This is a genomic window from Niallia sp. XMNu-256 (assembly GCF_036670015.1).
In the GTDB taxonomy this organism is placed as follows: domain Bacteria; phylum Bacillota; class Bacilli; order Bacillales; family Cytobacillaceae; genus Bacillus_BD.
The window spans coordinates 333,186-390,856 of sequence record NZ_CP137636.1; the positions used below are offsets into that span (position 1 = coordinate 333,186).

Below are 57,671 nucleotides of genomic sequence, written 5' to 3' on the forward strand. Positions count from 1 at the left end.
AGTATGGGCAAACCTTATAGCGTTAGGCGATATGGATAAGCCCCCAGATGAAACAGTTAAAGACATAGTGTTACAAAAGGTTTGAGGGATCGAATAAAACATAGATAGTGCTACCCGATATATATGACAAATTTATTAAAAGAGTTCTAAACGTTTTAGCAGATAAACTAGTAGCACATAAAATGGTTAACTAATAGATGGTGTTAAAGCTAAAAATAACAGCTTCCCGGGTCTAGCAAGATTATTATGTTATAAATGTTTTGTATCGCTTGGCGATATAACTTACGAATACATCAAAAACCTTTATTTTTTAATAGAAAGGGAGATTCAATATGAGGAACGATATACAATCAATTGAACGAGCTTTCTCTACCAAGGAAGTGGCAGAAGAAGTAGGGATTGCAACACCTACTGTCCGAAAGTATAGCCAAATCTTGGAGCGAAATGGATATGAATTTTTAAAAGATGGAGATAGGCGTATCTTTGTTCAATCCGATATCGAAGCACTTATAGCGTTACGCGATACGGACAAGCCCCTAAGCGATACAGCTATAGACTTAGTGTTTCAACAAAAGGAAAGATTAGAAGAAACAAATGAAACAAAGGTAGCTATACCCGATACATATGACCATTTACCCCACGATTCCAATCAGTTAAAAGAGTTCTTAAAGTTTTTAGCTAATGAGCTTGCAACTACACGTGAAATGAATATTCAACTAACAAGCGATATGTCACAGCTTAAAACAACGGTTTCCCGGCTTCAGCAAGATCATCATGTTATAAGTTCTAGTATTGGAAATTCAGCGCAAAAAACTCACAATAAAATTGAAAGTTTAACTGAACAACAAAAGAAACAATACGAATTATTGCTACAACAAGCAAAACAAAAAAATGAATTCTTACAAAAAGAAATTCAAAATTTGCGGGACGAACAGAAAGAAGAATGGCGTTCACAAAATGATTTTAATAAACGTTTAGAAGAAGCAGTACAAAAACCTAAAGTAAAATGGATGGGTATTTTCTCAATGTTTCGTAAATAACAGTTCCGTATTACATAGGACGATTTACCAAAGGAAAATAGGGGTCTTAATTTAAATTCATTTAAGATTTGTTCATGCGATATGTACCTAAACAAAACAAACAACTTTTAGTAAGCAAAAAGGCATGTTTGTTAAAATGAGAACTAGAGAATTATCCGGGCGAATAAGCATACTCTACAAGGAAGTGGAATAAGACGGCGATTACAAAGACCACTGTTCGAAGGTATGTTCAAAACTCAGAACGAATGAATAGTGTTATAACATTGAATTCGCAGTCACGGTTAAGTAAGTGTTCAACTGATAAAGGTATATGTCACTACTTAAAAAACGGTTTCTCGGCTCACGTAAGATCATTGTCCTTAGTAGTTCTTCAAGAAAGGGCTCGTTCTCGTTTGTGTCGTATCGCTAGGCGATATATCTTGCAGGCAAATCCCGAGAATCTTCTTTAATGGAAAAGGGGTCCAAAGCCCAACATGAAATACATTGAATGAACAAGCATTCTCTTACTAGGAAGCGGGGAAGCAACACCCATGACGAAACGATGGATAAAACTTTAGAGTAAAATTGATATTAGGTTTAAAAGATGCTTATACGCGTATTTATGTATAATCTGATACCAAACGCTTATAGCGTTACGCGATACGGACAGAACTCTAGAAGATAGAGCTAAAGATCTTCTGTAACCAATAATAGAAGGATTAGAAGGAACCAAAGAAGCAAAGATACGGTATCCGATATAGATGACTATTTAAACCTATGGGCAACAAATCTTCTTTTTTTTCGGCTATTCGAATACACCACTTTTTAAATTTTTACTAATTCCCGGGAAATATCTACAAATTCTGAGTGGGTATCGACAAAAAATGAGAAATCTAGAAAAAGATAAGGACAAGAGCTACTCAATCACATTAAAAATACTCAAAAATTTTCCCATAGTTTTTTTTATCTTCCGTTTTGAATTATTTTTGTAATAGATAAATGGGCGGCATGATGTAATAAAGCGCTCTACCCCTTAATACGTAAGGGTAGTAAGTAAGATGAGGGTGAAGTGTCCACGTTTCACACATTTCTTGAGGATATTAAAAGAGGCAACCTATAGGTTGCCTCTTTTAATATGTTGGATAATGTAAAGATAAATATTATTTCGATTTATCATTTAGTTTAAAAAGGCCCTGAAATTACGTTAGCTTCTGTTATTGAAACGACAGAAGCGTTCTACCTTTCTCGTGTCACTGAACGAAAGCAATAAAGTAGAATTCTAATATTATTGTGATATACTTTAAGTATTCGATTAATTCCGGAGTATTTACTATTTAAAAATACTTAATAGTAATAATATATTAAGATTGCACGCATTCGCTTCATTTTCCAATTTCCTTAAATTGACAGGGTTATTTTTTATAAATTGATACTTTTAATACGATAAATAACCCTTTATAATATTCAATAGATTGAAAAATTATTATAGCTAGTAAAAGTATATAAGGATATGGAAGAATGAAAAATAATAATTAAAACTATTCTAAAAATAGGTTGATTATCCTGTGGTAAGGAATTAACCAAATGATAAGGAAAAGGATTTATGAAAAGGGTTACGCATATCCAACAAATATTTCTAAGTTCTAATTAATAATGATGGCGCCATAGCCAAGTGGTAAGGCAAAGCTCTGCAAAAGCTTAATCCCTAGTTCGACTCTAGGTGGCGCCTCCATATCAGGTTAGCATCTGTAGTTCCCAAGTTTGCGTTTTAGGTACAGAGTTACAAATACATTTACGATAACGAAGGTTAAATCCGGTTATCGTAAAAACACCATTTATTAGAGATAAATAGGGAGGACATCGTAATGGAATTTCGTTATTTACCAATGACTGAAACCGATAAAAAAGAAATGTTAGATAAAATCGGTGTGTCATCCACAGAAGAACTATTTTCTGATATTCCGAAAGAAGTTAGACTGGACAGGGAATTAAACATTAAAAAACCAGTCAGTGAATATGAGTTGAAAAAAGAACTAACAGAAATGGCAAACAAAAATGCGAATTTAACAGAATATCGTTCATTTTTAGGCGCTGGTGTTTATGATCATTACATTCCATCAGTCGTTGATCATGTTATTTCTAGACAAGAATTCTATACCGCTTACACACCTTATCAGCCGGAACTTACACAAGGTGAACTACAAGCAATGTTTGAATTCCAGACAATGATTTCTGAATTAACTGCAATGCCTGTTGTTAACTCTTCCTTATATGATGGGGGAACAGCTGTAGTTGAAGCTGTAAACTTAAGTGTAGGTCAGACAAAACGCAAAAAAGTTCTTGTTTCAGCTGCTTTGCATCCTGAGTATCGCCAGTTAGTACAAACGGCTGCAAACGGGAAGAAACTTGAAATTGTAGAGATCAATCACAAGGATGGTTTAACTGATTTAGAACAATTAGAAAAAGAGCTTGATGAAAATACCGCTGCTGTTCTAGTTCAATACCCTAACTTCTTCGGTCAAATTGAGCCGTTAGAAAAAATTAATAAGCTGATCAAACAGCAAGAGAAAACAATGTTCGTTGTTTCCAGTAATCCACTTTCACTAGGTTATTTAACACCTCCAGGTGAATTTGGTGCGGATATTGTTGTCGGAGATACACAAGTATTTGGTATTCCGGCACAATTTGGTGGACCACATTGTGGTTACTTTGCAACAACTCAAAAATTAATGCGTAAAGTACCAGGACGTTTTGTTGGTGAAACGGTAGACCAAGATGGCAAGCGTGGTTTCGTGTTAGTATTACAAACGAGAGAGCAGCATATTAAGCGTGAGAAAGCAACATCAAACATCACATCAAACCAGGCATTGAACGCTTTGGCAAGTTCAGCTGCAATGAGTGCTCTTGGTAAGAACGGTGTTAAAGAAATGGCAAAATTAAATATGCAAAAGGCTAGATATACAAAGCAAAAGTTAGAAGAAGCTAACTTACCAGCTGTATTTAACGGGCCAATTTTCAATGAATTTGTAATTAAACTTTCTAAACCGGTGTCTGTTGTAAATGATCATTTATTTGAAAAAGGATTTGTTGGCGGGTTTGATCTTGGCAAGGTATATCCAGAATTAGAAAACCACATGCTGATTGCTACAACTGAAATCCGCTCAAAAGAAGAAATCGATGCTTTCGTAAAAGAAATGGGGGATATCAATGGCTAAAGAAAACTTTCAACTAATTTTTGAACGCAGTAAAGAAGGCAGACAGGCATATAATTTGCCGGCGCTTGATGTTCCAGAAGTTAATTTGGAAGAAGAACTTGAGAGTGCTTATGTTCGTAAGGTTGATGCAGAGCTTCCTCAAGTCGATGAATTGGAATTAATGCGTCATTATGTAGGGCTATCCAACCGGAACTTCGGTATACTTTCTGGTACTTATCCGCTAGGGTCTTGTACGATGAAATATAATCCAGTGATTAACGAAGATGTTGTTAGACATCCTGGATTTAGTCATATCCATCCATATCAAGATCCAAAAACTGTTCAAGGTGCCCTTGAATTAATGTATGATTTGCAAGTACATCTTCAAGAAATCACAGGAATGCATGAAATCACTTTACAGCCAGCTGCTGGTTCACAAGGTGAGTGGACTGCATTGATGATGATTAAAGCCTTCCACGAAGCAAACGGCGATCATCATCGTAATGAGGTAATTGTACCTGACTCATCACACGGTACAAACCCGGCTTCTGCAGCGGTTGCAGGATTTAAGGTTGTTGAAGTAAAGTCAAATAAAAAAGGATTAGTTGACGTTGAGGACTTAAAGCGTGTAGTAAATGAAAACACTGCAGCTCTTATGTTAACAAACCCGAACACTCTAGGTTTATTTGAGACTGAAATTCTTGAAATGTCAGAGATTATTCATAATGCGGGCGGAAAAATGTACTATGACGGTGCAAACTTAAACGCTATTATGGGTTATACTCGTCCAGGAGATATGGGATTTGATGCCGTTCACTTGAATTTGCATAAAACGTTTACTGGCCCACACGGTGGTGGCGGTCCAGGTTCAGGTCCAATTGGAGTTTCAGAAGATCTTGCTCCGTTCTTGCCTAAACCGGTTGTTCGTGAAAATGATGGTGTGTATGAACTTGACTACGATCTACCACAATCGATTGGTATGGTGAAAAACTTCTACGGAAACTTTGGAATTAACGTGCGTGCGTATACGTACATCCGCACATTGGGTCCAGAAGGATTGAAGAAGGTTAGTGAATATGCTGTCCTTAATGCAAACTACATGATGCGCAGTCTTGAAAAAGAATTTGATCTTCCGTTTACACAACACTGTAAACATGAGTTTGTCCTATCAGGTAATAGACAGAAGAAACAAGGTGTGACTACATCGAACATGGCCAAACGTCTAATGGACTTTGGAGTTCATCCGCCGACTGTTTACTTCCCATTAATTGTGGAAGAGGCAATTATGATTGAGCCTACTGAAACAGAATCAAAAGAAAGATTAGATCATTTCATCGATGCAATGCTGCAAATTGCTGATGAGGTGAAGAGCAATCCAGAAATCGTTAAAGAAGCTCCACATAACACAGTTGTAAGACATTTAGACGAAGCAACAGCATCTCGTAAGCCAGTTCTTCGCTATCAAAAACAATAATAATAAAGAAGACTTTTGCTGAAATTTAGCAAAGGTCTTCTTTTTTTTTTTTTTTGACCTTTTAAAGCTATCTTGGATCCGATAAAGAATTCCTTTTATAGGGTAATAATATATCATAGAAGGATTCTTACTCCTTTTAGTATGCAATTCTAATTAGTTAAACCCTAAATTAAGGAAACTAGGAGGTATAAATGTGTTGAAAAACAAATTAAAAAAATTAATCAGTGATCCAAAATTACAAAAAGCAGTAAAAGACAAGGTAATTCCATTTGTAAAAAAAGAAATCCAAAAGAGAAAAATAAATAAATCGTAAAAGGTCAATGCAACACAAGTTGATTGGAACCTTGACCTGAGGAGCTAATACGATCAGGGAATACGTAGATTGTAGAGGTTGTATATTAAGTTAACTTTCTACCCCTAATTTTAATTCCGCTTAGAACTTAAGTAATGATTAAAATCTAGAAAAGGAGGGAAATACAATAGGAATAAGTATTTTTAGTGGAGTGTTTAAATGTTTGGACGAATTAAGAAAGAAGAGGATGAGAATGGCGTAGTTTTAAAGATTGAGCATAAGAAATTTAACATTTTCATTTTACGATACTCCTATATTATCACGTTAATAGCTGATATAATTTTAGGTTGTTTCTTTATTACAGGAAGTATTCTCAATTTGTTAGGTTCGGATCCTTTTTACTCGAATATGTCTTATTTAATCGGAAGTTTAGCTATGACAGTTCGACCAATTATTAGAGTTTATAAGCATATTCAAGTAAAGAAAAAGGACGATGGAGAAGATAATAATAGAAACATTTCATAGGAATTTAGTTACGAGTAAATGTTTAATACCTTTTAGAAAAAGGTATATACTACAAAAATATATCTGAGGTGAATAATATGTGTAATAACAACAATAAGTCACCAATAGAGAAAAAAGAAAAAGCTACTGACAAAATTGAAGGTCAGGAGTTTGTTGATGAAATCCCGTTAGAAGATTTGAAAATAGAGATGGAAGATGAAAAGAATAAGTCTAAGACCAAGGATGATTCACAAAGTGAACGAAAGTATAAGGGTAATGTTGATGAATAATTAGAACAGTAAGATCGATATAAAGAATATGAGAGAGAGGTTTCTCAGAAGTTCATTGAACTTTAGAGAGACCTCTTTTTTTGCTTAGTTTCTAGAAAATCAAGTTTGTTAGTCCGCCGATAAGTCACTTATTCAAATTTAAGATATTGGGGTTCTGCGACATTTATCAAATAGGTGTCTGTATCTAATTCTAGATGCTATTGAAGGAATGTTTTAGTGTTATAGGTAATTCACTCTTACATTCTATATATTAGTAAAATTTTAAAAGCCAAACAATTTACATAGATAAAAGGATCTAAAGGAGAAAATTTAAAAATTCTCCATCGGCAAAAAAATCCTCGAAAGAACATGGATATCCATGTTCTTATTTCTTTTTAAAATAAGTAATGAAAATTTAATAATTGTATAAAAAGCTCTTTAAACCTTTGAGGTAATTACTATTTCAATATTATTAATTGTTAAGTGCTGTAATATTTCAAGAAATTTATATGACTGGAAAAAAATCCCTCGTTTAATGAGAAATTTGTGAGGCTATATACAAGTTGACCTATAAACAAAAATAGGCCAAGGAACCTCGCATGATACTAAAATCGGGAGGATATCAGTCATGGGCATACACAAAAGCATCGATAGTTCTAGTCTAGCAGAGGTGGTTGATAGAATTCTGGACAAAGGAATTGTTATTGACGTTTTTGTAAGAGCCTCACTTGCAGGGATAGAAATCCTTACTGTTGAGGCTCGGGGTAGTGATAGCGAGTGTGGATACGTGGCTACGATATGCAGAGGCAGTTGGATTATTAAGTGACAAAGGTCAGGAAGAAAGGAACTACCATTCTCAACTTCCACAATTAAGTTTCTAGAGCAAAAGTAAATGGAGGAAAGGGGTTAATAAACAATGGTTACTCAGGAGGCAAATGAAAATATTCCCGTAAACGAACATGAGAATAAGGAAGAAATAAAACAACAAGAAAATACGGATCAAGAAAATATAGATCAAGAAAATAAAAATCAAATAGAAAACAATCAGGAAACGGAAGAAAAGAAGACTGAAACCAATTATTCTATGAATCTAGTGTTACTAGGCGGCATAGTTGGAGCAGGAGTTGGCTATCTCACCAATCCTGAAATAGGCAGGAAGGTCTTAAAGCAGTTAGGTGAGTCTGAATTCGCTAAAGTTGCGGGCAATGAATTCAAGAGAACGGCTCAGGATCTCTTAGCTGACCAGGCACAAAATAGCCTTAAACAATTAACGGTTGGTTATCTCAATAAATTGGATGAAGGCTTGTTTTCTTCATCAAAAGAGAAAGGTGCAAACGAGGAGACGAGCCTTTCGGGTGAAGAAGACCAGACATCAAGGTATGAGGAAATTAAGGAGGAAAACAAAAATTTGAATGATCGTCTACAAAGAATTGAAAAAATGTTAAATGACCTGGTGGAATCGAAATAATGCCCAGCCCTTCTATAACTCTAAGGGGGTGATGGGGTGGATAAACATGTAAAAAAAGCAGCCGGTAAGGTGGCAAAAACTGTAATTAAACATACCCCAGAACCAATAAAAGAAAAAGTGAAGGATGCCGCAGCAGAAAAAATAAAGGAGAACGTAGAAGGCCATATCCAAAATAAAGGGAAAGAATTCACGGATAAGTTGGAGCAGGGCAGAAAGAATTTTGCCGATAAAGCCCATGAAAAAGCAGGGGAGGCAAAACAAATAGCCCAAGATGCTTTACTCTCGGCCCGGGAAAAGGTAGGGAAGGTTGTTGAGGCGGGAGAAAGCTTTCAAAGGAAGGTTTCTTCCGGGGATGAAGATAAGAGCGAACTGAAAGTAAAGGGTGTCAGAAATATTAAAGGCACCAGCAATATAAAAACATCCAGAGATATTAAAAGTGCAACTAAGATCAAGAGCGCAGAGAATATGAAATCCTCAACTGAAATTAAGACCATGGGTTCTTAAAGAAACGTATGAAAGGAGAATGCAAGAATGGCACTTCAAAAAAGCACCGATAGCTCCAGTTTGGCTGAGGTTATCGACCGAATTTTAGATAAAGGAATTGTTATAGACGCATTTGTAAGGGTCTCTGTTGTAGGAATTGAAATTTTGACAGTGGAGGCAAGAGTAGTTATTGCAAGTGTGGATACATGGTTACGTTATGCGGAGGCAGTTGGGTTGCTTCGGGATGATGTAGAAGAAAATGGGCTTCCCGAACAGCCGAATGAAAGAAATGCACACTTTAGTATCTAAGAGTGAAGATAGGCATAGCCGGGGTTAAGGAAACCCTGGCATGCCTATTTAGCAAGTGGGGGTCATAGTCTATGGAAATAAAAAAAATAATTGGTAATGTTACGGAGTTTTTCAGTGAATTTGTCGCACCTGTTCATAAAATTACGGCTGTAGAAGAAAGTGATAACAATGGCTGGAAGCTGACAGTAGAAGTTATTGAGGAAAAAGAATATATGAAAAAGTATGCAAAAGATGAGCTTCTAGGTATCTATGATGTCTATTTAAATGAGGAAAAGGAAGTTACTGCATATAACAGACGAAATATCCGTTACAGAAGTTCAATTAATCAACAAGCATAGGAAGTGGGAGTAGGAGGAAAAAGAGTGACAGTTTTAAGGCAAAAGGTGAATAAAACTGCAAGGGCTATTGTACAGGATGCAAAGACAGAAGACTTACTTTCCCGTTCATTACAATACTTGAAAGCAGGATATCCTGTTCATTTTACAGGTCCCTCCGGAGCAGGTAAAACCTCCTTGGCACTCGCTTTGGCAAAAAGAAGGAAAAAACCGGTCATGCTTATTCATGGGAATCATGAATTAAACAATAAAGATTTAATCGGAGACTTTACTGGATATACGAGTAAAAAAATTGTTGATAATTATGTTCGCTCAGTTTACAAGAGAGACGAAAGTGTGACAGAAACATGGAGAGACGGACGTTTGCTTGAGGCAGTAAAGAATGGTTATACACTCGTTTATGATGAATTTACTCGATCAAAGCCAACCACAAATAATATCTTTTTATCTATTTTAGAGGAGGGCATTCTTCCTTTATATGGGACAAAGTTAACGGAACCGTTTGTCCGTGTTCATCCCGACTTTGCTGTCATTTTTACGAGCAACCCTGATGAATACGCAGGTGTCTATCAAACCCAAGATGCATTGCTTGACCGGCTAATTACTATTTATATCGATTATAAAGACAGTGACCGTGAGGCAGCTATTCTTTCGGAAAAAATAAATATTGATCATAAAAAAGCTAAAGCCATTACAACACTGGTTGCAGAATTGCGAAAGTCATGTAAAGAGGATAGCGGGCCAAGTCTTCGTGCCTCATTAATGATTGCTAAATTGGCTACGCAGGAAGGAATTCCAATTGACGGATCCGATTTACATTTTCAACGTTTATGTATGGATATATTAGGTCACCAGGTAAGTCGGTGCATCGAATCGGGTGAACAAATAAACGCAGCAGAAAAGTTGATCATACAGGCATGTGAAAATATGAAGCAATAGAATAGAGGAGGTTTTTACAATGAGTGAAGAGACAATGGGAATTTATATCTTTTGCGGAATTCAAATAGAAGGAAATGAGGAGTTTGGGGAGGTTGAAGTCGAAGGGGAAAGAAGAGAGCTGTTTACTATCCGGTATAAAGATGCAGCGATGGTTGCAGCGGAGGCTCCCTTGAAAATCTATCATCCGAATCGGGATAATTTAATGATGCATCAAGGAGCGCTTTCTTTGGTAATGGAGAGGAATCAGACGGTTATACCAGTTAGCTTCGGAAATGTATTTCATTCAAAAGAGGATGTTGAAGTGCTTCTTGAAAATTTATACCCACAATTTGAAAAGCTGTTCCCTGCAATAAAAGGAAAGGTTGAAGTTGGTTTAAAAGTGATTGGAAAAAAAGAGTGGTTAGAATCACAGGTTAACAATAATTCACAAATAGAGAAGATGGCAAAAGCCGTTCAGGGAAAATCGGAATCGGCAAGCTACTACGAGAGAATTCAGCTTGGCGGGGCAGCTCAAAAAATCATCTCCTTTTTGCAAAGCGAAATGAAGGAGGAAGTGTTCAATCCGTTAGGAAACTTAGCTGAGGCTTCGAAAGCCAATGATCCCATTGCGGAAAAAATGCTCTTAAATGCATCCTTTCTTGTGGATAGGGAAAAAGAAGCCCAGTTTGACCAAATGGTTAATGAAATGTATGAAAAATGGAAGGATAAGGTCGATTTTAACTACAGCGGTCCTTGGCCTGCGTATAATTTTGTCAATATCCGATTAAAAGTAGAGGATGCTGAATGATTCATAAATTTGTCTCTGCACCGATTAACCTTATCATAAAAATCGGAGAAAAAGTGAAAGAAGAGGCAGACAAAGAGTTTTACGATCTACCTACCATTCAGCAAAAGTTGATTCAGCTTCAAATGATGTTTGAGCTTGGGGACATTCCTGAAGACGTTTATAAAGCGAAAGAAGGAGAGTTGATTATTCGTTATGAAACAGCAAAGCGCCTGGAAATGGAACAATGGGAGCAGCTGACAGAAAGGAAATGAGAGGAGAAAGAAAATGGGTAATCTGATTTATTTGTATGGATTAATTCCCACAAAGGAAGCGGAGGAGCGATCACTTCCAAATCTAAAGGGTTTTGATGCCACAAGAGACATTCACAAAATTCATTTAGGAAAGGTAACAGCGATTGTATGTACTGTAGATGAAGATGAATACTCTGAAGATACCCTGAAAGAGCGGATTAATAATGATATGGAGTGGCTTCAGGAAAAAGCATTTCATCATCATGAAACAGTATTGACGCTATCTAGAATGTTTACGATTGTCCCGCTGAAATTTTGCACGCTATATAAAAGCCCTGATCGTTTATCGGAAGTGGTCCATTCAAATGAAGATAAATTAATCAGTGCGTTTGCTTTAATCAAAGGGAATGAAGAGTGGAATTTGAAAATTTACTGTGATGACAAGTTGTTAAAGAAACAAGTGAGTCAAAGCAATCCAACAATCGAAGCAAAAAGATTGGAAATCAGCCAATTATCCAAGGGGAAACAATTTTTTGAAAAGAAAAAGCTGGATAAATTGATTGATTCAGAAATAGAAAAAGAAAAAAACAAAATAAGTGAAAGGATCCATTCCCATTTAAAAGGGTTAGCGCTTAAAGGAGATGTTAAAAAAACTTGGAGTAATGAAGCGACTGGTAAAAAGGAAGATATGACCTGGAATAGTGTCTATCTCATTTCCGAAACGAAAGTGGAACCTTTTCTAGAAGAAGTTCAGCGCTATGAGCGTGATATGCAGGAAAAAGGGTGGAAGTTTGAAGTGAGTGGTCCATGGCCTGCCTACCATTTTACTAGCTTTTCATAAGTGAGGACTTAGAATATGCCAACAATAAGAGAAACAATGGAAAACAAGGATATCGCATTAATTGATATTTTGGATGTCATTCTTGATAAGGGTGTGGCACTTAAGGCAGATTTAGTGATTTCAATAGCAGGTGTTGACCTAGTTTATTTGGATTTAAGAATATTAATTGCTTCAGTTGAATCCCTGGTTCAAACTCAAGCGAAAGGCCGTAAAACCATATCTTCAGAAGAATTTGATATAGAGAGGGAGGCATTGATTGATGCAACCGGCCAACCAAACAAATGGAAAAATTAATTTGGATCCCGATAATGCAGAACATGGATTAGCACAGTTAGTCCTCACTGTCATTGAACTTCTCAGGCAAATTGTTGAAAGACATGCCATTAGACGAGTTGAAGGCGGAAATCTAACAGATGAGCAAATAGAAAACTTAGGTGAAGCATTAATGAATCTGGAAGAAAAAATGGAAGAGTTAAAAGAAATTTTTGGCCTTGATGATGAAGATTTGAATATTGACCTCGGCCCTTTAGGAAGCTTAATGTAATCCAAACACAAGGAGGACTTGAAGATGGTCGAGCATTCAATGCAGTCAAGCACGATTGTAGACGTGCTTGAAAAAATACTGGATAAAGGCGTCGTTATTGCTGGAGATATCTCTGTAGGAATTGCGGATGTGGAATTGTTAACCATTAAAATACGTCTAATTGTCGCATCTATTGATAAGGCAAAGGAAATCGGAATGGATTGGTGGGAAACAGACCCTTATTTAACATCAAAAGCCACAGACCATACGGCAAAAGCGCTTGAAGAAGAAAACAGAAGGCTGCATGAAAGACTTGAAACTTTAGAGAAGAGTATTTCACAAAATGTTATACATTCTGGAGACTTTGAATAATAGGGGATAAGACCAATGGAAAAAGCAGAACAAACAAAGAATATAAAAAATAAAAATAGCATGGACAACAGTGCGGTTAAACGTTTAATAGGAGGGGCATTGATAGGCGCCTCAGTTGGATATATAGCTACTCCCGAGAATGGGAAAAAAATTGTGGAAAGTATCAATCGAGATAAATTATTAAGCACGAGGAATGGAATAAGTCAGGCCGTTAAAGAAAAATCAAAGAATGTTATGGACTCTATTAAAAAATCTGCTGGAAAGATATCTGATAAAAAAGAAGATGTGTCAATTGAAGGTTATTCAAATGAACAAGACTCGAAAGAAGAGACTGAAACAAGCATAAAATTTAATACTGTGAATGACATAGAAGAAGACAATAAAGGGATAACCAACAATGAAAATGGAACGTTAAATGATCGTTTCAATCGCTTAGAAGAGATGCTAAGTAAACTAATTGAAGATGAAGCAAATGAAAAAACAAACATGAATAATAAATAATGACCTTTATTATTGTTTCTTTCTGAAGGTAAAAAGACAGGTTGAGTAATAAAAAAAGAGAGAAACTTTATTAAAGGATAGTAGAAATAAATACTAATAAATTCAATCGTTAAATAAGTGGAGGTTTTTATGACAAATATACAATCTAGTGAAAATCAGACAGAGTTAATAAAAAATGAATCTAAATTAAATACTAGCCCACTTAGACGTTCATTAGCAGGTGGGTTGATTGGAGCTGCTGCGGGATATTTGGCTACTCCTGAGACTGGCAAAAAGCTAAAAGAAATTAGTGGCGATAAATTAAAAAGTACAGGATCAGGTATAGGAAAAGTCTCAAAGAAGGCAGTAGAATCAATTAAACAATTTAATAAAGGAAACAGTGATTCTCAAGAGAAAGGTTCTAATGAACAGGAAGTTCCAGCAGACAAGGAAACAAGCTTATCAACTGATATTGGGAACAACCCTAAAAATCAGGAAAATAACTCAAATGAGGAAAACAACAATTTTTATGACCGATTAGACCGATTGGAAGAGATGCTAGAAAAACTTATTCAAGCAAAATATGGTGAAAGCCAGGTGAATGTTAAAAATGAGAGGACTAACGAAGGTTCCGGTAAACCTGAAAAGCAAAACTCAACATTAGATGAGTTAAAGAATGAGCAGAAAGGTTTACTAAATCAGGAGGGAAGTAAAGAATCTCAATCAAAAACAAAAGGCCAGGATGACGGAGAGGAATTACAGTCCTATTTACAAGGGCCGTTGAATAGTGAAGTGGAATCCTCGAAAACAATAGATCAAGAGAAAAGGAGTGAAACGTCCGCGTCTCAATTGAAAGATCAAGGAGAAACTGAAGTGTCGCCATCTCAAACGAAAGATCATGAGGAAAGTGAAACGGGGCTATCTCAGCCGGAAGATCAAGAGGATAGTAAGATTAGCCAGTCTCAGCCAAAAGGTCAAGAGGACAGAAGGGAACAATTCCAAACAGAAGACCAGGAAAATGGAAATGAAAAACAATCAGAACCCGTTGAAAGATCAACAAATAAAGAATACAAATCCTTAAAAAAGGAAAATAAAGATTTACAGGATTGCTTAGGAAAAATTGAAGAACTGCTAATAAAAATGAGCCAAGAAAAGAATCAAAATCAAGATTTCGGTTCGAATTCTAATCAAAATGATGATGAGTCAGCGGATATAAATAACTCAGTGCAGACTCAAGCTCAACAGATGAATGACCAGACAAAAGAAGATGAAGTCAAAAACAATTTGGAGAAACAAAATTCAGGACAAGATCTTGAGATGAGCCTGGAAGAAAGGGACGGGGACGATACGAAAGAAGACAATAATATTGAAGTAAGAAATGAATCGCAAAATCAAGATAACAGCCAGGGGAATGAGGAAGAAACGGAAGACCAGGAAGAGGATCTAGAACGCGGTAATGATCCTGACACTGAGGAGATGGATAAAGGGAAAAATAAAGAGGCAGAAAACCAATCAAAAGATAAAGACCGTCGAATAGAGAACGACGGTACAAAAGAAAATAACGTGAAAAACAATCAGGAAAATAGTAATGAGACAAGAAATGAATCACAAAATCAAGATAACAGTCAGGAGAATAAGGAAGAAACAGAACAGGAAGAGGATATAGAAAGCACTAAGGATCCTGACACTGAGCAGAATAAAGGGAAAAATAAAAGGGCAGAAAACCAATCAAAGGATAAAGACCGCGGAAAAGAGAACGATGGTTCAAATGAAAAGAACGAGAAAAACAATGAAGAAAATAGTAAGAAGAATACAAATGAAAAACAAGGAAAAGCAAATAGTCGTACTCCTGATAGAAAAGAGAAGGAGGGAAGTTTCAAAGTTCTCTCCGAGGATGAAGACACCTATCTTCTTCTAGATGGATTAAGAAAGGAGAAATAAAATGAGCAGTAGTTCCGGCAAGATGAAAGACAATATTCTGGAGTTTTTTGTGCAAGCGGCGAATAAACATAATTTCTCCCTAGATATTACATTAAACGTAAAGGGTGCCGTCATTACTGGAACAATGGTATCTGCTAAGGAGTATTTCAATACAATAAGTAAAATATTAGAAGATGGGAATGAGATTGCACAAGCAGTAAGTGAACAGCTTGGAAAGGCTGGAGAAGAGGCTGAAGACAATATGGATTCTGAAGCTTATTTTATCCATATGAAAAACACCAAGGTTTATTGCGGAGACAGTAAACCTACTCCTTCAAAAGGAGAAATTCTCTGGAGAGGCAAATTAACGGAAGTGGATGGTTTCTTTCTAGGAAAAATATTTGAGAGCAGCGATAAAGAAACATAGATTGCTAGTTTTAGAAAAGGGGGCAATTGTCAGTGTAGTCTAGGTGATTGCCCCCTTTATGTACACAGGTTAGAATTTATAGAAGTAAAGGCCTTCCATCAGTTCGTGAACTGATGGAAGGCCTTTACTTTTAGAGATATTAGTGTTTACTTATAAATAGAATTGGACTCGTAAATTATTTTAATAAATAATTTATAGAACTATAATTAAATGCCTGAGCCTTTTCTAAACCGTTCAAGAATATAATCAACGGGAGTTTTTGGTTAACTATCCAAAGACAAGATAAAATCCACTAGCACTTCCTGATACTCTCTGACCGAATCGATAGAAACCATCTCATTCTCCCCATGCCAGTCGCTGCCAACAGGGCCAAATTCTACGGCTGAACCTCCGTACTTGGTGAAAAATTGTCCATCGCTGGAACCATGCTGACCGAATATGGTTGCTTCTTCGAGCTGAGTAATTCGTTTAATTGATTTGGCCAATGTTTCTACATAAGGATTGTCTGCCCTTGTTTTGACCGGATTATTGCAAATATGGGTGGTTACCGTACTGTCTGTGAGTGCCTGAATTTGATGAACGATATCCTTTGGAGACTGGTCTGGCAGATATCTGATATCCAGGGATATTTCACATAAATCGGGTACCTTATTATAGATGGTTCCCCCTTGGATCTTCGCGAGATTAATAGAAGGACGAGTAAACATAGGGGAGCCTTCTTTTGCAAAAGGCAGCTCTAGAATTTCTTCATAGAGATGAATCGCTTTTGTTATTGCATTTGTGCCTTCCCATGGACGACTTCCATGGGCAGGTTTCCCCTGGACAGTAATATCAAGCTGAAGCACGCCCTTAGATTGAATGGCGATCCCCATATTTGTAGGTTCACCACAAATAATAAAATCTCCTAAATAGCCTTTTTCTGTTAAATATTTGGTCCCATTAATGCCGCCGGTCTCCTCGTCTGGAACGATCTGTATCATAACCCTAGATGTTAATTCCTTGTCTTTTAATTGTGCCGCTGCCATCATGAAGGCAGCCACCCCTGCTTTCATATCTGCTGACCCTCGGCCATACAGTTTTCCATCTTGGATATGGGGTTGGAATTGTTTTTTCTCAGCTTCAATGACATCGATATGTCCGTTTAAGACAATCGTATGATCCCCTTGACCTATTTCACAAACGAGCATGTGAAACCCGTTATTTTCTAATTTTTTTACGGGGAGACCTTGGTCTATTAACCATTGTTCACAAAAGGCAATCGCTTCATTTGCACCTTCTTTTGTAGAGCTGTCGATTTTTATTAATGCTTCTAATAGGGGGATTAGATGATTGTTCATATTTTATCCCTCCTCTAATATTAAAAAAATTAAATAAACATTTTTACCTTCAATGTTGCTCTTAAAATGCTTGCATTACCTGCTGATTGTTTATCGGAACAACCGTGTCATGTCTAGCTAGCTCGATATCTGGTTTTTGACGAAGCCATTCCTCTTGTACTTGTTTACCTGCAGTTAGGGCAATAATGGCCGCTGGAATATTCGCTCCTGCTGCATGGGTAAAGGCATAACCGCCGCCAAAGCGGGGATTAATGTCAATAACATAATAATCGGTACCATTGAAATAGACATCAGCGTTCATATAACCTGCATGACCAAAGCTGTTACCTAATTGCCGCCCGATTTCTGTTAATTCCGGACTATTTACAGTAATACACCGATCGATATCTCCGCCTCTCATACCTAATTGTTTCCTAGCAAAAGAAGTAAGAAAGCGGCCGTTTAAATCATTAAACATATCCACACTAAATTTATCCCCTTCAACGACTTCCTGAATAATGACATTCTCTTCCGGTTCTCTAGATGTGGCGCCATCCAATGGACTTTCTTTAATCTTTCGAATGGCTTGCTCATAGGCAAATTCCATATCCTCTAAGTTATCGATAATTTCAACAGCTATAGAGGCTGAACCATTACGGGGCTTCACGATTAATGGAAAGGATACTTCTTGTTTTTCCAATGCCTTCTTCGCATCTTCAACATTAAGGTAGGATAGTGGTGTCTTAATGCCAAGCGGGTCAAGTAGCTCTCGGTATTTTGCCTTGTCCCGTACCTTATTGACAATAGTTGAATCTGGCGCAAATACAGATACGCCTAATTTTTCCAGTTCTTCTTTATGTGCGGAGATACTGGGCACTTCCCAATCATTTAATGGGACTAGACAGTTCACATGATGTTTCTTGCAAATTTCCAATATTGATTCCATATAATTTGAATCCGTTTGATGGGGAATGACATAGTTTTCATCCCCAGCCTGAAGCGAGGGGGCATTATGTTCAGGATCAGTAGCAATTACCTTCCCGTCAATACCAGCATTTTTCAAAGCATCCTGAAAAAATCCTACAAAGTCTATTCTTCTTGCGGTTGATGTTAATAAGATGTTCAATAGATTCATCTCCTCGTTGTTTAAATCAGTAAAGATAATAGTAATTACCCTCCATTTTTAAACGATAAACTTTTGCAAGAGGCAAACCTGTTAGTAGATTATCTGCTTTATCTACTTAACGGGGTCCCCCACGTCAAGATTCTAAGTAATAGAAAAGAAGATAGGGAGATAACCTGTCCGCAAACCCTGGAAAGTTGAATGTTGACTAAATACGTTTACTGCCACGTCTGCATGACTAGCATGTGGTGGACTAAAGCTTTTCATTGGTGGGGAATGAAATAAACCCCCATTGATGAATGGTTCACTTTAAAGTGCTGGGTTTCTTAGCAGTATTTATGAAAACATTTTTTGTGTATGGGAGGGAGTACGCCGTTTCGTTAATAGAAAAAGTACATACAAACATCAGGAAAAACTAAGCGGCTTTAACCCTATGGAATATAGAGCTAAAGCCACTTAAGTTATTTAATATTTAAATTTGAGGAGACAGTTTCAATTACAACAGCATTCGTGGTTTTTATTGTTTACTATTTTACTGAGTAGGCCCTTTTAGCCAACGGCTTCTTGGGTAAATGATTAAGGGCGAGAGTTTGACATCTCAGTTGGTAAAGTGTTGTGCAATTTTGGTGGAGCAGGGTTTAACTTAGGTTTAGCACCTTCTACAGTTGGTGTTGATTCATATTTATAATCACCTTGACCATCTAGTGCTTCACCATTAGCCCACCTTCCCTTGCTGCTCTCTTCTCCTTCAGAAAAGTTATAAAGAGTATAAGCGATATCTAGACGCTCCTTTTCACGAGGGAAGGTACTAGGTACAAGAAGGCCTTCTTTTTCTTCCAATTCAGCAATAGCTGCAGCCCATTGATTTTGATGATAGGAGTCACGGGCAATCAGTACCGATAGCAAATCTTTGACGCCTCTGTCATCAGCCATTTCATAAATACGAACAGCTTGTAGGCGACCTTGGGATTCAGCATTTAAGTTCGCACGAAAATCAGCTAATAAATTTCCGCTGGATACGATATAACTTCCCATCCAAGGGTTCCCTACGCTGTCAGATGGACGTGCACCAAGTCCAGAAACAAGGGCATGTTGTGGATTCATGCCTCCCATAATAGCACCAATAACTGGGTCTTTATATGCTTCTTCTTGTTCTTTGACTGGAGCATCGTCTAACAAACGGGCCACCATCGTTGCTAACATTTCGATATGGCCTATTTCTTCAGTTCCAATATCTAAGAGTAGATCACGATACTTTTCATTGCCACGTGTAGCCCAACCTTGAAATAAATATTGCATGGCAACAGTCATTTCACCATATTGGCCACCAATAAGCTCTTGTAGCTTTTTAGCCATAAATGGATCGGGTCTTTCCGGTTTAGCTTCAAATTGTAATTCTTTTTTATGAAGAAACATCTAATACCTCCTATTTATTGGTTCTACCACAGTTAATAGATAATCTACTTTAGATTTTTCAGGAGACATCTGAGGATTACTTATAATCTCAATTATTCGCCTATTTTTAAGGCTTCCTTTGCATTTTTGAGATCTTGAGAAACTTGTTCCTCGATATCATACGCATGGTACATTTCTTTTTCTATCATATACTGTGCAATTTTATCATGTAGATCAATTGCAGTATCTAGTTCACTTTTTAGTACCTTTTTAATTTCTGGTGTTGCTGTCTCTGTAATAGCGATCGCCAATGATCTTACACCTGATTTGGAAGACAACAGCAGGTCGGTTGCAATTGTTTGATCATCTATAATATCTTTAAGAGTATTTAACTTTTCTGTTTTAGTAGTCATACAGATCCTCCTTTTACGCCTTTTTCAAGATTTTTGATAGTTCTTTGACAGCATTAGTAGATGCTTCAATATCTTCTTCTAATATCTTCTTTAATTCTTTATCTTCTACAAGTTCTAACATAGCAGTGCTTTTCTTAACACAAGACGTTTTAAATAACAATATTTCATGTATTTCTAATTTTTCATGCAGGGCAATGTCTTTTGTTGCCATAAATAAATCCCTCCCATTTCTATTAATGTTACATTTAGATGTGTTGTACCCGAATCCTAAAGGGGTAAACAGATAGTACGTAAATAATTTGTACTAAATTCGATATATATAGTGACTCTAAGTAGCTACCTACACGAAAAAAGAACTGGTACTCTTCGAAAGAGCCAGTCCTTTTTACATTTGAGAAGGTTGCTTTTTTCTAGCAAAAATTTAAAACCATAAAGACATGTTTAATGGTTAAGAAAGGGCATAAACGCCTGTGTTGATTGAACAGTTATCAGCAAAGGTGCGTTCAATTTCAATCCTTTGGGCTTCGTCAATTTCAACTAATAAAACAATATTTCCATCTTTTATATAATTATCATAGATCTTTGCTTCTGATTCGGGGATTCCTGCCCCAGCTAGTGCTCCCACAAGTCCACCACCGGCCGCACCGATTGCCGCACCGCTCAACGCCGTTGCTAATGGGCCTGCTGCTGCCAGCACGCCAACTCCTGGAATTGTCAGAAGGCCTACTTCAGCGATGATCCCGACAATCCCACCTAAAACGCCGCCAGTTCCGGCACCAATGCCTGCTCCCTTCCCAGCGTTTTTTCCGCGATTGGAATCATTGTCAATTGTATCAACGTTTGTCTGTTCCTTGATTTCATTAAGGGTATCGTCATTTTTTGCTAGCACAGAAATCTTATTTGTGTCGATGCCAAGCGCTTTCAGTCTTCTAATAGTACCTTCTACTTCAGCGGCATTTTTAAATACTCCACCAACGATAGATTTTTGCATATATGATTCCTCCTATTCTGTTTTACTAAAAGTTTAGTAGATCTTAGTTTGTATATACCCGGTTGAAAGTGATGTAAACATGGTCATTCACTCCTGACTTTTAAATGAGTGTACCGATATAAAACCTTTAATATAGAAAGAACTAGGGTTATATCATATTCAATCTTAGGTGGATGAAGAGGTTTGCAGCTATCATTTATATCAACTTTACACTTTAACAGAAGGTAAAGTTGATATGAATGAACGGTTTTCAAATAAAAAGGACATGCAAAAAGAAGCCATTTCTCCAGAGAAATGGCTTCTTTTTGATCTCTTTTATAAGTTTTCAGGCGTTTTTTTATTAGACTTCCAACCTTTTCGGTATCCTATTTTGGATTATATGTTCCAATTATCGTGGGAAAGAATCTATATACGCATTAATGCCCCATTAGGTTCTGGGATCTCTTCTTCTCTGATCTGATTCATTCGACAAAAGTATTCAAGGAACTTCTGTGCTAGTTCTTGTTCTTGTGTGTCACTTTTCAATGAGATGATATCAAGTAAGATTTGAGCCATCCATATATTATCGAAATAACGATATTTACCTGTATTCCAAGTCGTTTTGTGAGGGGATTTTTCATTTACATAGTATTTCCAAAAAGGCATTTTAGCTGATTCCTGTTCAGTCAGTTGTATTCTATATTCTGAATGAGCAGGAATGTATCCATCTTCACAAAATCTGCCGATAAAATCTCCATTTACCATATAAACACCTAAGATACGTCTCTCGTTTTCGGACATACTTGAATCTCTTGCTGTTAAAAGGCAAACGCTGTTTGGATAAATGCGAGTAGGCTTTTTAGGCTCTCCCTTGTTATTGCCGCTCTTTATTTCGCCAGTAAAAACCTTCCACTCTGTAAAAACCTTGCTTTGTTCTTCATCATCACACCAAAAGACCATTTGTGATTGGGGATGAAGCTTATGATTTTTCATAAGTTTTTCATGTTCCATCCGTATTTGCTGTTCGATTTGACGTAGTTTCTTTTCTTCTTCCTTTTTCTGTTCTGCCTTCTTCCGTTCTATTTCCTTTTCTTGTATAACCTTTTCAAGTGAATGGGCAGCACTCTTGTCATGCATCTTTAGGTATTTTCCAAATGCATCGGGAAAAACAAACTTTTTATTTTCTGTTGCGAAATGCACTTCTATCATAGAATCGCTATGTTTCACAACACTTCCCTTGCCAAAACGCTTATGGGATACTTCTTTATTAATTAAGTTCATTCGTTTTGTCCTCCCTTTGATACTATAATTTTGGCTCACCGTATTCTGGTTAGTCATATTTACTAAATATGGATAAGCTCTTTAATTGTTTAAAGCAGTAGTTTTTAATCATGCTTATTTGGTTATCCTCTAACAGGTGACCAGAAATATTTAAACGACTAGTGCCATTACAACTTATTTCCTTAAGTTCCCCTGATTTGAAGATGGGGATAAAAAAACGTACTCAGATTCTTACTGCAATAAAGTTACATAAGAATGTGGAATACGAATTTTAAGAAATATTATAAAATAATTGTAACATATTTTTGAAAAAACCACAAATTATGTATTGACAGTATAAAATATAGTGTTGTAAAATGGAGTATTATTTTGGTTGTTAGGCTCGTGTTTTACGCCATAATTATGGACTAGCACTGAATTTTCCCTTATAATTCTCCAGTAGTTTTATGCTTTTATCTTACTTTTTTAAACATATTCTACGACAGATTGAATGAACGATTGGAATCGTTTGTTCTTATTTTTTACTTATACTTATAAGATGATAAGTTGAAATTAACTTCATTAAGCAAATGCTTTAATGAACATCGTGGGCGGGATTTAACAGTTGGAAAGGCAACGGATATAACCAACTAATCAAAATTAACCTGTTATATTCTTCAATGTGATTTTTTGAGCAATTTTAAAGTGAGGCTTTGTTAGAGGTTGCTTAGTGAACAACAGAATTTGGAGGTGGGACATTGAAACAAACAAAATTGTGGACGAAAGACTTTATTATCCTGTCTTCCACGTCTTTTATTATTTCATTAGTTTATTTCTTACTAATGACGACTTTAGCTGTTTATGCGATAGAACAATTTAGTGCTTCAGAAAGTATGGCTGGTCTTGCTGCAAGTATTTTCGTTATTGGAGCAGTTTTTTCTCGTCTTTTTACGGGTCGATTCATTGAAACGATTGGACGTAAGAAGGTATTATTTTCAGGGCTTCTTTTATTTTTGGTGGCCACTCTGCTCTATTTTACAGTAACGAATATGTATCTATTATTGTTAGTTCGCTTCATCCATGGGGCTGGGTTTGGAATCTCAACAACAGCTTTAGCAACGATCGTAATGGATATAATCCCCAAGGAGCGTCGGGGAGAAGGGGTTGGTTACTTTTCATTGAGCAATACTTTAGCGACATCGATTGGTCCATTTCTTGGCCTATATATTAGCCAGTATGCGGACTATTCTACGATTTTTATCATATGTGCGCTTCTTTCTATGATTAATGTAATCATTTCGTTATTTTCAAAAATTCCAAGTCCAGCAATCATCCAGGATAAGGACAATACGTTAAAGGGATTTAAATTATCAAATTTCTTTGAGAAAAAAGCGGTTCCCATTTCAATAATGATTGCGATAATGGGATTTGTTTATTCGGGTATCTTATCCTTTATTACTGCCTATGCAACAGAGATTAACTTAATAGAAGCGGCAAGTTTTTTCTTCCTTGTCTATTCAATCGTTCTTTTAATCTCTAGACCATTCACAGGTAAATTACTAGATCAAAAAGGAGACAACTTTGTGATCTTTCCGGCCATCCTTTCTTTTGCGATTGGATTGGTGATCCTTAGTCAATCTCATAATAGCTTCACGCTACTCTTAGCAAGTGTGTTTCTTGCACTTGGATTTGGAACGATGCAGTCTTGTTTTCAAGTTATCGCTGTAAAAGAATCACCACAGCATAGAATTGGACTGGCGACTTCCACTTTTCTTATTTGCATGGATTTTGGTGTCGGAATGGGTCCGTTTGTATTAGGAGCCATCATTCCATTACTCGGATTCCGTGGATTGTATTTAATGTCGGCCATTATCGTTTTTCTATCTATCTTTTTATACTTTATTCTTCATGGGAAAAAGGCTGCCGCAAATCAAAAGGTATATACAAAGGCAAGTTAGCAGCATTACAACTAAACGGTAGCCCTTAAAAAAATAACAACAATAAAAAGGTCTTCCATCAGTTTAAAGAACTGGTGAGAAGGCCTTTTTCCATTTGTTTTTACAAATAGGATTAAAATCAGGGGTTTTTGTCCCTGTAATAGGGAGATCCCCCGATATGTTAAAGATGTCTCTGGTCTTAAACTAATAATAAGAGTTGTAATTGGGAGGGACATCATGCAAGTAAATATTGAAACAAATCAAAAAAAGAAAAAATCACTGAATCAAGCTTTTGCATCCCGCTTTGCCAAATCAATGTTTCTGGCAGTTTGTGGACTAGCAATCTTATCTTTTATTGGAACAAGGATGTTTACTCATATTGATTTGAATTTATATGGCTACATGGTTGGAACGATCGTCTTTCTGGGAGGATTTTTCTATCGATTTATTGCCTGGGCTGAAAGGCCCCCGACAAAATTAATGATTAAAAAAGGCATTAAACTTTTATTTAGAAAATCAACACCAAAAACTTCTGTAGAGCATCTTGCTACATACAAATTTATTTGGAATAGGGGAATTTACCGATGGACGCAACATGTGCTCATTGGTGGGGGATGTGTTCTTGCTATTTTAGTAACTTTCCCTCTTGTGTTCGGCTGGATGTATTTCACGATGGAGGATAATGGCTACTACAACATTATCATGCTGGGTATGCAAGTCATGACAATAAAGGCTGATGGCCTTATTGCTAATCTATCATACAATGCATTAAATATTTCAGCTGTGATGGTAATCACGGGTGTGAGCATGGCCCTTTATCGTCGTTTGAAAAATATGCAGGCAAGAGCGGAACAAAAATTTTTATATGACTTTCTCCCGCTATATATGCTGCTTTTAGTGAGTATTACAGGATTAGCACTTACATTTATGAATATCTTTTTAGGCGGCGCAGGACAGCCGGCAATGTCGTTAATTCACCAATGGTCCGTCATTATTACATTAATCTATCTGCCCTTTGGTAAACTTGCACATATTCCGTTCCGTCCGATGAGCGTTTTAGCTAAAAACTATAGAGAGCATTATGCAGAACAGTCGATGAAAAAATGTAATGTTTGTGGAGATGAATTTGTTTCAATTGAACAATCAAAAGACGTTGTTGACGTTCTTGGCGTGAACGATATTGAATTTCAAACAAAGGAAGGCTTCCATCTCGCTGAACTATGCCTTCCATGTCGTAGAAAATACCGGATTTCACAATTCTCCGGGATTGCAACCCATGAGGTAAAAGTGAAGGAGGCAAACCAGAATGCAAAGGGATAATTATATAAATCCAAGAGATCATTTTTATAAAGAAGTTGAAAATGTCATTCATCCTAACGAAACACTTGTCAAAACCCACTGCAGCTACTGTGCGATGCAGTGTGGAATGAATTTAAGAGTAAATACAAAAACAAATAAAATCGTTGGAGTTGAACCGCGCTATGATTGGCCGGTAACACTAGGAAAAATGTGTCCAAAGGGTGTTACTGCTTACCAGCAAACAAACCACGCTGACCGAATTCTTAAGCCGTTGATTCGTGATGATGCTTCCTTAAAAGGAACAACGAAAGGGTTTAGGGAAGCAAGCTGGGAAGAAGCTTATAATTTGATTGTGAAGCAGTTCAAACAACTGCAATCTGATTACGGGAAGGATTCAATCTCTGTATATGGTGGGGTTTCCATGACAAATGAAAAATGTTATTTAAATGGGAAATTTGCCCGTGTAGCCCTGCAAACAAGATATATAGACTATAACGGCCGATTTTGTATGGCAAGTGCTGCCGGTGGTCTTAACCGTTCTTTAGGGATTGACAGAGGATCGACCGTTCCATGGACAGATATTCAAGAAACGGATTGTTTGTTCCTAGCAGGAAGTAATGCGGCAGAATGCCATCCAACCATGATGTTTCGTGTTTGGGCTGTCCAAGAAAGAGGCGGATATTTGATTGTAGCCGATCCTAGAGAAACACCTGTTGCGAGAAGAGCAGATGTTCATCTAGATTTAAGACCGGGAACGGACTTGGCGCTTGCAAATGGAATCATGCATTTATTAATCAAGAATGGTCGTGTAGATGAAGAGTTTGTAAAAAATCATACAAATGGTTTTGAAGAAACAAAAGAATTGGTAAAACAATTTACTCCTGAATATACCAGTCAGATCACTGGTGTTGCTCCGGAGAAAATTATTAAGGCTGCTGAAATTTATGGGAAAGCACCGAATGCAATTATCTTGTTCGCAAGAGGAATCGAACAGCAAATCAAAGGTGTAGATAATGTTTCTAGTTATGTTAATTTAGCGCTCGTTACTGGAAATATCGGCCGGCCAAAAGCAGGAGTTGGAACGATTACTGGTCAAGGAAATGGTCAAGGTGGACGAGAACATGGTCAAAAAGCGGATGCCTTACCTGGATACCGAAAAATTACTGATCCTGAGCATGTAAGAGAAGTATCAAAGGTTTGGGGAATTGCCCCTGAAGAGATGCCGGGAGAAGGGGTATCTGCATTTGAATTGTTCGGCTTAATGGAGCAAAAAACAATTCGTGCATTATATCTATTGTGTTCGAACCCAGTTGTTTCTGCACCAAACTCCAATTATGTTCGTAAGGTCTTAAAACAGCTTGATTTTATGGTTGTTTCTGATTTCTACTTATCTGAATCCGCAGAATATGCAGATGTCATTCTTCCAACTACAACATGGGCAGAAGATGAAGGGACAACAACAAATGTGGAAGGTCGTGTTATTAAAATAAATCGAGCGCAAGCCCCTTTAGGTGAAGCCAAGCCGGATTGGCAAATCCAGGTTGAACTTGCAGAACGGCTAGGTCGTGGAAAATATTTCTCTCATTTGAAAACACCTAAAGATATCTTTAATGAGCTGAGATTGGCATCCAAGGGTGGTAAAGCTGATTATTACGGGGTTACCTGGGAAAAAATCGACAAACAAGATGGAGTTTTTTGGCCATGCAAAGATGAAGAAGATCCGGGAACACCGCATTTGTTTCTTGATAAAAAGTTCTATTTTCCAGATGGAAAAGCAAAAATCATGGCTTTACCCTATGTTCCTCCTGCCGAGGAACCCGATGAGGAATATCCTCTCCGCTTAACAACAGGGCGTGTGGTTTATCATTATCTATCAGGTAATCAAACTAGAAGAATTCAATTTTTAAAAGATATGTGTCCTGAACCGTTTGTTGAATTACATCCAGAAACAGCAAAAGAATATGGGATCGAACATGAAGAAAGAGTGCGTCTTGTTACAAGACGGGGGGAAGCGATTTATAAAGTGAAAATGACGGAAGCGATTCGCCCGGATACCATATTTGTCCCTTATCATTGGGATCATGAACAAGCGGCAAATAACTTAACAATTCCTGCACTTGATCCGATTTCAAGAATGCCGGAATTCAAGGCGTGTGCTGCTCAAATTGAAAAAGTTGAAACAAAGAAGGTGCTATAAGTGCAAAAAAGGCTGTATATCGAATTAGAAAACTGTATCGGATGCCGTTCTTGTCTGGCCGCATGTACACAATGTGGTGGACATGAAGAACGCAATAGAAATTATGTATATGACGTAAATCCGCTTGTTAATCGGCAAACGATGCCACTTATGTGCCTTCATTGTGTGAATCCGGCATGTGCTAGAAGCTGTCCCGCTCAGGCGATTCAAATTCATGAAACAGGAGCGGTATTATCCGCTCTAGTGGAAAAGTGTATCGGTTGTCAAAATTGCACGATTGCTTGTCCATATGGCATTCCTAAGTTTGATACCGAACAAAACTTAATGTATAAATGTGATTTATGTATCGACCGAACGAAAGACAACATCCCGCCAATGTGTGCGAGTGTTTGTCCAACGAATACGCTTCAATGGCTGACTGATGAAGAAATTGAAAATAAGAAAAAACAATTTAATCTAGATAATGGCAAATGGGTGACAAGCCTGCCATATCTTGAAGGTGAAACAAACGTAAAAGTAAATCTCCCTGGGATTTTACAGGGAACAACAAAGTTGTTTTAGGAGGGATTCCAATGCCGTCAGATAAAAATAATCAAATTCCCTTTCAGGAAGATAACTACACACATAATATTGAGCGGAATAATGAAAGAAAGCTTGACAGACGTGGGTTTATGAAAACCTTAGTCGGGGCAGCAGGACTGTTTGCCGTTTCCTCTTTGCCATGGGGAGCTGTAGCAGCAAAGGAATTAATGGGGCTTGGAGAAAAGGAATATCCCCATAAAAAAATTACAGATGTAAGCAAATTACCAATCGGTGACGCAGTAGAGTTTACGTTCCCTGGAGACCATGATGATGCACTTTTGATTCGATTGGCTGAGGATAAGTATGTTGCCTATCAAAATGCTTGTACGCATCTTCGCTGTCCGGTTTATTGGGTAAAGGATCAAGGAGAAATGGTTTGTCCGTGCCATCACGGCAAATTTAATGTCGAGACTGGTGTACCTACTGCTGGACCGCCTAGACGTCCACTACCTGAAATTCAAGTGAAAGTCGAAAATGGTGCAGTTTATGCAGTGAGGGTGAAACGTTATGAAGCTTAGAGTTGCTGGAGTAGTTATTCTTTGTGCGATCTTAATGCTAAACGTTATTTTTACTCAATATATGGTGCATCAATATTACTATGAAAATTATGTAAATACATTAATATTCGGGGGATTAAATATCATTTTATTCCCTGTAGCAATCTTCGTGTATAAAAAAACGAAAAACGTAAAGGCGTGAATGGAATGAACAGTGAAACATATCTTGATTTTTGTTTTGTAAGAGAGGCATCAGGTCATTTTGCTACTGAAATACATGAAATCCTTACAGACCTTTTTAAAGATATTCGCCTTAACTGGTATTTAGATGAAAAATCAAAAGAAGGCGTTGAAATTGTCGTGGCTGAAGTAAAAGGCATGAGCAGATGGAACTCCGAAGAGGAAACAATTGATTATATTGAACAACATGCAGGAGAAAAGTTTTGGGAATATTTGCAAGGGTATCAGATGTATGTCTACCCTGTAAAAAGAGGGTGTGGCAGCTGTGGATCACATTAAGATAGAAGATTTACAATCCTATGTTTTAGAGAAGGTACAGGTTGCTATCCTAGATAAAGAGGGGGAAGAGCAAGCACCTTTTATATCTAAAACCATACAAAAACTTGAGCTATGCCCGGATCACACCCATTTACGTATTTATTTTGATCGTCTTACCTTTTTTGCCATTCCATTGACATCAACGGTTTCTAAAATTGAAAATGAGTGGTCGGCTTATGACGATCAGTCTGGATTGCAATATGTAGTTAGAAAAGAGTGTGAAAATCATGATTAAAAAAGTTCAACTTCCACTTCAGACGATGAATCTTATTGTCGGATTTATGATATGGGTATTAATATCTTCTCTATTGCCATTCATTAAAGAAGATATTGCGATACCAGAGAGTCAGCTTGCCCTAGTTACAGCTGTCCCGGTCATTCTTGGTTCTATTCTTAGGATACCACTAGGCTTTTATGCGAATCAGTTTGGGGCCAGAACTCTTTTTCTATTAAGCTTTATCCTGTTGTTATTCCCAGTTTACTATATTAGTATAGCCAATACACTTGTCGATCTTCTAATTGGCGGCTTATTTCTTGGTGTCGGAGGAGCGGTTTTTTCTGTCGGAGTAACATCCTTACCAAAGTATTATCCAAAAGAGCGTCATGGTTTTATAAATGGAATATATGGTGCTGGAAACTTAGGAACTGCCGTTTCTACATTTGCTGCTCCCATCTTAGCTACAAAGTTCGGTTGGACAGTTACTGTACAGTTCTATCTTGTTATCTTAGCGATTTTTATCGTCTTAAACTTTTTCCTAGGAGATAAAAAAGAGCCGAAAGTTAAAACGCCTTTCCTAGAGCAAATCAGAGGAGTTTATAAAAATGAAAAGCTTTGGCTACTAAGCTTATTTTATTTCATAACCTTCGGATCATTCGTGGCGTTTACGGTTTACTTACCTAACTTTTTAGTCTCAAGTTTTGAATTAGATAAAGTGGATGCTGGTATAAGAACAGCTGGTTTTATCGTTGTTGCCACTCTCATGCGTCCGATTGGCGGCTGGCTGGCAGATCGCTTTCATTCTTTGATTTTACTTATGATTACCTTTGGGATTTATACCATTTCAGCTATCATTCTATCGTTTGCTCCATCGCTTGTGTGGTATACAGTTGGTTGCTTGACTATTGCATTTTGTGCAGGGATCGGAAACGGAGTTATCTTTAAGTTAGTACCTCTATATTTCCAAAAACAGGCTGGCATTGTCAATGGAATCGTATCGGCAATGGGAGGACTTGGAGGCTTTTTCCCGCCAATCATCCTATCAGTGTTGTTTAATGTAACAGGCCATTATGCTATTGGCTTTATGGCTTTATCACAAGTTGCCCTAGCAAGTTTAATATTAGTTATCTGGATGTATTTCCAACAAAAAGTAGGTCTAGCGAAAGAAGTAATCGAACATACTGTAGAAGGAATTATGGTTACAGACACGAAAGGTAAGATTATTTCTGTTAATCCTGCTTTTAAGCGGATTACGGGTTACGAGGAAGAAGAAGTAATTGGAAAAATGCCAAATATATTGAAATCAGGGATACAGTCAAAGGAGTTTTATGCGAATCTATGGAAATCTCTTAAAAACGATCAATTTTGGCAAGGTGAGATTTGGAATCGCCGGAGAAATGGAGAGACTTACCGTCAATGGCTGACCATTAGCTCCATTAAAAATGATTCTGGAGAGGTTGTCCAGTATGCAGCCATGTTCAGTGATACATCAAAATCAGAAGGGAATAGAAAAAATTTAACAAATTAATGATTTGTTTAAGGAGTTAACTAGGGGAAAGAGAGATGGATTAAAATGCAGCCGCACAAAAATAGAATCAATTCCTATATTATTCAATCGCAGGAACAAGAAATCAAACGGATTGCCCTGGAGCTTCACGAGGGAGTGGGTCAGACCCTTTATAGTCTTTATACAGGTATGCAGTTTATTGAAAATGCAATAGACCAGCCAGATATGAAAAAGTATGTAGAAGATATGACTCATGTACTTGAAAAGACGATCCAGGAAGTCAGACTTTTGGCTGTAGAATTGCATCCTCCTACTCTTTTAACACTTGGTTTCCTTTCTGCTATGAAAAGTTATCTAACCATATACACTTCAACTTACGGAATAGAGGTGGACTTTGAGGTTTCAGGAAATGAAGTTCAGCTCTCTGAAAAGGAAAGTATTACATTATTCCGAGTTTGTCAGGAAGCACTAGCAAATATCGCCTTGTATGCAGATACCTCAAAGGCGAAGATAATTGTCCGATGGGGTCCTGACACGGTAGAGATTGTGATAAAAGACTTTGGTCGCGGTTTTGATGTCAATGGGGCATTGAGTAAGCCAACTGGATTGTTGGCTATAAAAGAAAGAATGCGTTTAATTAATGGGGAGTGTATGGTATCCTCCCAAATTAATGAAGGGACAACAATAGAAATATCTCTTCCGTTATTAAATTAACTATTATACTATTTATAATAATGGTAATAGGGGATTTGCAAATAGCAATCCCTTGTTCCATTTTTAATAACTTCAGATTAAAATGTGAACTTGTATAGGGGGATCGGGCTTGATTAAAATTTTATTATGTGACGATCATGCCGTTGTAAGAATGGGTTTGAAAATGTTGTTGAACAACCATGCAGATATTGAAGTGATCGGAGAAGCTTCTGAAGGTGATGAAGCCATTGATCTAGCACAAGAGCTCAAACCAGATGTGGTTATTATGGATTTAAGTATGCCTCACGGGAAGGACGGTTTAACAGCAACTACTGAACTTAAGAAAGTCATGCCTGAAGTAGCCATCCTTATTTTAACGATGCATGATGACGAAGAATATTTATTTCGCGCCATTCAAGCAGGAGCTTCAGGGTGTATTTTAAAAAGTGCACCACAAGAAGAACTATTAGGTGCCATTCGCTCAGTTTCAAATGGAAATGCTTACTTGCATCCCTCTGCGACTAAAAGATTAATGGAGGAGTATATCGGAAGTGTGAAACAGGGGAACTCTGATACCTTTCATCTTTTATCTGATCGGGAAAAAGAGGTTCTAACATTGATTGCAAAGGGATTTTCTAATAAAGAAATTGCCGAGAAGTTGGTTATTAGTGTGAAAACCGTTGAAACCCATAAAAGCAATCTCATGGAGAAGCTCCAAATGAAAACAAGGCCCGAGCTTGTAGCCTTCGCTTTAAAAAAGGGGTTATTAGGTTATGGAATTTAAGCATTGGGATCCTGAAAAAACTGATTTTCAACCAGAGAAGTTTTGTGAAAGCGTATTAACTGATATAGAATGCGATTTTGTTGGGCTTGCGTTACAAAATAGTGATGGGCCGGATGTAAAATGGCACTATGCCGCTGGAAATAGTAATAAAAAATATATGAGAATTACAGTCCGTTACGGAAAAGGAATCGCAGGAAAGGTGATAGCAACAGGAAGACCAATAACTGTAGAGGAGTTTCCTCGGCATATTTCTGGAAAACCACTTGAATATCCAATTATGCTGGCAGAAAAACTAGTGACGGCTTTTGCAGTTCCTATCCATTTTAACAGTCTTCCAAAAGGAGTTTTATTAGTAGGAAAAAGGACAAATCATCCTTTTACTAAAAGTGAGCAGACTACTGTCCTAAAAGCTGCGAAATATTTGGAGGAAAAGATGGATAGGGGGTAATAAAGTGGAAAGGAACCAATCTTTTATTAAAGGGAATAAGCTGAATTCTCATTCAAAAGATGCAACGATTCTGGTTAATAATGATGGCATAATCGCGTATGGAAACAAATTGGCATGTGAAAACTTTGGGTATACGGAGAATGGATTGATTGGAAAACGACTTTCAGAATTGATGCCCGAAGCAAACCTATGGGAAACAGAGGAAGGAAAAGTAATCCATCAATATGGGAAGAATCAGAAAGGACATCCATTTTCGCTATTCTTTAGGTTAAATACTTTTATCCTTGAAGAGGAACTTTTCTTTCTCATTGTATTCCATCAAGTTAAAGACCAGTCCCGATTAAATAAACATCAATCCTATCCTTTGCATGAATTTGTAGACTTAAATTTTGCTCTTGATGAATCAACCATTGTAGCCTTTACAGATGAAAGAGGAAAGATTAAATATGTAAATGAAAAGTTTTGTGAGGTATCCAAGTATTCTGCTAAAGAGCTTATTGGCAAGGATCACCGAATCATTAACTCAGGTTATCATTCAAAAGAATTTATGAAGGATCTTTGGGATACCATTTCTAATGGAAGAATCTATCGAGGAGAAATAAAAAACAAAGCAAAAGATGGTAATTATTACTGGGTGGATACGACGATTGTTCCATTCTTAGATGAAACAGGGAAGCCATATAAATATCTCGCCATCCGTAAAGAAATTACAGAATACAAGCAAGTGGTAGAGGAGTTAAAGAAATCATTACAAGAGTTGATGGACATTAAGTTAGCTCTTGATGCTTCTTCCATTGTTGCAATTACCGACCATAGAGGAACAATCACTTATGTAAATCAACAATTTTGCCGTATATCCAAGTATACGAAAGAAGAGGTAATTGGCAAGGATCATCGCATTATTAACTCTGGATTTCATTCAAAAGAGTTTTTTAAAGACTTGTGGAGGAACATAGCCAGGGGAAGGGTATGGAACGGTGAGATCAAGAATAGAGCAAAAGATGGGAGTTATTATTGGGTAGATACCACGATTGTCCCTTTTCTAGATGATTTAGGAAAGCCTTACCAGTATCTAGCTATTCGCCATGAAATTACACAACGGAAGAATGCAGAACAAGAACTAAAAAAAGTGATGACAAAAATGATCGATGTACAGGAGGACGAAAGGAGACGCATCTCTCGAGAACTGCATGATGGAATCGGACAAAATCTATATAGCCATTTGATTACAATTAACAGGCTTCAGTCCGAAATAAGTCATCCTCTTTTAGATCAGATGCAGGACGAAACGACAAAACTGATCGAGGAACTTAGAGATCTATCGTGGGAACTGCGCCCATCTGTTTTAGATGATCTGGGCTTGATTCCAGCCATTCGGTCCTATTTAGTCCGATTTTCAGAGCATACCAAAATCGATGTTCAATTCGACTGTTATTTGAAAGCCAGACTTTCTTCAAATAAAGAAGTGACTATTTATCGTATCATTCAAGAAGCCTTAACGAATATTCGAAAATATGCTAACACAGAGAGTGCCGCTGTTACGATTCGAGAAATGGATGGGGAGATCAGAGTAATTATAGAGGATTACGGAAAAGGTTTTGCCATAGAATCAGTTTCAAGAGGTGTAGGGTTATTCAGTATGGAAGAAAGGGCGAAAGCGGTTGGAGGCCAACTTACCATTTCTTCCATTCTAGAAGCGGGAACAAATGTTGTCTTACAGATTCCAAAGTAGAATATAATCATTCTGACGCCAAAATACAAATTAAATATTAAGGGAGACTTCCAATAAGTTTAAAAGACTTTGAGAAGTCTTTTTTTATTTCCAAATTCCGGATGTGTATAACCGCTCTTAGCCATTAAGTTTGAAATAAAATATTGGATTAGATATACTTAAAGTATAAGTATTTTTAATATCCCTTAGATATAACTATAAAAAAACTAATATCTAAGGTTCGTATAATCAGGAAGGAGAAATAAAATGAATACATTAGTAGCAGAAGAAAGAAAAGACTTTAAAAAATCCACTTTAAAAGCATCAAGAAAAAATGGGGAAATCCCTGCAATTGTTTATGGAAACAAAATTGAAACTAGATCCCTTTTTATAAAAAATGCCGATTTACTAAAGGTAATAAAGAATGTTGGTAGAAATGGCATAATATCTCTAGATGTTGATGGAAAATCAAAAAATGTGATTTTGAGAGACTATCAAAATAATGTGATCACGAAGGATGTTCTTCATGCAGATTTTCTTCAAGTGGACAAGGACACTGAAATTGATGCAAAAGTAAGCGTAGTTTTAAAGGGTACTTCAAATGGAGAGAAAGCTGGCGGAGTTGTTAAACAATTTCTTCACGAATTGGATATAACTGCAAAAGCGAATGATATTCCTGAAAATATTGAGATTGATATTACTAACTTTGAGATAGGTCATACAGTTCAAATAGTGGATATTAAAGGAGAATATGGTAACTGTGTATTCAAGCATGAGGATGAAGAAGCCATTGTAATGGTCGATCATGTTAAAGCTGCAGCGGAGGAAGAAGAGGAAACGAGTGAGGCTGAAGCAGCGGGAGTGTAGTCCTCTGGAATTACACGAGTAAAAATTAAGCCATAGATGGAATAAAAGAGACAGAAATTAACCCTTTTATTCGGTGACAATACTCTATGAAAATCTTTACTTATATATTTTTCCTTTTAAATTATAGATAAAACGAAAAACGATGTCAATATTTCTGAGACAATTTTTTAACGTTTTTTAATCAAACATAAAGAATGAATGGTTCATTATCTTGTTTGTATAAACTTAAAACAAAGAGGCTTTTCATAAGTTAAAGAACTTGTGAGAGGCTTCTTTTGTTCATTTTTCATAAATAATATGAATTTATGGAAATCCTTTTTCTTAGTATTTTTGTGTTAAAATAAAAATGATTTTGGGTTCAAAACCAAAACGCGGTAATCGTATTTTGAGATTACTGAGAGCAAGGGGCGATAACTGCCTGTTGTTCTTTTACTTATTTCTATACTTGTGGTGCCTTTAATCGTGGCTCCTGAGAGGAGGATATTTATGGAACAGGGGAAAGAAAAGTTTCCGTGGCTGATTTTACTGCTTATGTCCAGTGTAACCTTCATGGGGATTCTATCGGAATTGGTGCCATCGGGAATCCTGCCCCAAATGAGTGAAGGTTTGAATGTATCTTACTCTTCAATAGGACGGTTAGTCAGTATATATGCGATTGCTTCCGCAATTGGAACGATTCCGTTAATTACTTGGACGATGCATATGAATAGAAAAAGGCTATTAACCATTTTAATGTACATTTTTGCTATTTCTAATTTAATTATAGCCTTCTCTTCATCTTATTATTTAATAGCCTTAGCTAGGCTTGTTGGTGGGATTGCTGCAGGTGTACTATGGCCAATGGTTTCCGCTTATGCCATGAGGCTGGTTCCTTCTAGATTACATGGCAGAGCGATTGCTGTAACCATGTCAGGCTCTACTTTGGGGCTAGGCATTGGGTTGCCAATTATGACGGTAATTGGTACAGAATTTGGATGGCGGATTGAATTTGGTGTGCTTGCTGTTATTATATTTGTTATTGCTATTTTAGGGCAAATGTTTTTACCTTCTATTGAAGGAGAAAAATGTACAACTGCCAATTCTCCATTTAGTATCATACGAAATAAATCGGTTGTTATATGCCTGATTGTGACGCTCTTAACAATCATGGCCCATTACGGTTTGTACACTTATATGGCCCCGCTTGTAGAACAATTTAGTTTTGTTGGCGGAATTAAGATAGCTTCTATCCTGTTTGGAATTGGAACGATCATATCAGTTGTATTGGCAGGAAAAGTTATCGATGATCATCTAGGGTCTTTAACTGTTTTTATGTTGACCTTGGCATTTGCGACAATGCTTCTATTTATTGGCTTTAAAGGTATGCCAGTTGTCTCACATCTTGCCTTCCTGCTATGGGGTGTGTCTTTTGGTGCGCTAGTTACGATGTTCCAGACTGCAGTAACTAGACAAGTAGAAACCGGGAAGGATGTTGCAACTTCTCTTCAGTCTAGTACGTTTAATTTTGGAATTGTGTTAGGAAGTGCACTTGGAGGTACGATCCTAGATCATTTATCGGTATTTCATATTGTCTATGTAACAGTGGGATTACTCATTATACCGATCTTATTTAGTGTTTTTTCTAAAAAGACTTTTTGGCAGAAGAACATGGATAAGGGAGACGTTAAGCTAAATAACAACGTGGTTTAAGATTTACCTTTATCATGCGGAAAAATTAAAGGAAGAGTGAACTCTATTTATTTTTGGGTTACTCTTCTTTTTTGTTCTTGTGAAAATTTAAAACTATTAAGCACACTAGTAACTAAACAAGCGTTTTGTTTGAATTAAACAGGTTATTGTTTTATATTATTATTAATCGGAAAATTCAGATTAAACTTTTTCAGATCCTATATAATGGATCAGTAATTTGTGAAACTTGTTTAGTCCATCATACGCAAAGGGGAAACAGAATGATGAATAGTCTAGATGTTTTCGTAACTATTGGTTTGGCAGTTCTTTTTATTTTAATGTTATTATTCATTTTAATTGTAAGCGCTTTTATTATTATGTTAGGGAGAAGGGATCGCGCACAAAGTCAGCATGCCATAAGAAAAAATTTCCCGATTATCTCTCGAATTCGTTATATTTCTGAACACCTTAGCCCTGAGTTAAGACAATATTTCTTTGAAGGAGATCATGAAGGAAAACCTTTTTCGCGGTTGGATTTTCAGTTTATTGTAAAAGCGGCGAAATACGCCAAAACCATTATTGCATTCGGGAGCAGACGGGATTTTGAAAAACCTGGTTTTTACATACGAAATGCCTTTTTTGCTAAGCAAATCGAAGATCTAGAGCCAGATAATGAGGAAAAGATTCGGACAAGAAAATATGTAATTGCTAAGGATACTCTATTTGCTCGCCATGAGCATAACGAGGAAGGGGAACTTAAGCCGTGGCGATATAATGAGCGAGATGCGGTTATTGTAGGGAAGGATACTTGTCGTTATCCATTTACAATCAAGAGTCCAGTAGGAATGAGCGGTATGAGTTATGGGGCCTTAGGTGATCATGCGATTACAGCTCTATCATATGGAATTAAAGATGCTGGTGCCTATATGAATACAGGTGAAGGTGGGTTATCCCCGTATCATTTAAAAGGGGGAGCAGATATCGTCGTCCAAATTGGTCCTGCCAAGTTTGGATTTAGAAATCCAGATGGAAGTTTTTCAGTTGAGGAACTTCAGAAAAAGGCGAGGATTCCCCAGGTAAAAGCATTCGAACTCAAATTAGGTCAAGGAGCTAAAATTCGTGGAGGCCATATTGAAGGCTCTAAGGTCACACCTGAGATTGCTGAAATTCGCGGGGTAGAGCCATATAAAACGATTGACTCTCCAAACCGGTTTGAGGAATTTGATGATATGGATTCGATGATGGACTTTATTGAAAAGATAAGAGATGTCTCAGGGAAGCCGGTCGGTATTAAAATGGTCATTGGCGGAGAAGAACCATTTGAGGAGTTTGCTGCCTATATGGCTAAAACCAATCGTCATCCAGATTTCATTACGATTGATGGTGGTGAAGGTGGAACTGGCGCTACTTACCAGGCTATGGCAGATTCGGTTGGACTACCTATTAAACCTGCCTTAATGATTGCGCAAAAGGTATTAAAGAAATATGAAGTTCGTGATAAAGTTACCCTCATTGCCAGTGGAAAGTTATTTTCACCAGACCGAATTGCGATCGCAATGTCTATGGGTGCAGATGTCGTGCAAATTGCTAGAGGACTGATGATTGCCGTTGGGTGTATTGGGGCGCAGAAGTGTCATTCCAATGAATGTCCCGTTGGAGTGGCGACAACGAACCCAAAACTACAAAAGGCATTAGTTATTGATGAAAAGAGGTATAGGGTTACGAATTACCTCACTACTCTTCGTGAGGAGTTATTCTTATTAGCGGCCGCAGCAGGTTTAACATCACCGAGACAATTTAATGAAAAGCATATTGTCTACGTTGATCAGGAGTTTCAAGTTAAAACGATTGAACAGATTAAAGAAGCAGAAAAAGAATTACAGCTGATTTCTTAACCTTGACAGAGTGCGAGTGCTTTCCTTGAATGGAAACTGCTTGCACTCTTTTTTAGTTTTATACTTAGTCGATTAATTATTACTAATTGATTAAAAAAGTGTTGACAAAGAGTGATATCCATGATAAATTTACCTTGAATTAAAGATGATTTAATTTGAGAAACCTTAATTACTAGTTAATAAAGGCTTGAAAACAGTTATTGTTAGAAAATATCAATAGAAAAGTTGAATTAGAATTAATCTAGCTTTCATAAGATTGAAAAAATAAGAAGAACGATTCAAAACACTAATGTATACACTGACTCTCAACCTCAAATACCTTTAATTAAAAATATTTGATTGACAAATAAAAATATCTATGATATATTTATTTTGAAGTCAAGATACTTTAATAAATGATTAATTTTTTATATATATTTTTTTAACTAATATCTCGAGATCGAGATTCTGCAAGTGGAGGAAACAATCATGAATCAATTGAAAGGACTTCATCATGTAACAGCAATTACAAGCAGTGCAGAGAAGATTTACGATTTCTTCACATATGTATTGGGAATGCGTCTAGTTAAGAAAACGGTAAATCAAGATGATATTAATACGTACCATTTATATTTCACAGATGATGTTGGAAGTCCCGGAACTGATATGACGTTTTTCGATTTTCCTGGAATCCCAAAAGGGGTCCATGGTACAAATGAAATTTCAAAAACATCTTTCCGTGTACCCACTGATGAGGCATTGGAGTATTGGGTGAAACGGTTTGATAAATATGAAATCAAACATACCGGAATTAAAGAACAATTTGGTAAAAAGACATTATCCTTTGCTGATTTCGATGATCAGCAATACCAATTGATTTCAGATCAACATAATCAAGGTGTTTCTTCCGGAAAACCGTGGCCGAATGGACCGATTCCATTAGAATTTTCGATTACCGGATTGGGGCCAATTTTTATTCGTACATCGCATATGGATTATTTCAAAGAATTATTAGAAAAAGTCTTCTATATGAGTGAAACTGCTCAGGAAGAATCATTCCATTTATTTGAAATGGGTGAGGGTGGCAATGGTGCACAAGTGATTGTGGAATATAACACGATCCTTCCGCAAGCACGCCAAGGTTTTGGGACGGTTCATCATACAGCATTCCGAGTCGATGAACGTGCAGACTTAGAGGCATGGCAGCAACACCTGCAAGCATTCCAATTGCAAAACTCAGGTTATGTAGAGCGTTATTATTTTGGCTCTTTATATACACCTGTAGCCCCGGGCATCTTGTTTGAATTAGCAACAGATGGACCTGGATTCATGGAAGATGAACCATATGAAACATTAGGTGAAAAATTATCATTACCACCATTCTTTGAGCCACAGCATGAACGAATCGAGGCAATGGTTCGACCGCTTGATACCGTTCGCAGTACGTTGAAGATTGAAAAAGAATACTTGTAAGGAGGAAATCATCCTATGGGATTTTTTGATAAATTATTTGGAAAAGAAAAAAAGGAGGAAGAAACAATGGCAAAATTAAACATTGGTATTATTTTAGGTTCAACACGTGAAGGACGCGTAAGTCCACAAGTAGGAGCATGGGTAAAGGAAATCGCTGATAAGCGCGGGGATGCAAACTATACAATTATTGATATTGCTGATTATAAATTACCATTACTAGGTGAAGAAGGCGGCGACGCATCAGGTGCAGCTGCATGGTCTGAAATCATTGCGGCACAAGATGGATTCGTATTCATCGTACAAGAATATAATCACTCGATTACAGGTGCTCTAAAAAATGCACTAGATTATCTACGTGAAGAGTGGAACAACAAAGCAGCAGGGATCGTTTCTTACGGTTCAGTAGGTGGAGCTCGTGCAGCTGAACATTTACGCGGCATCTTAGGTGAATTACTAGTAGCAGATGTACGTGTTCACCCAGCATTATCCCTATTCACAGACTTTGAAAATGGAACAGACTTCAAACCAGCAGCAGTTCAAGAAGATTCAGTAAACCAAATGTTAGATCAATTAATTCCTTGGTCAAAAGCACTATTTACCATTCGCTAATCAATAATAAATATTCAGGGGTGCTAGGTATCCTCCATTAAATGGATGGTTCCTGGCACCCCTTTTTATTTTTTTCTATCTCTAAATCTTAGAAACTATGAGTACTTGGACCTTCTTCATGGTATAATCCTCTTAATCAAAATAAAATACAGGGGGATATGTTGGTGATTGAGGAAAATAGCATAGGGAAAAGGTTGGTTCATCATAAAGAAGGGGTTTATTTTGCTTTAACTCTATTAGTTAGTATTTTGACTTATGTGGCTTTACTTTTTTCAATTATTGGGATTGTTATTATAGCTGCAATTATTCTCGTTTCTTATTTCTTTCATGCTCTATCAATGGCATCTATTCGACGAAATGGGGTTCGTTTGAGTGAGCGTCAATTTCCTGAAATCTATGAAAAGGCCGTGAAGCTGGCTCATAATATGGAGATAGAGAAAATGCCAGCTATTTATGTAATGGAATCGATGGGGATCATGAATGCCTTTGCTACTCGTTTTTTTGGGAAAAATATGGTGGTTATATATTCAGAAATTTTTGATTTGAGTGAAGAGAAGCGTAATGATGAGCTATTGTTTGTCCTTGCCCATGAATTTGCGCATATTAAGAGACGACACGTGTTGGTACATATGCTCCTGCTACCGGCCATGTTCATTCCATTTTTAGGTGAAGCTTATTTACGTGCATGTGAGTATACTTGTGATCGCTATGCCGCTTATTATATAGATAATGTAGATGCGGCCAAAGAGGCATTATCCATGCTCGCTATTGGAAAAAGGCTTTCTTCAAAAATGAATAAGGAAGCATTTGTCCAACAAATTTCAGAGGAATCAGGATTTTTTGCTTGGTTAAGCGAAAAGCTTTCAAGCCATCCTCATTTACCTAAACGAATTAATGCACTGGACAACTGGGTGAACCCAGAACAATACCCATTAATTCGTGAAAAGAGAGTAGGATTAGTTGTTGGTGTTGTTGTTTCCGTCCTGCTTGTTGGTATACTAACCGGAGCAGTTGCTCTTATTGTAAAAGGAACCAGTACGCTAACTGCCTTTTTGGAGGATCCATATTTATATGGAGAGGAAGAGTATTTCGAAGAGGAGATGTATCCTCCTGTCATTCAGGCTGTATTTGATGAGGACATGGAAATGCTCGAGCAGGCCGTTACAGACGGGGCTGATATTGATGAAAAAGACAGTGAAGGTTTCACTGCTCTCCAATATGCTGTTATGTGGGGAGACAGCGAATCAGCAGAATGGTTAATTCAAAACGGGGCAGATGTCAATACAACGGATTCCTGGGGATCAACGCCTTTAATCAATGCGGTTTTTAATGACACAGATGTTGAAACAGTAGAACTATTACTTGGTAACGGAGCGGATCCAACGATAAAAGACTCCGAAGGAAAAACAGCTTACGACTATGCCGTCGAAAATAGAGATGCACAGTTGAGGGATTTATTACAATAATAAAAACAGAGCACCATCTATTTTTGGATGGTGCCCTTGCCATTTAATAACTTATTCTATAAGACTCTATATAGTATAGATGGAATGCAAGATGAATCCTTACATTTCATTATAAGTAATCTTTTCTAAGTTCTTCCGCTGAGCGTGGTGAAATGTAACCAGGTGCGATGTCAAAAACGGTTTTAGCCCCAAATTGTTTTTCTTGGTTTAAACGATAAGCAGCTCTTGCATAGGCAACTAATACACTCGCTGTAAATTCAGGGTTGCTATCTAGTTTAAGGGAGAATTCGTAAATTTGCTTGTTGTTTTCTCCTGTATTGCCACCTCTGATGACAAAACCCCCATGTGGTGCCTTCGTGTGGTCACGATTAAATTCTTGTTCTGAGATAAAATGCACTTCTGTATGATAATCAGCGAAGTAGTTTGGCATCGTTTTGATTTCATTTTCGATTGTTCCTTGATCTGCACCTTCCTCAGGAACAATATAGCAAACTCGTGTATGCTTTTCCGCAGTCGTTAGTTCAGGATTTGCACCGCTGCGAACTTTTTCCATGGCGTCTTCAGATGGAATCGTATATTGTACACCTTTTTTAACCCCTTTGACTCTTCTGACAGCATCTGAGTGACCTTGGCTAAGTCCTTTTCCCCAGAATGTATAATTTTCTCCGTTCGGTAAGATCGCATCTGCCATCACGCGGTTGATGGAAAATAAACCTGGGTCCCAACCTACAGAGATAATGGCTGTTGTATTATTTTTTGCGGCCACTTCATTTACAGATTGATAAAACTCAGGAATTTTAGCGTGTGTATCAAAGCTATCTACTGTGTTGAACATGCTTGCAAAATGGGGAGTTTGTTCAGGTAAATCAGTTGCAGACCCACCGCAGAGAAGCATGACATCAATATCGTCTTTGTAATCACTTGCACTTGAAATATGTAAAGATTTTACATTTGGATCATCTAAAATTAACTCTTTCGGATCTCTTCTAGTGAAAACGGCTACTAATTCCATATCTTGAGTTTCTTTAATAGCTTTAATAGCCCCTTTTCCAAGATTCCCATAACCGACGATGCCTAGTCTAATTTTTTTCTTGCTCATACTCCCTATCTCCTTTTTCATTATTAAATTTTGATTAGCGAAGAAATGACTCTAGTTTGCCAATGCTAGAGTCATTCCGATGACTAACACTTAATTATAAGTGTAGCAAATAATTTCTGTAAATCATATTGGCTGCTGTTTCGTAAAATGAGAAAGGGTGACAAGCTATCAAGTGAATGTTAAGTATCAGCTTACTTATCAAACCTCAATTATAATTGGCAGGATCATCGGTTTTTTCTTTGTTTGGGCAAATAAGTATTGACCAACTGATTTTTTAATATTTTGCTTCATGGTGTTCCAGCGATGGATATTTGCTTTTTGCATCTCATCAATGGATTTTGCCACAATATGATTAACCTCATTTAGAAGTTCCTCGGATTCTCGTGCATAAACAAATCCTCGAGAAATCGTGTCAGGTCCCGAAATAATTGTTCTTTCGGCTTTACTCAGAGTAATGACGATAACGAGCATGCCGTCTTCAGAAAGTTGTTTGCGGTCCCGTAAAACGATACTTCCAACATCCCCAATTCCAAGCCCATCTACAAAAGTGTTTCCAGAAGGGATCGTCCGAGTCTGGCGGGCAACATCATTAGAAAAATCAACGACATCTCCATTGTTAATGATAAAAGTGTTGGCTCTATCAACACCGACAGACTCCGCCAACAAACGGTGGTGATGTAGCATTCGATGTTCCCCGTGGATCGGAATAAAATATTTTGGTTTCATTAAAGTGAGCATCAGCTTTAAGTCCTCTTGGTAGCCATGGCCCGAAACGTGCATCCCTGTAGAACTTCCTGAGCCATATATCACATTTGCTCCCAATTGAAATAAGTTATCGATAATTCGTGAAACATCTTTTTCATTTCCAGGTATTGGAGAGGCGGCTAGAATCACTGTATCTCCAGGATAAATGGAAACATCACGATAACTTCCATTTGCTAATCGAGCAAGGGCGGCCATCGGCTCCCCCTGACTTCCTGTACATAAGATCACGACACGTTCCGGATCTAGATGTTCCACTTCTCGAGCATCGATAAGCATCCCGTCAGGAATATGTAAATATCCTCGCTCAATCGCAACATTAACAACATTAATCATACTTCTCCCAAGAAGGGCGAGCTTTCGGCGAGTCTTCACTGCCGCTTCAACAACTTGTTGGACCCGGTTTACATTGGAAGCAAAAGTAGAGACAAAGATTTTTCCATCTGCTTTTGTAAAGGCTTCATGCAAGTGGTCACTTACAATCCTTTCGGAAGGGGTTAACCCTTTCCGTTCAGCGTTGGTACTTTCCGATATAAGAGCTAAAACCCCTTGATCACCAATTTGCGCCATTTTATGTATATCAGATATTTGATTGTTAGCAGGTGTTAAGTCAAATTTAAAATCTCCAGTGTGAACTACATTTCCCTCTGGGGTATGAAAGACAATCCCGAGACAATCTGGAATGCTATGACTGACTTTAAAAAAGGAGGTTTTGATAGCTCCTAATTCGAGATTGGACTCAGAGTCAATCGGAATAAGAGTCGTATCTCTTGTTAAACGGTGCTCATCTAATTTTAACTCGATTAAACCAAGTGTAAAGCGAGTAGCATAAATCGGTACATTTAACTTTTGTAAGAAGTAGGGAATCCCACCGATATGATCTTCGTGTCCATGTGTCACGATTAATGCTCGTACTTTTTCTTTATTATCCTCTAAATAGGTTACGTCGGGAATAATGAGATCAATACCAAATAAAGTCTCGTCTGGAAACTTCCCTCCACAGTCGATAACGATAATATCTTCTGCATATTCAATGGCGTACATGTTTTTACCGATTTCATTAATCCCACCTAAGGCGAAAAATGATAACGGATTACTTTGTGAAGTCATTTCTATACCCTCCTACATTTTACAAGTATATTTAGTATTTCCTTTGATCGATTTTTATTCCCAAAATGTAAATGTAAACACTTTCCAGAATCTGGCTGGCCTCTGTATCTGTTGAAGTTTACTGCCTTCCATAAATGGTTATACAGAAAGTGGACAGTTATTAAGGGAGGAGTATGTGTGTGGGAACTTTTGCGGAATTGGATTTGATTTTTAACCGGACGAAAGATGCGTTAACGGAGTTTATGGGAATCATCACCCCTATCATTGAGAATGCCAAAGATGATCATGAACGGCTTTTTTGGCATCATATTTACGAAGAAGAAGAACACCGTTCAGACAGACTAGATCTTCTTATGCCAAAAGTTCAAACGTTGGTTAAGGACGGGGATAAGGCTGCTAATAGTAATCGCTTAGAGCTTGTTCATTTATTACAAGACATAAGTCTAGAGAAATTTGGTTTACATAATTTTTTAGAGCATCTTGATTTATTTCTTTTTCAATTTAAAGAAACAGAAGCAGGAGAAAAAGTCCAGGTTTTACGGGATATAACAAATGAGGACTACCAACAAATGAAGGGATTAATGGAACAGTTGAACCAAGATTTTCAAGGGGAACTAGAATTTAAGACATCCATCCCAACGGATGAAAAGGAAGACAATCCTTCAAATGTGAAAATTGAAGCCTATTCAAGTGAACCTTCCCAAATCACAGCTCAAGGGAAACAAAAGGTAAGAAAGTCATTAACGGTTGGCAGCCTGAAACGAAAATAAAAGAGGAGTGGTAAGTATGGATAAGTCAATTTTATTTGCGGAATCGACCTTAACAAGAGAAGATTGGCAGGAGTTAGATCAAACCGTATTTGAAAGTGTGAAAAAACAACTCGTTGGAAGACGATTCATTGATATTTATGGCCCGCTTGGGGAAGGAGTTCAATCCGTTACGAATGATATTTATGCAACGCCTGAACAAGGTGAGATTAGTTTTCATGGGGAGGATTTAGGGTTATCAGTACCTTCTAGCAGGGTTACCCTTACCATTCCGATGCTATATAAGGATTTTATTTTATACTGGCGTGATATTCAACAAGCGAAAACGCTTGGAAGTCCAATTGATTTTTCGGCATCAGCAAATGCGGGGCAACAATGTGCACTACTTGAAGATGACTTGATTTTCAACGGGTCGGAAGAATTTAATATACCAGGCATCATGAACGTAAAAGGGAAGTTATCGCATATTCGCAGTGATTGGATGGAATCAGGAAATGCGTTTGGTGATGTGGTAGAAGCAAGAAATAAACTACTCCGCATGGGACATACCGGCCCATATGCTTTAGTGCTGTCACCTGAATTGTATGCCCTAGTACACCGTGTGCATCAAGGAACCCATGTTTTAGAAATTGAGCATATTCGGGAATTGATGACAGCAGGGGTTTACCAATCCCCGATGATTAAAAAAGGAACAGGATTTGTTATTGACGCAGGAAGGCAAAACATTGATTTAGCGATTGCTAGCGATTTTGATACCTACTTTTTAGATCAAGATAACATGAATTTTTATTTCCGTGTCTTCGAAACCGTTGTGCCAAGAATCAAACGTCCAAGTGCAATTTGCACATTAGAGGATTTATCTGAATGAAAAAATGCCAGGCACCTTCATAGGAGATGCCTGGCATTACTTTAAGCAATTGAGTAAACGTTATCCTTTGGGAAAATAAGGTTTGTATCGATTTCGCTGCTAACAGCCGCAAAACCGATATCCTCTATAATCAACTTTGCCTCTTCAAGAAAGATCACATTGGAGCTTCCTAGATTGATATCGCATAATCTTTTCAAGTATTTTAACTTTTCTTTTGTTTTAACGAGTTTATAAGCCTGATTGTTCATTTCACAAATTCTTTTAAATTTAGGTTTTTGTAAAAGGCTTAGTTCACTAATGTTTATAATCATATTTTCTTGGTCTTCTGTTACGAAACCAAGGGAATAAATTGCGGAACCAAGTAAATCAACATGGGTGATTACCGCGTGTTTATAAACTTCCCCAGTACGTAGACGAAGAGACTCTGCCTCAATGGCACCACCAATTTTTCGTTCGTTAACAAGTAATTTATAAATATCTTTTAAACCGTTAATTTGATTAACCATTATGGTACCTCCTCTATTTTAGAAGGAAAATGTATTATTGATAATAATTCTCATTATCATTATACAAAGGGTCATCGGATTGGTCAATCAAATATTTAAGGATATTCTATGAATATTCAAGTTTTAGACGGATATAAAATCTCATAAAAAGACATTATCTTCCAAATGTGGTAATCTTCTATTAGAAACTAGATTTAAACGGAAAAGGAAGCAGGGCTATGAATCATAACAATCACTTTGAGCAAGTGCCAATTTTGAAAAAAGTAACAGAGGATATTCGACTATTATCCTTCCCCTATGTATTTGGTATGGAACAGGTTAATTGTTTTTTATTTCGAGGTGAAAAGGGCTTCACTATAGTAGATACAGGAAGTTATTCAGAGGAAGGAAAGCAGACTTGGAAAAGTTTAATGGCCTCTGGGATGACGATTGAAAAGGTAATCTTGACACACTTTCATATTGATCATCTAGGACTTGCCAAATGGTTTCAGGAAAAATTTCAAATTCCTGTTTATATTTCTAACAAGGGCTACCGTGAAATAGTAAGGCGTAAGGATAAAGAATCTACGCAGTTTGTCGTCGATTTGTTTAAGAAGCATGGCTGTGATGAATATTCTAAATTGGCCGCCACTGATTATTCTCAAATATATGACTTTGTACCAGATGGGTTCTTTGATGAAAATCAGCAAATCATGTTAGGGGATCAATCTTATGAAACAATATGGACACCTGGACACTCTTCTGACCATTTCTGTTTTTACCATCGAGAACAACAAATTATGATCGTGGGTGATCATATACTGGAGAAAATTTCTCCTGTCGTCTTAATTGAATCGCCAGAGGATGTAAATCCATTAAAGGATTATTACAATTCCTTAGGGAAAATAAAAGACTATTCCATTCAACTTGCTTTGCCTGGCCATGGGAATTTGATGAACGGTCTAGTCGATCGAATGGAAGAGATTCGTTCGGGCCATATGTATCGAATCAATCAAGTACTAGAGTTACTACAAGGTGGAGAAAAAACGGCTTGGCAAATTTGTCAAGAGATCTATCGAAGAAAACGGTTCTTCGCACCGCTTATGGCAACAATTACGAGATGTATTTATCTGGAATCAGTCGGTAAAATTAAATCACGGACCATGAATGATAAAGTTTATTATCAATTAATTTCTTAAAATGGTAAATAAAAGGTACCTATTCTTTTAGTAAGTTTTAAAACCTACTAAAAGAATGGGTACTTTTTTAATGGTTGAATAATATACTTGATATTTTTGTATTCAACCATAGAAAGCGGGGAATATTAATTTTTTTCGAAAAAACAGTAAAAAAGGCCTATAAATTTAATTTCCTTTAATCAAAAGTTCCTAAAACTAAGCTCCTGTTAAAAAAACCTTATTAAGAATGATGTAGGTCAATAATAACAGACATCATTTCACAGAGACCAATGTCAAATTGACTAAACATCAGGTGCGTGTTATTAAATTAAATAAATAAAAAGGTAATCCATAAAATAATAGTAAGGGGATAGAAGTAATGAAGGTTAGAAGTTTTCTAGTCTTACCTCTAACATTCTTTCTTGTCGCTTGTGCAACCCAGGAGTCGTCCGAACAAGCAAAAGAAGTGAGTGTAGAAGAGTTGACTGTACAGGACGAAGAAAATAAAGTAGGAACAAAGGTTGATTTTCCTGAAGCACCATCCCAACCAGAACAAATTGTCGCTCAAAAGAAAGGAATCAAGACGGATGAGGCGATTTCTGTTATAGAGCGTGATAAATACGACTCGCTCGCTTGGGAAGAAATTTTGAAAGATTTTCCCAAAAAGGAATCAGAACTATCTGATATATATAATGGACTTATACACTCATTTGGAAACGATTATCAGGAAGCGTATAAAGCGCTTGTAAACTTTGAACCTGATTATGGTGAATATGATTTAGCAGGAGATCAAGAAACGTACAAAAATATTGCGATCCATTTAGATTCAAGCGGAAGTATGGCGGCATATGTTTCAGGTGGGGTTAAGATGGATTTAGCTAAAGAGGCGATTAAAAACTATGCTTCTGGTTTACCAGAGGACAGCATGATTTCATTAAGGGTTTATGGCCACCAAGGAACGGGTAGTGATCAGGACAAAGCGTTATCATGCGGCAGCACAGAAGTTATGTATGCCGTGAATACTTACCAGGATGAAGACTTTTCAAATGCTTTAACACAATTTAAACCTAGTGGATGGACACCACTGGCTTCTACGATAAAATCTGCTTATGAAGATTTAAAAGTAAAGTCATCTGATCAATCAGAAAACATCCTTTTTATTGTGAGTGACGGAATTGAAACCTGTGACGGAAATCCAGTTGAAGAAGCGCGCAATCTAGCAAACTCAAATTTAAACGTTAAGGTGAATATTATCGGATTTAACGTAGATGATGAAGGACAAAAACAGTTAAAAGAGACAGCGACAGCTGGAAACGGAACGTATTACACAGTGAATTCAAACATTGATCTAAACAATACAATTTCTAATTTATTAGCAGAGGCTCAGTCAGGGATTCAAAAGAATTTTGAAAAAGGTAGATTAGGCTATCAGGCAAACATGCACAGTGTTAAGGTAGGCGAACAAATTCAAAACTTTAGCGGGGCCTTCAGAGATGCAATTGTTGAAGAAAACAAGCTCTTTTATGAAGCGATCTATCAACTTCAAGCGTTGGAGTATATCACACAAGCGGAAGGAGACGCCTTAGTAGCGATGATTGAAGACCGCAATGATGCGATGCTGGAATTCAAAGACCAATTATATGATGAGGCCAATGAAAAGAATAAAGCAAAATTAAAAGAGATTCACGACCGCATAAGTGCAAGTTAACAAAATTACTCGGAGCGTTACTACTCACTCGGGGCGTCACAGTGACGCCCCGAGTGTAAAAGAGGATTTAAATATATGAGCAAAAAATATTATTGGTATTGTCAGCGAATTTCATCATTGCAGGTGTAGGGGGACTTTTAATATGGGTCTTCTTTATTGCTGATAGTCAAAATGGTGTCTTACCACTGGAGGGAAATGAGACAATAGCATATACATTTTTGACATTATGTTTGTTAGGAATGATTTCTACAGCAATAAGCATCTCAGCTTCAAATGAAGAAAGTGCGAAAATAAGTAAAAAGCCATTCTTTCAGGCTTAGTCATTGCTGTATGTTTTTTCTTATGGAGACTCATGGTTGCCTTATGATGTAAGGGGTGTTTTCAATTTTTTTAGAGGGTTATTTATTATTTCGGGGCGTCGGTGTAATGCCCCAATATTGGCGGGGTGTAAAATGAATAGGATGGAAAAGAGAAAGTCGCTATTTTTTGTATTATTATTGTTCGGTTTTTTATTATTAACCGCTTGCGGGGATGATAAAGCAAGTTCTGAAAGGAAGGAAAAGGATCCATATGACCAACTTGCAGATGAAAAAAATGCTGAGTTAGAACAAGTACCCATTGAAATGACATCTTATGGAGAAGAGATTGGGGCTACATTTAAAGCGCCGATATATCAAGAAGTTGCTGTCAATGGAAAAGTAACGGTAGAAGCCACAATTGAAGACTACTCCCAATTGAAAGAGGACTATGCTTGGATTAAGGTCGTTTCAGAGGAAGAAGGACCTGCTGGAAAAGACCATGAGTATTACACGCCGATCAAGGATGGAAAGTTGAAGCAGGATATTCACTTTTTCAATGGTGAAGGGAAATATCAAATTTCTGTGCAGTTACCTAGCAAAGATCGTGAAAATTACTTTTACGACACAATCGAATTTATGGCCGTTAACGTAAATCCAGAAATGAAGCGGGATGTCAGTTATACTCCTTTTGGTAACGAGGCTGAGCTAGAATTACATACAGACTCTAGTTTTGTAGAGGCAGACGGTGTCTTTTCATTGAAAGGAAAAGCTAGCAAACTAGAAGATGACGAAACGATTATGTTAGCCTTAACAAAAGATTCAGAAACATGGAAGCATGTACTACCGATTAAAAATGGATCGTTTTCATATGATATTCCTCTTTTTTACGGTGAGGGACTACATGAGTTAGAAGTATTGGTTCCTAATAAAGAACGGAAAAACTATTATCAATTAGGGACATCGATCTTAATTGATAATCAATCAAAACAAATCATGGAGCCGATTGTTTTTTCAGAACTATATATGGAACGAGGAGTTACATTAGAGTATCCAACATTTGGTGGGGGAGAGGCAGACAATACGTATAGAATAAAAGGACACCTTGACCCGAAAGCAGAATTAGCGACTGAGACAACTCATATTTATGTATCTACAAAAAAGGGTGAAGATGAAGCGCTTGACGTGATCCCGGTGGAAAACTATCAGTTTGATGATTCTACTTATCTTCGATTTGGACCTGGCGAGTACGAGGTTATTGTTAGTGTTCCTGAAATTTATGAAGAAAATAGGGATTATTTTCGTTACTTTGGTGTTGCGCAATTTAATGTTGAATCCAAAACGGAAAAAGATGAACGAGATCTCCTCCCTTCTAGAGGTGTGCAATCGGATGATCCGAAAATAGTAGAATTGGCCAATAAACTTACAAGTGGGAAGGCTAATAATCGTGAGAAAGCAAAAGCGATCTATGATTATGTTGCGCAAAATGTGAGTTATGATGTGCAAAAATATAAGAATGATGAATTCCGCTGGGATGATAGTGCATTAAAAACGCTAGAGTTAAAAACTGGGGTTTGTCAGGATTATGCCTTTTTGGCCATCGCCCTCTTAAGAGCAAGTGATATTGAGGCCCGATTTGTCGAGGGGAGAGCAGGTGGTGGAGTTTTTCCTGGGCGACATGCATGGGTCGAAGCAAATGTGGATGGCAGTTGGTTGACGATGGATCCAACTTGGGGTTCAGGATATTTACAAAACGACAAGTTTGTCGCTAAGTTTACCGAGGATTATTTTGATCCAAATATGGACGAATTTAATAGAACACATACACGTACAGGTGTCTCCTATTAAAAAATAAGAAGATATGAATAATAGAAATGTAGACTTAAAGCACTATTTAAATGGAAAAATGACGGAAATAATAAGCTCAACGTAATGAAAAAACTCGAAATTTTAAGAGTTTTGACTTTGTATTGTAATAAAACTGTAATCTAAGACCCCTTTTTGTATGTTATAAATATAACTATGGAAAGGGGTTGTCTTATGCGTTCCTTAAAAAGGATATTTGCTGCCTCGGTTATTAGTATAATTTTACTTTCAACCTCGGTAGTAGCAAATGCAGAAACAAGTCAAGATCTACATAGCCAATTAGAGCAAAGTGAAACACAAATCAATGAGATGCAAGGTCAACAAAATGCACTCACAAATCAAATGAGCGAAGTGCAAGAAAATCTTCAATCAATTGAGACAGAAATTAGCGAAAACAACAAAAGCATAGATACCATTCAAAAAAACATCGAAGACACGAAACAACTAATAGAAGAGAAAAAAGAACAAATTGTTATTTTAGAAGATAAAGTACTTGCTAGAAAAGGAATCATGCAAGAAAGACTTGTTTCTATGCAGCATACAGATCAAGTTAATATATTCTTAGAAGTGATTCTAAACTCAGAAAACTTAGCGGATCTTTTAGAACGTGCTAACGCCGCTTCTACGATTTTGAATGCTGATAAAGAGCTTCTAGTTCAACAACAGCAAGATTTACAGAAGATTGAAGAAGAAAAAGCTGAAATTGATAAGCAAGAACAACATTTAAATGAGCAATATACACAACTTGCAACAGAGCAAGCAAATTTAGAACAAAACTTACAAAAGAGACAACAAGAACTTGTAGCGATACAGGGGAAATATAAACAAGTCTCAAGTGAAATTTCAGCTGTGCAACAAGAAAAGTCTACAATTCAAACTAAGATTACAGAGGCTCAAGAGCGTTTGAAAAAAGAACAAGAGGCAGCAGCTGCTAGAGCAGCCCAAATTGCACAGGCAACTACTGTAACAGCTGTAAGTACACCGCCAGTTCAAGAGAAAAAAGAAACTAAACCAGAAACTAACACTCAAAATAACCTGAATAGCCAAAATACTCAAAAGAAACAAAATAATCAAAAAGAGGTTCAAAAGAGCCAAAGCAAGCCAAGTAACCAAAGCAATCAAAATAATCAAAAGAGCCAAAGCAAGCCAAGTAACCAAAGCAATCAAAATAACCAAAAGAGTCAAAACAACCAAAGTAATCAAAAGAGCCAAAATCAAAAAGAGCTATATGTTACATCAACAGCTTACAGCCATGAAGAATCGACTCTAGGCATTACTGCAACAGGTATTAATATTAAAAATAACCCGAACTTAAAATTGATTGCAGTTGATCCTTCAGTTATTCCACTTGGTTCAAAGGTATGGGTAGAAGGATACGGAGAAGCAATTGCTGGAGATACAGGTGGAGCTATTAAAGGTCACAAGATTGATGTCTTAATGCCAAATGGCAATGCTGCAAGACAATGGGGCCGAAAAACGGTCAAAATTGTTATCTTAAACTAGTTAAATTAGTAATCTTAGAAATATGAAAAAAGGTGCATGAACCCAGTGTATAAGGCATTAGGGGGAGGCACCTTTTTTTGCAATTATAGTAAAAAAACTTTAAGATAAGGATAGACAAAATTAACAGAATTTATAAAATAAAATAATGGAAACTAATATTTAGAATATTACCTCCTCATATAAAAATGGGGTTACTCTAATAAAAGGAGGGGGTATATCATGAGTGAAGGGATGAACCCAATTGTTGAGTACATTTTAACGAATATTGAAAAGGTCATGATTGGGAAAAGAAATGTAGCCGAACTAAGTATTGTTGCTTTATTAGCTGAAGGTCATGTACTCCTTGAGGATGTACCTGGTGTAGGAAAAACAATGATGGTACGAACATTAGCGAAGTCAGTAGGGGCGAACTTTAAAAGGATTCAATTTACACCAGATTTACTTCCTACAGACATTACGGGTGTTTCTATTTATAACCAGAAGGAAATGGAGTTTCAATTTATCCCAGGGCCTTTGATGGGAAATATTATTTTAGCCGATGAGATTAACCGAACGTCCCCAAAAACTCAGTCAGCCCTGCTAGAAGCGATGGAGGAGGCTAGTGTTACGATTGACGGAGTTACGTATCATTTAGAAAAACCCTTTTTTGTCATGGCCACACAGAACCCTGTTGAATATGAGGGAACCTATCCACTTCCAGAAGCCCAACTAGACCGCTTCTTACTAAAAATGAAAATGGGATACCCTGCCCTTGATGAGGAAGTTGAAGTGTTGAATCGAGTCGAAAGAGTAGCGCCCATTGAAGAAATACAACCTGTCATTTCATTAGAGGAATTACGAAATCTACAAAGACAAGTGAAGAAAGTACATGTAGATGAAACGGTGAAACGATATATTGTCGAAATTTCCAATGAAACGAGAAACCATGAGAGTATCTATATGGGAGCAAGTCCTCGCGGGTCAATTTCCCTTATGAAAGCGGCACAAGCCCATGCCTATATGTATGGAAGAGACTTTGTGTTGCCTGATGATGTTCAAGTTTTAGTTCCGGCTGTTTTTGGACATCGTTTAATTCTAAAGGCGGAGGCTAGGTTTGCAGGAGTCACTTCAGAAGAACTACTCAATGACCTGCTAAAACTTGTCCCTGTTCCGGTGCAAAGGGTGGTTTAAATGAAGAACATCTTCCAGCTCGGAATAAAGCTTTGGAAGTCTTTTCGTCTGATTTTCCTCATCGCTATCGTATTCTCGTATGCCATGTTTCAGGGAGGTTTTGTCAGCTGGTTTTTATTCTATAGTTTTCTTCCCTTTGCCTTATATGCCCTCTATCTAGTTTTTGTTCCGTTACAAAGCTTTTCTGTCCAAAGACGTTTAAGTAAATGGGAATACTATGCCCATGATGATATAACCGTCACTATTCAAGTGAAACGAAACCACTCTTTTCCGCTACTATTTATTATTGTTGAAGATGTAGTAAGTCCATTAATGCAAGAAAAGGTAATAGACAATAAGAATAAAAGAATAATCTATCTAGGTTTTAAAAAAGAATGTTCCTACCAATATGAGATTCGTAATCTACCAAGAGGGGAGCATGTTTTTCCATCTGTCCGTATTATGACCGGTGATTTACTGGGAATGATCGAAAAAGAGAGTGTAATCAAAAGAAAGGAAACGATCCTTGTTTTCCCTTCTTATCAGGAGTTTGTCAATTTGCCTGCAAGTAGAATTCTTGAGCAAGGCAAGTTGTTAATGGGAGGTCATGCGCAACGGGAGACTACCACTATAGTAGGTATTCGTGAGTATCAACCAGGGGATCGATTTTCATGGATCAATTGGAAGGCTTCTGCTAAACGGGCTGGAATGGTTACAAAAGAATTTGAACATCGCACTTCAACTGACGTGGTGATCGTATTAGATAGTACGCCAACAGCTATATTCGAAAGGATGGTCTCCTTTACCGCTTCGTTAGGACAAAATCTTTTGTATCAAGGAATACAAATTGGCTTTATAGCCGTCAATGAAGATCCTGTTTCAATGCCGATTCAGGGTGGCGAATCGAGTAGACAGCAATTATTCTATCATTTAGCTAAAATTCAACCGAACGTTTCAAAGGATTTTGATAGAGTCATAGGAGAGGAACAATTGTTAATGAGGAAGCGGGCAGCGTTTATGCTTGTAACAAGTCAATTATCGGAATCCCTTATTGAAGCGGCTAGGAATTGGTCAGTGCGAAGATGCCCAGTCATTTTATTTGTGCTAGAAACGGAACAGGGATTTGCTTCTTCGTCCCAAGCATCGTTGAAATTAATGGCTAAGTCTTACGGGATTTTAGTGATTTTTATCCATGAAGGCCAGTTTTCGGCTGGACTAATGGAGGTGAATTAAGTATGAAGGTGCGGATTAATCTTTCCTTTCTGTTATTAAACGCCTTTGGTTTTTTACTGCTTTTAGAATGGATTTGGCCGATTGGGACACTTTCGGGAACAGCTGAAATTTGGGTCTTTCTTGTGTTTCTATCTCTCTGCTTTATTTTATCTTTATTTCAATTTCCTTTAATTTTGAATGTATGTATAAAGGGTCTCGTTATTCTCCTGCTATTGCATGTAGTTTATTTTGAGGGAAGTCCTTTACAATTTGACTGGATACCAGTCTTCGTATCTGAAATGGAACTTAATCTTAACTATATAATTTCAGGTAACTGGACAGCAATGACCCATCTATTCCGTAGTTTTCTGTTTTTTATTTTATTAGGATTTATGGTTTACTTGCTTCATTATTGGCTCATTCAAAGTAAAAAAATATTTGCATTTTTTCTATTAACAACGATTTACATTACGGTATTAGATACGTTTACTCCGTATGATGCTAGTTTGGCGATTGTTAGAACGGTGTTGATAGGTTTCGTGTTAATGGGGGTACTGACTTTTCAGCGTACATTAAATAGTGAAAAGTTGAATTTCCAAGCAAGTACAACCAGAAAATGGGTGATTTCGTTACTTGTCATGCTTGTGTTCAGTGCATCAATTGGCTATGGGTTACCAAAGGCAGATCCGATTTGGCCCGATCCTTTTGCTTATATAGGGGGAATGGGTGAAGGGATGGGTGCCACAAGTTCAAAAAGAGTAGGATACGGGGTTGATGATAGTCAGTTGGGTGGTTCTCTGACAGGTGACAGTTCGGTTGTGTTCAAAACAAGAGTAGAGTCTGCACATTATTGGAAGGTTGAAACAAAAGATGTTTATACAGGAAAGGGCTGGGTTCAATCTCAAGAAGGTGCACAATCGGTAGCGTTTTCACCTGAA

57 protein-coding genes, 1 tRNA gene and 1 pseudogene (1 of these 59 only partly in view) are annotated in these 57,671 nt (G+C 37.2%); 49 read left to right on the top strand and 10 right to left on the bottom strand.

The genetic code is table 11. The annotated features are described in order from the left end of the window. Window positions 1-332: 332 nt before the first annotated feature. From R4Z10_RS01745 to gvpU, 21 genes and pseudogenes are all read left to right on the top strand, one after another. Window positions 333-1,040 (top strand): hypothetical protein, encoded by a 708-nt coding sequence (locus R4Z10_RS01745; protein ID WP_338471519.1) that lies wholly within the window; start codon window positions 333-335, stop codon window positions 1,038-1,040. A 1,637-nt stretch (window positions 1,041-2,677) separates the two neighbouring features. Then, a tRNA-Cys gene (locus tag R4Z10_RS01750) sits at window positions 2,678-2,751 on the top strand. A gap of 133 nt (window positions 2,752-2,884) precedes the next feature. After that, window positions 2,885-4,234, top strand: a complete 1,350-nt coding sequence (gene gcvPA, locus R4Z10_RS01755) for an aminomethyl-transferring glycine dehydrogenase subunit GcvPA (protein WP_338471520.1) — start codon at window positions 2,885-2,887, stop codon at window positions 4,232-4,234. Next, window positions 4,227-5,687: an aminomethyl-transferring glycine dehydrogenase subunit GcvPB gene (gene gcvPB / locus R4Z10_RS01760; protein WP_338471521.1), complete on the top strand. Its 1,461-nt coding sequence runs from the start codon at window positions 4,227-4,229 to the stop codon at window positions 5,685-5,687. The genes gcvPA and gcvPB overlap by 8 nt, the downstream gene beginning before the upstream one ends. Window positions 5,688-6,198: 511 nt before the next feature. After that, window positions 6,199-6,504, top strand: coding sequence for a YrhK family protein (locus R4Z10_RS01765; protein ID WP_338471522.1), 306 nt, complete (start codon window positions 6,199-6,201; stop codon window positions 6,502-6,504). A gap of 77 nt (window positions 6,505-6,581) precedes the next feature. Continuing rightward, entirely contained in the window at window positions 6,582-6,773 is a 192-nt protein-coding gene (locus R4Z10_RS01770; RefSeq protein ID WP_338471523.1) for a hypothetical protein, read from the top strand. 607 nt (window positions 6,774-7,380) lie between these two features. Continuing rightward, a pseudogene (gene gvpJ, locus R4Z10_RS01775) lies at window positions 7,381-7,633 on the top strand (gas vesicle protein GvpJ). A 35-nt stretch (window positions 7,634-7,668) separates the two neighbouring features. Then, window positions 7,669-8,220: a YtxH domain-containing protein gene (locus R4Z10_RS01780; RefSeq protein WP_338471524.1), complete on the top strand. Its 552-nt coding sequence runs from the start codon at window positions 7,669-7,671 to the stop codon at window positions 8,218-8,220. A gap of 36 nt (window positions 8,221-8,256) precedes the next feature. Beyond that, entirely contained in the window at window positions 8,257-8,724 is a 468-nt protein-coding gene (gene gvpQ, locus R4Z10_RS01785; RefSeq protein ID WP_338471525.1) for a gas vesicle protein GvpQ, read from the top strand. A 27-nt stretch (window positions 8,725-8,751) separates the two neighbouring features. After that, the gene (gene gvpJ / locus R4Z10_RS01790; protein ID WP_338471526.1) at window positions 8,752-9,012 is read left to right on the top strand and encodes a gas vesicle protein GvpJ; all 261 of its coding nucleotides are present in this window, start codon (window positions 8,752-8,754) and stop codon (window positions 9,010-9,012) included. Between the two features lie 71 nt (window positions 9,013-9,083). Then, on the top strand, window positions 9,084-9,350 hold the full coding sequence (gene gvpO, locus R4Z10_RS01795; RefSeq protein WP_338471527.1) for a gas vesicle protein GvpO: 267 nt from the start codon (window positions 9,084-9,086) through the stop codon (window positions 9,348-9,350). Window positions 9,351-9,374: 24 nt separating this feature from the next. Continuing rightward, window positions 9,375-10,286, top strand: coding sequence for a gas vesicle protein GvpN (gene gvpN, locus R4Z10_RS01800; RefSeq protein WP_338471528.1), 912 nt, complete (start codon window positions 9,375-9,377; stop codon window positions 10,284-10,286). Between the two features lie 19 nt (window positions 10,287-10,305). Next, the gene (locus R4Z10_RS01805; RefSeq protein WP_338471529.1) at window positions 10,306-11,073 is read left to right on the top strand and encodes a GvpL/GvpF family gas vesicle protein; all 768 of its coding nucleotides are present in this window, start codon (window positions 10,306-10,308) and stop codon (window positions 11,071-11,073) included. Beyond that, entirely contained in the window at window positions 11,070-11,324 is a 255-nt protein-coding gene (locus R4Z10_RS01810; RefSeq protein WP_338471530.1) for a gas vesicle protein GvpG, read from the top strand. The genes R4Z10_RS01805 and R4Z10_RS01810 overlap by 4 nt, the downstream gene beginning before the upstream one ends. 13 nt (window positions 11,325-11,337) lie before the next feature. Beyond that, window positions 11,338-12,144, top strand: a complete 807-nt coding sequence (locus R4Z10_RS01815; protein WP_338471531.1) for a GvpL/GvpF family gas vesicle protein — start codon at window positions 11,338-11,340, stop codon at window positions 12,142-12,144. A gap of 15 nt (window positions 12,145-12,159) precedes the next feature. Further along, entirely contained in the window at window positions 12,160-12,438 is a 279-nt protein-coding gene (locus tag R4Z10_RS01820) for a gas vesicle protein (protein WP_338471532.1), read from the top strand. Then, window positions 12,404-12,688, top strand: coding sequence for a gas vesicle protein K (locus R4Z10_RS01825; RefSeq protein WP_338471533.1), 285 nt, complete (start codon window positions 12,404-12,406; stop codon window positions 12,686-12,688). Before R4Z10_RS01820 ends, R4Z10_RS01825 begins: the two co-directional genes overlap by 35 nt. Window positions 12,689-12,712: 24 nt before the next feature. Next, window positions 12,713-13,039, top strand: a complete 327-nt coding sequence (locus R4Z10_RS01830; protein WP_338471534.1) for a gas vesicle protein — start codon at window positions 12,713-12,715, stop codon at window positions 13,037-13,039. Between the two features lie 15 nt (window positions 13,040-13,054). After that, the gene (locus R4Z10_RS01835; RefSeq protein ID WP_338471535.1) at window positions 13,055-13,540 is read left to right on the top strand and encodes a YtxH domain-containing protein; all 486 of its coding nucleotides are present in this window, start codon (window positions 13,055-13,057) and stop codon (window positions 13,538-13,540) included. Window positions 13,541-13,669: 129 nt separating this feature from the next. Next, window positions 13,670-15,460: a hypothetical protein gene (locus R4Z10_RS01840; RefSeq protein ID WP_338471536.1), complete on the top strand. Its 1,791-nt coding sequence runs from the start codon at window positions 13,670-13,672 to the stop codon at window positions 15,458-15,460. A 1-nt stretch (window position 15,461) separates the two neighbouring features. After that, a complete protein-coding gene (gvpU, locus tag R4Z10_RS01845) occupies window positions 15,462-15,866 on the top strand; it encodes a gas vesicle accessory protein GvpU (protein ID WP_338471537.1) in 405 nt (134 codons plus the stop codon). Between the two features lie 263 nt (window positions 15,867-16,129). Here the strand turns inward: gvpU and R4Z10_RS01850 are convergent, their stop codons facing one another. From R4Z10_RS01850 to R4Z10_RS01880, 7 genes are all read right to left on the bottom strand, one after another. Next, a complete protein-coding gene (locus tag R4Z10_RS01850; protein ID WP_338471538.1) occupies window positions 16,130-17,203 on the bottom strand; it encodes an ArgE/DapE family deacylase in 1,074 nt (357 codons plus the stop codon). A gap of 61 nt (window positions 17,204-17,264) precedes the next feature. Beyond that, entirely contained in the window at window positions 17,265-18,308 is a 1,044-nt protein-coding gene (locus R4Z10_RS01855) for an ATP-grasp domain-containing protein (RefSeq protein ID WP_338471539.1), read from the bottom strand. A 573-nt stretch (window positions 18,309-18,881) separates the two neighbouring features. Continuing rightward, on the bottom strand, window positions 18,882-19,721 hold the full coding sequence (locus tag R4Z10_RS01860) for a manganese catalase family protein (protein ID WP_338471540.1): 840 nt from the start codon (window positions 19,719-19,721) through the stop codon (window positions 18,882-18,884). Between the two features lie 92 nt (window positions 19,722-19,813). After that, window positions 19,814-20,113: a spore coat protein gene (locus tag R4Z10_RS01865; RefSeq protein ID WP_338471541.1), complete on the bottom strand. Its 300-nt coding sequence runs from the start codon at window positions 20,111-20,113 to the stop codon at window positions 19,814-19,816. 13 nt (window positions 20,114-20,126) lie between these two features. Next, a complete protein-coding gene (locus tag R4Z10_RS01870; RefSeq protein WP_338471542.1) occupies window positions 20,127-20,324 on the bottom strand; it encodes a spore coat protein in 198 nt (65 codons plus the stop codon). Window positions 20,325-20,561: 237 nt separating this feature from the next. Next, entirely contained in the window at window positions 20,562-21,104 is a 543-nt protein-coding gene (locus R4Z10_RS01875) for a low temperature-induced protein (protein WP_338471543.1), read from the bottom strand. 405 nt (window positions 21,105-21,509) lie between these two features. Continuing rightward, a complete protein-coding gene (locus R4Z10_RS01880; protein ID WP_338471544.1) occupies window positions 21,510-22,364 on the bottom strand; it encodes a malate synthase in 855 nt (284 codons plus the stop codon). Window positions 22,365-23,101: 737 nt separating this feature from the next. Between R4Z10_RS01880 and R4Z10_RS01885 the strand changes: the two genes are divergently transcribed. The 19 genes from R4Z10_RS01885 to R4Z10_RS01975 all read left to right on the top strand — a co-directional run bounded on the left by R4Z10_RS01885 (window position 23,102) and on the right by R4Z10_RS01975 (window position 42,730). Next, window positions 23,102-24,301: an MFS transporter gene (locus R4Z10_RS01885; protein WP_338471545.1), complete on the top strand. Its 1,200-nt coding sequence runs from the start codon at window positions 23,102-23,104 to the stop codon at window positions 24,299-24,301. Between the two features lie 216 nt (window positions 24,302-24,517). After that, window positions 24,518-25,600 (top strand): hypothetical protein, encoded by a 1,083-nt coding sequence (locus R4Z10_RS01890; protein ID WP_338471546.1) that lies wholly within the window; start codon window positions 24,518-24,520, stop codon window positions 25,598-25,600. After that, window positions 25,587-27,776, top strand: coding sequence for a formate dehydrogenase subunit alpha (fdhF, locus tag R4Z10_RS01895; protein ID WP_338471547.1), 2,190 nt, complete (start codon window positions 25,587-25,589; stop codon window positions 27,774-27,776). Before R4Z10_RS01890 ends, fdhF begins: the two co-directional genes overlap by 14 nt. After that, window positions 27,777-28,337 (top strand): 4Fe-4S dicluster domain-containing protein, encoded by a 561-nt coding sequence (locus R4Z10_RS01900; RefSeq protein WP_338471548.1) that lies wholly within the window; start codon window positions 27,777-27,779, stop codon window positions 28,335-28,337. Window positions 28,338-28,348: 11 nt separating this feature from the next. Beyond that, window positions 28,349-28,876, top strand: a complete 528-nt coding sequence (locus R4Z10_RS01905; RefSeq protein ID WP_338471549.1) for a Rieske (2Fe-2S) protein — start codon at window positions 28,349-28,351, stop codon at window positions 28,874-28,876. After that, window positions 28,866-29,057 carry a hypothetical protein gene (locus tag R4Z10_RS01910; RefSeq protein ID WP_338471550.1) on the top strand — a complete coding sequence of 64 codons (192 nt, stop codon included), beginning with the start codon at window positions 28,866-28,868 and terminating at the stop codon, window positions 29,055-29,057. Before R4Z10_RS01905 ends, R4Z10_RS01910 begins: the two co-directional genes overlap by 11 nt. Window positions 29,058-29,062: 5 nt before the next feature. Then, complete coding sequence (locus R4Z10_RS01915; RefSeq protein ID WP_338471551.1) at window positions 29,063-29,374, top strand: hypothetical protein; 312 nt, start codon at window positions 29,063-29,065, stop codon at window positions 29,372-29,374. Next, window positions 29,361-29,648: a hypothetical protein gene (locus tag R4Z10_RS01920; protein ID WP_338471552.1), complete on the top strand. Its 288-nt coding sequence runs from the start codon at window positions 29,361-29,363 to the stop codon at window positions 29,646-29,648. Before R4Z10_RS01915 ends, R4Z10_RS01920 begins: the two co-directional genes overlap by 14 nt. Further along, the gene (locus R4Z10_RS01925) at window positions 29,641-31,158 is read left to right on the top strand and encodes an MFS transporter (protein WP_338471553.1); all 1,518 of its coding nucleotides are present in this window, start codon (window positions 29,641-29,643) and stop codon (window positions 31,156-31,158) included. The genes R4Z10_RS01920 and R4Z10_RS01925 overlap by 8 nt, the downstream gene beginning before the upstream one ends. 45 nt (window positions 31,159-31,203) lie before the next feature. After that, window positions 31,204-31,851: a histidine kinase gene (locus tag R4Z10_RS01930; protein ID WP_338471554.1), complete on the top strand. Its 648-nt coding sequence runs from the start codon at window positions 31,204-31,206 to the stop codon at window positions 31,849-31,851. A gap of 109 nt (window positions 31,852-31,960) precedes the next feature. Continuing rightward, on the top strand, window positions 31,961-32,614 hold the full coding sequence (locus R4Z10_RS01935; protein WP_338471555.1) for a response regulator transcription factor: 654 nt from the start codon (window positions 31,961-31,963) through the stop codon (window positions 32,612-32,614). Further along, complete coding sequence (locus tag R4Z10_RS01940; RefSeq protein ID WP_338471556.1) at window positions 32,604-33,062, top strand: GAF domain-containing protein; 459 nt, start codon at window positions 32,604-32,606, stop codon at window positions 33,060-33,062. Before R4Z10_RS01935 ends, R4Z10_RS01940 begins: the two co-directional genes overlap by 11 nt. A 4-nt stretch (window positions 33,063-33,066) precedes the next feature. Further along, on the top strand, window positions 33,067-34,794 hold the full coding sequence (locus R4Z10_RS01945) for a PAS domain S-box protein (protein ID WP_338471557.1): 1,728 nt from the start codon (window positions 33,067-33,069) through the stop codon (window positions 34,792-34,794). Between the two features lie 246 nt (window positions 34,795-35,040). Further along, window positions 35,041-35,640 (top strand): 50S ribosomal protein L25, encoded by a 600-nt coding sequence (locus tag R4Z10_RS01950; RefSeq protein WP_338471558.1) that lies wholly within the window; start codon window positions 35,041-35,043, stop codon window positions 35,638-35,640. Between the two features lie 486 nt (window positions 35,641-36,126). Beyond that, window positions 36,127-37,329, top strand: a complete 1,203-nt coding sequence (locus R4Z10_RS01955) for an MFS transporter (RefSeq protein WP_338471559.1) — start codon at window positions 36,127-36,129, stop codon at window positions 37,327-37,329. Between the two features lie 260 nt (window positions 37,330-37,589). Continuing rightward, window positions 37,590-39,203 (top strand): FMN-binding glutamate synthase family protein, encoded by a 1,614-nt coding sequence (locus tag R4Z10_RS01960; protein ID WP_338471560.1) that lies wholly within the window; start codon window positions 37,590-37,592, stop codon window positions 39,201-39,203. A gap of 468 nt (window positions 39,204-39,671) precedes the next feature. Further along, on the top strand, window positions 39,672-40,655 hold the full coding sequence (locus tag R4Z10_RS01965) for a ring-cleaving dioxygenase (RefSeq protein WP_338471561.1): 984 nt from the start codon (window positions 39,672-39,674) through the stop codon (window positions 40,653-40,655). A gap of 15 nt (window positions 40,656-40,670) precedes the next feature. After that, entirely contained in the window at window positions 40,671-41,264 is a 594-nt protein-coding gene (locus R4Z10_RS01970; RefSeq protein WP_338471562.1) for an NADPH-dependent FMN reductase, read from the top strand. A gap of 164 nt (window positions 41,265-41,428) precedes the next feature. Beyond that, window positions 41,429-42,730 (top strand): M48 family metallopeptidase, encoded by a 1,302-nt coding sequence (locus tag R4Z10_RS01975; protein WP_338471563.1) that lies wholly within the window; start codon window positions 41,429-41,431, stop codon window positions 42,728-42,730. A 109-nt stretch (window positions 42,731-42,839) separates the two neighbouring features. Here the strand turns inward: R4Z10_RS01975 and R4Z10_RS01980 are convergent, their stop codons facing one another. Continuing rightward, window positions 42,840-43,829 carry a diaminopimelate dehydrogenase gene (locus R4Z10_RS01980; protein ID WP_338471564.1) on the bottom strand — a complete coding sequence of 330 codons (990 nt, stop codon included), beginning with the start codon at window positions 43,827-43,829 and terminating at the stop codon, window positions 42,840-42,842. 198 nt (window positions 43,830-44,027) lie between these two features. Continuing rightward, window positions 44,028-45,701: a ribonuclease J gene (locus tag R4Z10_RS01985; protein ID WP_338471565.1), complete on the bottom strand. Its 1,674-nt coding sequence runs from the start codon at window positions 45,699-45,701 to the stop codon at window positions 44,028-44,030. Between the two features lie 179 nt (window positions 45,702-45,880). On the opposite strand from R4Z10_RS01985, the gene R4Z10_RS01990 reads away from it, so the two are divergent. After that, window positions 45,881-46,471 (top strand): IMEF encapsulin system ferritin-like cargo protein, encoded by a 591-nt coding sequence (locus tag R4Z10_RS01990; protein ID WP_338471566.1) that lies wholly within the window; start codon window positions 45,881-45,883, stop codon window positions 46,469-46,471. 16 nt (window positions 46,472-46,487) lie between these two features. After that, window positions 46,488-47,336, top strand: coding sequence for a family 1 encapsulin nanocompartment shell protein (locus tag R4Z10_RS01995; protein ID WP_338471567.1), 849 nt, complete (start codon window positions 46,488-46,490; stop codon window positions 47,334-47,336). Window positions 47,337-47,377: 41 nt separating this feature from the next. Here the strand turns inward: R4Z10_RS01995 and R4Z10_RS02000 are convergent, their stop codons facing one another. Then, on the bottom strand, window positions 47,378-47,842 hold the full coding sequence (locus R4Z10_RS02000) for a hypothetical protein (RefSeq protein ID WP_338471568.1): 465 nt from the start codon (window positions 47,840-47,842) through the stop codon (window positions 47,378-47,380). A 218-nt stretch (window positions 47,843-48,060) separates the two neighbouring features. On the opposite strand from R4Z10_RS02000, the gene R4Z10_RS02005 reads away from it, so the two are divergent. From R4Z10_RS02005 to R4Z10_RS02035, 7 genes are all read left to right on the top strand, one after another. Beyond that, complete coding sequence (locus R4Z10_RS02005; RefSeq protein WP_338471569.1) at window positions 48,061-49,020, top strand: MBL fold metallo-hydrolase; 960 nt, start codon at window positions 48,061-48,063, stop codon at window positions 49,018-49,020. Between the two features lie 358 nt (window positions 49,021-49,378). Beyond that, a complete protein-coding gene (locus R4Z10_RS02010; protein WP_338471570.1) occupies window positions 49,379-50,707 on the top strand; it encodes a VWA domain-containing protein in 1,329 nt (442 codons plus the stop codon). Window positions 50,708-51,159: 452 nt separating this feature from the next. Next, complete coding sequence (locus tag R4Z10_RS02015; RefSeq protein ID WP_338471571.1) at window positions 51,160-52,851, top strand: transglutaminase family protein; 1,692 nt, start codon at window positions 51,160-51,162, stop codon at window positions 52,849-52,851. 192 nt (window positions 52,852-53,043) lie between these two features. Further along, window positions 53,044-54,372 carry a 3D domain-containing protein gene (locus R4Z10_RS02020; RefSeq protein WP_338471572.1) on the top strand — a complete coding sequence of 443 codons (1,329 nt, stop codon included), beginning with the start codon at window positions 53,044-53,046 and terminating at the stop codon, window positions 54,370-54,372. Between the two features lie 219 nt (window positions 54,373-54,591). Then, window positions 54,592-55,542 (top strand): MoxR family ATPase, encoded by a 951-nt coding sequence (locus R4Z10_RS02025; RefSeq protein WP_338471573.1) that lies wholly within the window; start codon window positions 54,592-54,594, stop codon window positions 55,540-55,542. Continuing rightward, a complete protein-coding gene (locus R4Z10_RS02030; RefSeq protein WP_338471574.1) occupies window positions 55,543-56,754 on the top strand; it encodes a DUF58 domain-containing protein in 1,212 nt (403 codons plus the stop codon). Between the two features lie 2 nt (window positions 56,755-56,756). Further along, window positions 56,757-57,671: the 5' end (the start) of a DUF4129 domain-containing transglutaminase family protein gene (locus R4Z10_RS02035; protein WP_338471575.1), read on the top strand. It continues 1,278 nt past the right edge of the window; only the first 915 of its 2,193 coding nucleotides appear in the window; the start codon lies at window positions 56,757-56,759; its stop codon lies off the right edge, out of view.

What these genes read in the sequence shown, in the direction of transcription:
- R4Z10_RS01745 (WP_338471519.1), top strand. Translation starts at nt 333, where the DNA reads ATGAGGAACGATATACAATCAATTGAACGAGCTTTCTCTACCAAGGAA.
- gcvPA (WP_338471520.1), top strand. Translation starts at nt 2,885, where the DNA reads ATGGAATTTCGTTATTTACCAATGACTGAAACCGATAAAAAAGAAATG.
- gcvPB (WP_338471521.1), top strand. Translation starts at nt 4,227, where the DNA reads ATGGCTAAAGAAAACTTTCAACTAATTTTTGAACGCAGTAAAGAAGGC.
- R4Z10_RS01765 (WP_338471522.1), top strand. Translation starts at nt 6,199, where the DNA reads ATGTTTGGACGAATTAAGAAAGAAGAGGATGAGAATGGCGTAGTTTTA.
- R4Z10_RS01770 (WP_338471523.1), top strand. Translation starts at nt 6,582, where the DNA reads ATGTGTAATAACAACAATAAGTCACCAATAGAGAAAAAAGAAAAAGCT.
- R4Z10_RS01780 (WP_338471524.1), top strand. Translation starts at nt 7,669, where the DNA reads ATGGTTACTCAGGAGGCAAATGAAAATATTCCCGTAAACGAACATGAG.
- gvpJ (WP_338471526.1), top strand. Translation starts at nt 8,752, where the DNA reads ATGGCACTTCAAAAAAGCACCGATAGCTCCAGTTTGGCTGAGGTTATC.
- gvpO (WP_338471527.1), top strand. Translation starts at nt 9,084, where the DNA reads ATGGAAATAAAAAAAATAATTGGTAATGTTACGGAGTTTTTCAGTGAA.
- R4Z10_RS01805 (WP_338471529.1), top strand. Translation starts at nt 10,306, where the DNA reads ATGAGTGAAGAGACAATGGGAATTTATATCTTTTGCGGAATTCAAATA.
- R4Z10_RS01810 (WP_338471530.1), top strand. Translation starts at nt 11,070, where the DNA reads ATGATTCATAAATTTGTCTCTGCACCGATTAACCTTATCATAAAAATC.
- R4Z10_RS01815 (WP_338471531.1), top strand. Translation starts at nt 11,338, where the DNA reads ATGGGTAATCTGATTTATTTGTATGGATTAATTCCCACAAAGGAAGCG.
- R4Z10_RS01820 (WP_338471532.1), top strand. Translation starts at nt 12,160, where the DNA reads ATGCCAACAATAAGAGAAACAATGGAAAACAAGGATATCGCATTAATT.
- R4Z10_RS01825 (WP_338471533.1), top strand. Translation starts at nt 12,404, where the DNA reads ATGCAACCGGCCAACCAAACAAATGGAAAAATTAATTTGGATCCCGAT.
- R4Z10_RS01830 (WP_338471534.1), top strand. Translation starts at nt 12,713, where the DNA reads ATGGTCGAGCATTCAATGCAGTCAAGCACGATTGTAGACGTGCTTGAA.
- R4Z10_RS01835 (WP_338471535.1), top strand. Translation starts at nt 13,055, where the DNA reads ATGGAAAAAGCAGAACAAACAAAGAATATAAAAAATAAAAATAGCATG.
- R4Z10_RS01840 (WP_338471536.1), top strand. Translation starts at nt 13,670, where the DNA reads ATGACAAATATACAATCTAGTGAAAATCAGACAGAGTTAATAAAAAAT.
- gvpU (WP_338471537.1), top strand. Translation starts at nt 15,462, where the DNA reads ATGAGCAGTAGTTCCGGCAAGATGAAAGACAATATTCTGGAGTTTTTT.
- R4Z10_RS01850 (WP_338471538.1), bottom strand. Translation starts at nt 17,203, where the DNA reads ATGAACAATCATCTAATCCCCCTATTAGAAGCATTAATAAAAATCGAC.
- R4Z10_RS01860 (WP_338471540.1), bottom strand. Translation starts at nt 19,721, where the DNA reads ATGTTTCTTCATAAAAAAGAATTACAATTTGAAGCTAAACCGGAAAGA.
- R4Z10_RS01865 (WP_338471541.1), bottom strand. Translation starts at nt 20,113, where the DNA reads ATGACTACTAAAACAGAAAAGTTAAATACTCTTAAAGATATTATAGAT.
- R4Z10_RS01870 (WP_338471542.1), bottom strand. Translation starts at nt 20,324, where the DNA reads ATGGCAACAAAAGACATTGCCCTGCATGAAAAATTAGAAATACATGAA.
- R4Z10_RS01875 (WP_338471543.1), bottom strand. Translation starts at nt 21,104, where the DNA reads ATGCAAAAATCTATCGTTGGTGGAGTATTTAAAAATGCCGCTGAAGTA.
- R4Z10_RS01880 (WP_338471544.1), bottom strand. Translation starts at nt 22,364, where the DNA reads ATGAACTTAATTAATAAAGAAGTATCCCATAAGCGTTTTGGCAAGGGA.
- R4Z10_RS01890 (WP_338471546.1), top strand. Translation starts at nt 24,518, where the DNA reads ATGCAAGTAAATATTGAAACAAATCAAAAAAAGAAAAAATCACTGAAT.
- fdhF (WP_338471547.1), top strand. Translation starts at nt 25,587, where the DNA reads ATGCAAAGGGATAATTATATAAATCCAAGAGATCATTTTTATAAAGAA.
- R4Z10_RS01905 (WP_338471549.1), top strand. Translation starts at nt 28,349, where the DNA reads ATGCCGTCAGATAAAAATAATCAAATTCCCTTTCAGGAAGATAACTAC.
- R4Z10_RS01910 (WP_338471550.1), top strand. Translation starts at nt 28,866, where the DNA reads ATGAAGCTTAGAGTTGCTGGAGTAGTTATTCTTTGTGCGATCTTAATG.
- R4Z10_RS01915 (WP_338471551.1), top strand. Translation starts at nt 29,063, where the DNA reads ATGAACAGTGAAACATATCTTGATTTTTGTTTTGTAAGAGAGGCATCA.
- R4Z10_RS01925 (WP_338471553.1), top strand. Translation starts at nt 29,641, where the DNA reads ATGATTAAAAAAGTTCAACTTCCACTTCAGACGATGAATCTTATTGTC.
- R4Z10_RS01930 (WP_338471554.1), top strand. Translation starts at nt 31,204, where the DNA reads ATGCAGCCGCACAAAAATAGAATCAATTCCTATATTATTCAATCGCAG.
- R4Z10_RS01940 (WP_338471556.1), top strand. Translation starts at nt 32,604, where the DNA reads ATGGAATTTAAGCATTGGGATCCTGAAAAAACTGATTTTCAACCAGAG.
- R4Z10_RS01950 (WP_338471558.1), top strand. Translation starts at nt 35,041, where the DNA reads ATGAATACATTAGTAGCAGAAGAAAGAAAAGACTTTAAAAAATCCACT.
- R4Z10_RS01955 (WP_338471559.1), top strand. Translation starts at nt 36,127, where the DNA reads ATGGAACAGGGGAAAGAAAAGTTTCCGTGGCTGATTTTACTGCTTATG.
- R4Z10_RS01960 (WP_338471560.1), top strand. Translation starts at nt 37,590, where the DNA reads ATGATGAATAGTCTAGATGTTTTCGTAACTATTGGTTTGGCAGTTCTT.
- R4Z10_RS01965 (WP_338471561.1), top strand. Translation starts at nt 39,672, where the DNA reads ATGAATCAATTGAAAGGACTTCATCATGTAACAGCAATTACAAGCAGT.
- R4Z10_RS01970 (WP_338471562.1), top strand. Translation starts at nt 40,671, where the DNA reads ATGGGATTTTTTGATAAATTATTTGGAAAAGAAAAAAAGGAGGAAGAA.
- R4Z10_RS01980 (WP_338471564.1), bottom strand. Translation starts at nt 43,829, where the DNA reads ATGAGCAAGAAAAAAATTAGACTAGGCATCGTCGGTTATGGGAATCTT.
- R4Z10_RS01985 (WP_338471565.1), bottom strand. Translation starts at nt 45,701, where the DNA reads ATGACTTCACAAAGTAATCCGTTATCATTTTTCGCCTTAGGTGGGATT.
- R4Z10_RS01995 (WP_338471567.1), top strand. Translation starts at nt 46,488, where the DNA reads ATGGATAAGTCAATTTTATTTGCGGAATCGACCTTAACAAGAGAAGAT.
- R4Z10_RS02000 (WP_338471568.1), bottom strand. Translation starts at nt 47,842, where the DNA reads ATGGTTAATCAAATTAACGGTTTAAAAGATATTTATAAATTACTTGTT.
- R4Z10_RS02005 (WP_338471569.1), top strand. Translation starts at nt 48,061, where the DNA reads ATGAATCATAACAATCACTTTGAGCAAGTGCCAATTTTGAAAAAAGTA.
- R4Z10_RS02010 (WP_338471570.1), top strand. Translation starts at nt 49,379, where the DNA reads ATGAAGGTTAGAAGTTTTCTAGTCTTACCTCTAACATTCTTTCTTGTC.
- R4Z10_RS02015 (WP_338471571.1), top strand. Translation starts at nt 51,160, where the DNA reads ATGAATAGGATGGAAAAGAGAAAGTCGCTATTTTTTGTATTATTATTG.
- R4Z10_RS02020 (WP_338471572.1), top strand. Translation starts at nt 53,044, where the DNA reads ATGCGTTCCTTAAAAAGGATATTTGCTGCCTCGGTTATTAGTATAATT.
- R4Z10_RS02025 (WP_338471573.1), top strand. Translation starts at nt 54,592, where the DNA reads ATGAGTGAAGGGATGAACCCAATTGTTGAGTACATTTTAACGAATATT.
- R4Z10_RS02030 (WP_338471574.1), top strand. Translation starts at nt 55,543, where the DNA reads ATGAAGAACATCTTCCAGCTCGGAATAAAGCTTTGGAAGTCTTTTCGT.